The sequence below is a fragment of the Candidatus Eisenbacteria bacterium genome, assembly GCA_035712145.1.
GTDB lineage: Bacteria > Eisenbacteria > RBG-16-71-46 > RBG-16-71-46 > RBG-16-71-46 > DASTBI01.
The window spans coordinates 57,672-115,342 of the sequence record DASTBI010000158.1 but is presented as its reverse complement, the minus strand read 5'-3'; the positions used below and the strand labels follow the sequence as shown (position 1 = coordinate 115,342).

Below are 57,671 nucleotides of genomic sequence, written 5' to 3'. Positions count from 1 at the left end.
CCTCGACCCGCGGGGCCGACTTGCGGACGCGTCCCGGGCCGAGCAGGCCGGTCGATCCATCGTCGCCGGTCCGCGTATAGATCTTCACGAGGAGGCAGTCTAGCACGGGCTTCGCACCGGACCGGCGCGGGTTGCGACCAACCACCCGCTTGCCGCATCATCGTCGACCCTTCCCACGGAGAGCCCAGAAGCGTCCATGCCCATTCGTGAAGACCTACCGGAAATTCTGCGCGGCGAGAAGCATGCCGAGCTCAGTCCGGAATCCCGCGCGGCCCTCGAGTCGCTGGCCGCCGAGGCGGCGGCCAACGACCAGACCGCATTCGTGCGCGACGAATGCGCGGCGCGGCTGAAGCAGCCCGGCGCCAGCCCCGCCGTGGATTACCTGCTGGCCGCCGCATGCGCGCTTCGCGGCGAGCGAGAGCGCGCGCTCCAGGCCCTGCTCTCTCTCGGCGACCGGCTTTCGCAGTCCAGACAGTGGGAGCCACTGGCCGCGGTGGCGGAGCGAGCGCTCGAGCTCGACGAGACGGCCGCCGGGGCGCGGCTGCTGGTGCGTGCGCACGAAGGGCTGCGCAAGGATCCCGAGCGGGTCGACGCGCTGTGGCGCGCGTGGCGGATCCTGCCCGATGATCTCGAGCTGGGATTGCTGCTGGCGGTGCGGCTCGGCGACTCAGGCCAGGCGAGCGATCGCCGCGCGCTGCTCGCCGAGCTCGCGCCGCGCTTCGCCGCCGAGGGTCGCTACGCCGGTCTCGAAGAGGCGGCTCTGGAGTTCGTCGAGCATCTCGACCTCGAAGCGCTGCGGCACGTGATCGAGGTGATCCCGCAGGTGGCGGCGAAGGGCGCGGTCAAGGAAGCGAAGACGCTGCTCGATGTCGCATTCCCACCGCTCGCGGCCGCGGCGCAGGCCGGCGAGGTCGAAGGGACGCTGCGAGAGATCGTGCGCCAGGCCTTCGCGGCCGGCGGCCCAGCGGCCGCGGAGTCGTTTCGCGCGGCGGTCGTCGATGCGATCCGCCAGGGCACCGGACAGAAGCTCCCGGACGCGGCCGCGGTGTTCGCCCTCTGCGGGCTCTCGGACCATCTCAAACCTCTGACTGCCTCGCTCGAGCGCTACGATGCGATCGCCGTCCTTCCGCCCGGCCGCGCCGTGCTTCACGGCTCGTTCGGAGCCGGCCGCGTCGCCGCGAACGACGCCGAGAACGTGATCATCGACTTCACTCGCTCGCCCAGCCATCGCATGCCCTACGCGGCCGCTCGCCGCAGCCTCACCCCGCTCGCGGAGGACGACTTGCGGCTGCTCCGCTTCACGCAGCCCGCGGATCTCGAGCGCCTGCGGAAGGAAGAGCCCGCGGAAATCCTGGTGCGGGCGCTCGTGGCGATGGGGGGCGAGGCGGACGCGCAAAAGCTGAAGCTCTTCCTGGTGGGGAACGGCCTCGTGCCGGCCAACGAGTGGACCACGACGTTCCGGCGGCTCAAGGCGGCGGCGGAGAAGGACCCGCGCATCGACCATGCGCGGGCATTCGAGCAGCACTACCGGCTCGAGCCCGAAGGCAAGACACCGGCGGGGGAGGAAGAGCAGGTCCCGCTGCCCGCCCTCGAGCCAAGGAAGCCGGTGAAGGCCAATCTCGCGACCATGCGTAAGTTCCTGTCCCAGCATCCAAATTCGGAGAGGGCGCTGGGCCAGCGCTTCGGCCGCTATCTCCTCCGCGCCATGCTGGACGAGGAGGCCGATCGCGCCGATCGCGCCCGGGCGGGGCTCTACGTGTCTCGCTGGTACCCCGAGCGCATCCCCGAGTGGCATGCGGTGCTCAAGACGCTGTGGGATCAGGGGCTTTCGATCTCCGATCTCTCGGGTGAGGAAGAGCAGAAAGCACTGCTCGAGGCATCCCACGTCGCCGGGGTCGAAGCGGATGCGATTCTGTCGGGGCTCGACTCCCGCTTCTCCTCGGTGCGCGAGCTGGCGGCGCGGCGCCGCGAGGCGCTCGATCCGGCCGGCCGCGGGGCATTGCGTCGCACGCTGATCGATCACGCGCCGCGTTATCCACAGGCCGCGCTCCGCCTCATCGAGCAATCGCTGGAGTCGCAGTCTCCGGGGCCTGAGCCCTGGCGGCTCCTGTGGGCGGCGCTGGCGCTGATCGAGGAGCGTCCCAAGCCTTCGCTCGCCGACAAGGTCCTGGGATGGATCAGCGAGGGTGGCGCCTTCGAGCGACTGCTGGCGGGCCAGCCTTGTACCGAGCACGAGCGCCTGAAGCTCACCGTGCTGCTGAGGCAGTGGCGCTCGAGCGATCGTTATCTCTTCCCGGCCCTCGACCTGGCACAGCGGGTCGGTCTCGCCGAAGCGGTCGCCGCGGTGCGAGCCGCGCGTGAGCGAAGCTCCCGCAAGCTCTTCGAGCAGGTGGGAAAGCAGTCGGACGTCGATCTTCCGGTGATGACTCGCGCCACCTGGGAACGCCTGAAGACCGAGGTGCAGCGCATGGAACGTGAGCTGCGGACGGAGCTTCCACGGACCATCCAGCGAGCGCGCGAGCTCGGAGACCTGCGCGAGAATGCGGAGTACCACTCCGCCAAGCTCAAGCAGGCCAATCTCACCAAGCAGGTGGAAGCGCTCCAGAAGCGGCTGGCGACGGCCCGCTTCGTCGAGGACGCCGAGCAGACGGACGGCGTCGCCGGCCTTGGCACCCAGGTGGTCCTCGAGAGCGATCAGGACCTGGTGACTTACTGGATCCTCGGGGAAGACGAGCACCATCACGGAGAGCAGGTGGTCTCGTTCCAGGCCCCCGTAGGCCGGGCGCTGATGGGGAAAACCATTGGCGAGGAAGTGGCGCTCGGCGATCGCACCTATCGCGTGATCTCGGTGGAGCGCAAGCTGCCTCCAAGCGCGCCGCGCGAGCCCGCGGCGAAGAACGGTTGATCCCGGGCGGCGCGCACGCACCTCTTGGTCGACGCATCGTTCGAGTCAAGACCTTTCTTCCAACTGCTGTTGCGTGCGACGCATGCGACAGAAATTTTTTTTGCGATTTTTTCGTTGATCTCACCGTCGATCAAGCTATGTTCCGCCACGTGATCTTCTCCGCTCGCCGCGGTCGGATGGCCACGGCGGGGTAAGTGCCTCGGACCCGCGCGATGCGCGCGGACGGACTGCGGTGGGCGGCGAAAACAATGATGTTCGGCCGCAACGTCGGCGCGACCGTTGCGTCGTCCGACCGGTTGGTCGGAAAGGGAGTTCCCGCCGCCCACACCGCTGCCCGCGCACGATGCGCGGTGACAGACGGTTTCTGGAGGATCATCTTCAACGCCGGCAGTGCCGTCTTCTCGGGCGTTGTTTCTGACGAACGGTTCTGAATGCCGCTACAAGCTCGTGCCTCGGGGCTCCAGCTGATCGTCGACGAATCGCTTCGAGGAACCCTGGCTCTCGGGCTCCTCGAAGCCGAAGGCACGCGCAACCAGGGATTGCCGCCTGCATTCGACGAGGAGCGTGATCGTCTGATCGGGCGCCTCACGTCGCATTACGCGGGCAAGCAGCCTGCCGATATTCCGGGCGTCGCCGAGACCCGCGCCCTCTTCCACCGGCTCGACATCGACCCCACGAAGTCGCGTCCGAGCAGCGAGGCATTGCTGCGCCGAGTGCTGCAGGGGAAAGGTCTGCCTCGAGTCAACGCCGTGGTGGACGTCTGCAATCTCTGTTCTCTCGAGCATCAGCTGCCGCTCGGTCTCTACGACCGCGATCTGGTGAAGGGCTCGGTGCGGGTGAGGGTGGGGCGGGACAACGAAGGTTACGCCGGCATTCGCAAGCAGTGGGTCAATCTGAGCGGCAGGCTCCTCCTCGCCGATGACGACGGGCCTTTCGGGGCGCCGACGTCCGACTCCAGGCGAACTTCGGTGAGCGCCGAGACCAGGAACCTGCTCGTCGTCCTGTTCAGTCCGCCGGAGCGTGCGGGCGCGCATTTGTCGGCGGCGCTCGAGCACATCGCCGACCTCCTCACGCGGCACTGCGGCGCGGCCGTCACCGCCGTTCGCGTCCTGCAGTAGCTCGATCTCGCCGGCGCCGCCGCCTTGACCCGGCCCGGTCGCTGGGCGAGTCTCCTCGTTCCCCCCGTTGTGCGATAGGCCGCCCCGTGTGGGAGCGGCATGTCCGACTCACACTCGGAGGTCGTCATGCACAAGACTCTCACCCTCGCTCTGCTCGCGCTCGTGACGATCACAGGTGCGGCGGCAGCGGCGGACATCGGCGTCGGCGCCTATGGCGGCGTCAACATCCCGGTGCTCAACGACCTGTCGGAGCAGGGCTCTGAATTCGGGGCGCGCGTCCCGGTCAAGCTCTCGTCGATGTTCACGGTGGAGCCCTGGTACGGGTCCTCCTCGCTCGGCGACGTGGACGAGACCTTCGGCAGCAACAGCTACACGCGCGACGGCGGTGATCTGACCTCCTTCGGCGCCAACGTGCTATTCACGTTCGGACAACCGTCGTTTCAGTTCTTCCCCTTCGCCGGCATCGGCTCCTACAAGATCGAGCGTGAGTCGGCTGAGGAGATCAGCGACATGGGCTGGTCGTTCGGCCTGGGAGTGGGCTTCGCGCCCATGCCGAAGCTGAACCTCAACCTGCGCGGCGAGCTCGACATGGTCGTGACCGACGAGACCTCCCAGAAGTTCGGAAAGATCACCGCCGGCGCCGCCTACACGATTTTCAGCACACCCGCACCCAGCACGCCTTAGGAGACCGCGATGAAAATGTCCCGACTGCTTCTCGGCGGCGTCTTGCTCGCGGCCCTGTTCGGTAATGGCTGCGTGATCACGTCCGCGCAGATCCTGACGCACTTCGAGCTGCCGAACCCGTTCACGATCGTCTCCTCCACCGCCGACCATTCGGAGCGGATCCCGGTCGACCTCAGCACGCTCGACGAATACAACGACCACAAGGACGAGCTGAAGGGTCTGGTCGACCTCGCGATCCTCGGCACGTTCACCAATGTGAACGGACCCGCGGGAGGAGTGCTCGTCTACATCGTTCCGACGCTGGACACTCCTGCCGGCGGCGCGCCGGCGGTTCCCGCGGGAGCCACGCTGCTGTGGGGACCGGGCACGATCGGAGCCACTGGATCCTCGCGCACCATCGGCTGGGACGAATCGGCCGGCCTCTTCAACCAGGCGGGCAAGGACCTGCTGCTCTCCGAAGTGAAGGGCGACGGCCAGTTCACCCTCTACACCACGGGCAGCGCGGGAACCTTCAACATCCGCGTGGACGAAGGCGCGCTGGTGCTGGTGCTGGACGCCGGCCAGTAACCGAGCGCTTACAGAGGCCGGGCCTCCACGGTCCGGCCTCTGCGTTTCTCAGTGGCGCCAGCGGTTGGTGATGGGCAGTCGGCGATCCTTGCCCAGGGCGCGGGGCGTGATCTTGATTCCCGGCGGGCTCTGGCGGCGCTTGTACTCCGAGCGGTCGACCATCGAGACCACCTTGCGCACCAGCGTTTCCTCGTAGCCCAGCTCGGCGATCTCGCGCGCCGACCGATCCTCCTCGACGTAGAGGCGCAGGATGGGATCCAGGATGTCATAGGCAGGCAGCGTGTCCTGGTCGGTCTGGTCGGGCTTGAGCTCGGCGCTCGGCGGCCGAGTGATGGTTCGCTCGGGAATGGGTGGTTGGCCCGCTCGACGGTTCCGATGGAGCGCGAGCTGGTAGACCATCGTCTTGTAGACGTCCTTGAGCAGGCTGAAGCCCCCCGCCATGTCGCCGTAGAGCGTGCTGTAGCCGACCGACAGTTCGCTCTTGTTGCCGGTGGTGAGGACCAGCCAGCCGAACTTGTTCGAGAGCGCCATCAGATAGTTGCCGCGAATCCGGGCCTGCAGGTTCTCCTCGGTGACGTCGGGCTCGCGGCCGCTGAACGGCGCCTCGAGCACGCGCTGGTAGGCCTGCAGGACATCGGCCACCGGAAGCACGTAGAAGCGCATGCCGAGCGCCCGGGCCAGCGACTCGGCGTCCTCCTTGGAGGCGCCCGAGGTGAAGGGGGAAGGCATGGAGACCCCGATCACGTGCTTGCTCCCCACCGCGTCGCACGCGACGCCCGCGCACAGCGCGGAGTCGACGCCGCCGGAGAGTCCCAGCACCACCGCTTCGAAGCGGTTCTTGTGCACGTAGTCACGGGTGCCGAGAACCAGCGCGTCGTAGATCTCGGCGACGAGATCACGGACGTGCGGCGCGGGGCGGCGCTCGAGCGCCGGCTTGACGGCGACCGCGGTGGCGACCGTGATCGCGGCGCCTCCTCCCACGGAGGCGTTGGCGTCGCGAGTCGGAAGCTGCAGCCGGGGCGTTGGATCGCCCTGATCCAGCGCCCGCTCCTTGCGAAGGCGGGGGTCGTGGAGGCGCGCGTTGAATACGCCTTCGAGGTCGACGTCGGCGACCAGGAAGTCCTCCTCGAACATCTCCGCTTCGGCCAGCACCTGTCCCTGCTCGTCGACGACCAGGCTGGCGCCGTCGAACACGATCTCGTCCTGCCCTCCGACCAGATTGATGTAGCAGACGACCGCGATGTTGTCCGCGGCGCGAGTGCACAGCATGCGCCGCCGGGCTTGAGCCTTGCCGGCGTGATAAGGCGAGGCGGAGAGATTGAGGATGATCTCGGCGCCGCCGCGAATCACCTGCTCCTCCACCGGACCGCCGGGATACCAGATGTCCTCGCAGATGCTGACCCCGATCACGGTGCCGTCCCGCACGAACACCGGCGTCTGACGGGCCGCCATGAAGTAGCGGTTCTCGTCGAAGACGCCGTAGTTCGGCAGGTAGCGCTTGCGATAGCTGCCGATCCATTCGCCGTCGTGAAGGACGACCGCGGCGTTGAAGAGGTCGATGTCGCGCTCCACCGTGCCCACCACCACCGTCATGCCTCGGGTGAGCGGCGCCAGCGCGCGCGTGCTCTCGATCGAGCGCTCGATGAAGGACGGTTTGAGCAGCAGGTCCTCGGGCATGTAGCCCGGGATCACCATCTCGGGAAAGGCGAGGAGATCGGCGCCCACCGCGCGCGCCTGCTCGATGGATTCGGTCACGCGCCGGACGTTGCCCTCGATGTCACCGACCGTGGGATTGATCTGGGCCAAGGCCAGACGGAGCGTGCGCATGGGCGGCCGATTCTGCGGCTTGGGCCCTCCGGTCGCAAGCGCGCTCGGCGTTGACAGCGAAAGACGTTGCGATGATTCTCCCGCCTCCCCCCGCGGGCGGCTCGAGTGGTGCCGCCGATACCCAGGAAGGAGGCCGTGCATCCCATGAGGTGGACTCGAAGCGCTGCAATCCTTGCGGTGTGCGTGTCTGGCTTTCTCGTCTTGTTCGCGATCTCCTGCAGCCAGCAGCAGCAGCCTGCCGAGCAGCCGCAGGCGGCCGCGTCGGATCCGGTCGCCCGTGGCCGGTACCTGACCATCATCGCCGGCTGCAACGATTGCCATACTCCCGGAACCTTCTACGGCCAGATGGACACGACGCGGACGCTCTCCGGGACGGAGGTCGGATGGGAGGGGCCCTGGGGGGTCTCGTATCCGCGCAACCTGACTCCGGACGAAGAGACCGGCCTCGGGACCTGGAGCGAGGAGGACATCGTCCAGGCGCTGAGGACTGGCAAGAAGAAGGACGGATCACCCATCCTTCCGCCGATGCCCTGGCCGATGTACTCGCAGATGACCAATGAGGACCTGCATGCGGTCGCGGCCTATCTCAAGTCGATCCCGCCGGTGAAGCACAAGGTCCCGGACGTCCTTCCGCCGTCGGCGAAGGCGACGGGAGCGCGCCTCACCTTCCCGCCGCCGCCGGCCTGGGACGCTCAGAACCTCAAGCCATCTCCGGACCCACCGACGACGCAGTGATCGCTGCCGGACTTTGGTAGGCAAAAACGAAATCGCCCGGTCACCGACCGGGCGTTCCGTTACCGACGGACGAGCTCTGGTCCGTCGTCCCGAGAGGGAGGCGTCCGCTGAGGCCTTCGTGCCACGGACGGCGCCTCCGACCCTCCGGCGGCCGGGGTCTCTCAGGACCCGTTTTCTTGCGGAAACGCCGAGGGGCTCTCGATCTGACTGGCGCCGGGTTGAACGCGATCTTTTGGCGCCTCGACTTAGGGTCCGCAAGGACCGTTCCGAGGCTCCTGAGAGCGATCGCCAGCGCTAAATCATTGTCACAAGGAAAGGTGCCGGGCACCAAGTAAAAACTTCCATGCCGGTGTGTGGCAGGGTTTTGCCCAACGACGCGGCAATTTGCCACAGGCGTGCTGCGACCGCCCTCATGCCTCGCTCAGGCCGCCCGGCGCGCCCAGCGCATGATCTCGGGCAGGCTCGGCGTCTTGCCGTACATCAGGAGGCCGACCCGGAAGATACGGGCGGAGATCCGCAGCGCCAGCAGCCCCGATGCGGCGAGGAGCAGCAGGGAAAGCCCCACCTGCCACGGTGGCACCACGGAGTTCGAGGCCCCGAGCCGCATCATCATCGTGGTGCTGGCCGTGGGCGGGAACAACGAAAGCCAGAATGCGAGCGGGCCGTCAGGGTGCGACAGGATGGCGGTGATGAGGATGAAGGGAGCAAAGTTGGCCAAGGTGAACCACACGGCGAACTGTTGCGCCTCGCGCATGTTGTTCGTGATCGCGCCGATCCCGGTCATGATGCTGCCGAAGAACAGGTAGCCGAACAGGAAGTAGAGCGTCGCCACCACGAGGACCATGGGCTGGGTGGTGATCGGCAGCATGCTCAAAGCCGGCCCCGAGACCGCGAGTCCGACCACCACCCAGGTCCCGACGGTGACGAGCCCGACCGCGCCGAGCCCGAACAACTTCCCGGTCATCAGCTCCTCGGCGCTGACCTGGCACATCAACGACTCGAGGATTCGGGACTCCTTCTCCTCGGAGACTCCCTGCAGCAGGTACTGGCCGCCGATCATGATGGAGAGTCCGAGCAGCATCGAAAAGAACATGGGCACCAGGAAATCCGCGACCTCGCGAGAGTCGTCCTTGACCTCGAACCGTCCGCTGCGGCTCAAGGTGAGAAGCTGCTCTTCCTCGGTCGGCCGCGCGACGCGCGCCGCGATGTCATCTCCCACCCGGGACGCCACCAGGTTGCGCGCCAGCCAGCCGCCGATGGCCCTCCGATCCCCGGTCGTGAAGGGGCTGTTGGGCCGCGTGTAACGCCGAATCCGGCCGCTCTCCACGTAGTCCGAGGGGATCACCAGCGCCTGCGGAACCCGTCCCGCGCGCACGTCGGCCAGCGCCGAATCGAGACTGGAATAGAAGCGCACGTCGGTCTTGAACGAGATCGAATCCACGCCCATGGCAGGGCGGCGAGAGAACGAAAGGCCGGTCTTGAACGTGGTGCGGATCTCTCGAGTCGCGCCGGCGAAGGCGCCGCTGCTGTCGATCACGGCCAGCACGTCGAGATCCTTGAGCGCATCCTTCTTCTCCTGGATGGAAGCGCTGGCGGAGATGAAGGTGACGAGCGCGAAATACGCGGGCGTCCCGATGAGTGTCAGCAGGAAGGCGCGGCGCTTGACCGTGGTGAGGAACTCGCGGCGCGCGACCGTCAGGATCCGCTGGCGGGAAGCGCTCAATGCGAGACTCCCGCCGGCTCCCGCCGGCCAGCGTCGAGCCCCAGTCCTTCGCGAACCACCTTCACGAAGACGTCCTCGAGCGGCAGCGAGGCGAGCGCGAACGATTCGATCTTCACGTTGCGATCGATCAGCGCTCGCAGCACCGATTCCGGAGTGGCGTCCGGCTCGAGCAAGAGCTTGTGGTCGCCGTTCCGGGTCTCGATGGAGCGCACTCCGGGCAGGGCCGGCACGGCATCCTCCGTGTGCAGGACGACCGCGTGATCGGCATGACGTCGCCGGATGTCGCGCACGGTTCCGTGCAGCACCATCCTCCCCTGGTTGATCATCAGCGCTCGGTCACAGACCTCCTCGACCTTGTTCATCTGGTGGGTCGAGAGCAACACCGTGCTTCCCGCCGCCCGCCGCTCCGCCAGGATCGATTCGAACAGCTGGACATTGATGGGATCGAGCCCCGAGAAAGGCTCGTCGAGGATCAGGAGCTTGGGGGCGCCGATCAGCGCGGTGCAGAGCTGCACCTTCTGCTGCATGCCCTTGGAGAGCGCCTGCACCTGCTTGTCCGCCCACTCGGCGAGATCGACCCGCTCGAGCAGCCGCCGAGCCTCGTCGCGCGCGGCGCGCGGCGCCATGCCTTTGAGCTCCCCGTAGTAGCCGACGACTTCGATGACCTTGGCTCGGCGATAGAGTCCGCGTTCTTCGGGCAGATAGGCGATGGCATGGCGGGTCTGCGAGTCCACGCGGCGCCCGTCGAGCAGGATTTCGCCCGAGTCCGGGCGCAGGATGTCGGTGATCATGCGGATCAGCGTGGTCTTGCCGGCCCCGTTCGGGCCGAGCAGAGCGAAGATCTCGCCCGCCGGGACCTCGAAGGTGACGTGATCCACCACGGCGCGATCGTCGTACCGCTTGACCACTTCGCGAACCTGCAGCATGGACGAAGCCCGTCCTTTCCGAGCCGCGAAGACTAGGCGATCGCCGTCGGCGGCGACAAGACCGGGACGTGCTGGCGCGTCGCGGGTCGAGTTGTCTACCATCAATGCCCATGTCCCACCAGATGCGGTGGCTTTCCCGGCTCTTGCCGCTTGCGATCCTCCTGGCGCTCGCCGGCTGCGACAGCAAGTCCTCGCCCGTAGCACCGAGTGTTCCTCTTACCCGGGTGGAGGTGAGCCCCGGGGTCGACACGCTGAAAATCGGCGAGGTCGTCCAGTTCACCGCCACCGCGTTCGATACGCTCGGCAATCCCGCACACGGCGTTGGCTTTCTGTGGACCAGCGGTGACCCGCAGGTCTTCGGGGTCACCAGCACCGGACGCGTCCAGGGCCTCACGGAAGGAACCGCGCCGCTGTTCGTCGAGGCCGGAGGCCATCGCGACACCGCCTGGGTCACCGTTTTCCCGGATACCGGCTGGTTCCGGCAGGCCAGCGGCACGACGCTGGAGCTGAATAGCGTCTTCTTCCAGCCGGACGGCCGGAACGGCGTCGCGGTGGGCGCGGGGGGGACGGTGGTGGTGACGAACGACGCCGGGGCGAGCTGGACCCGGCCGGCGAGCGGGACCTCGTTCAACCTGAACGGCGTGTGGTTCACCACCCCAACCGATGGGTGGGCAGTCGGAAACGGGGGCACCGTGTTGCACACGACCGACGGCGGGCAGAGCTGGAGCCGGATTCTCACGGTGGGGGAGGGCGATGCCTTCCATGACGTGTGGTTCGCCACGCCCGATACCGGCTGGGTGGTCGGGGCCTCTGGACTCATCGTCCGCACTTTCGACGGCGGCGTCACGTGGCACTCGACCCGGCTGCCGACGACCTTCGCGCTGCGCGGAGTCGCCTTCGCCGGCACTCGCGACGGGTGGGCGGTCGGCGGAGGTGGCGTGATCGCGGGCACGCACGACCGCGGGCTCATCTGGTTCATCGTTCCGACCCCGACGATCCAGGGTCTCGAGGCGGTGTGGCGCACCGGGCCGGCCACCGCGTGGGCGGTCGGGACGCAAGGCGTCACGCCGCGCACCATCGCCACGCCCGACTCGGTCGAGTGGGAGCTGCGCAATGCCGGGCCGACCCGGCAGCTCGAGGGCGTGTGCTTCCCCACGAATCTGATCGGCTATGCCGCGGGCTTCGATGCCATGGTGGGGGGAGCGGTGCTGCGGAGCGACGACGGCGGCGTCACGTGGCAGGCGCAGGCCAGTCACACCGCCTCGAGGCTCAACGACGTCTTCTTCGTCGACGCGCTCCGCGGCTGGGCGGTCGGCGAAGGCGGCGTGATCATCCACACGGCTCGCGGCGGAAGGCAGTAAGTCATGTCCGATGGGCATCTGATCGTCATCGACGGTTACAACCTCATCCACCGTTCACCCGATCTCCGTCCCGGACCCGAGCGCACCCTCGAGGAGTCGAGGGAGAAGCTCATCAATCTGCTGTCGTGGACGGTCGGCTCCGGCGAGGCGCGCTTCATGGTGGTGTTCGACGGCGCCGACGGCGGCGGAGAGACGCACACCGGGAGCGACCGCGTCCAGGTGCGCTGGTCGCGACCGCCGGCGAAGGCCGACGACGTCATCCGAAGCGTGGTGGAATCGGAGATCGATCGTGGCCGCCGCATCACGGTGGTGACCGCGGATCTCGAGGTGGCGCGTCATGCGCGCGCGATGGGCGCCACGGTGGCGATCAGCGATCTCTTCGTGGGCAGCGTGCTCGGGCCTCAACGCGCGGCCGACCCCGAGAAGCCGGGATCCCTGAGCCGCGCCGAGCTCGAGGAGTGGGCGGCGCTGTTCCGGAACCGGCAGCCCGATCCCGCGGGCGAGCCGGGCGGAGACTGAGCGCGCGGGCGATCGCTCGGACCGCCCGCGCCCATTCCAAGCGCCGGCCTAGGAAGCCAGGTCCGCCAGCTCCGTAGGCGTCACGACGTAGGGCAGGATCCACGTCTGCGAGTCGTAGGGCGCCTCGTCGTCGAACAGCGTGCCGTGGGACAGCGCGTTGACTCCCAGATGGCGCAATCCGTCCATTGCGCCCACGGTCCAGGTGAGGGTGTGCGTCCCGTCGCCGTTGTTGTGGAACCGCGCCCGACGGGCGCGCGCGTAGAGGATCACGACGTCCTCCGATGCCTCGGTAGTGACCGTCAACGTGACGCTCGCCTCGGGCTCTAGCTGCATGACGCGCCGCAGCCGCCAGAAGGCCAGCGGATTCGTGATCGTGGTATCGAGATCGCCACTCTGGACGCGCAGGGACTGAAGCCGCGTCTGGGCATCGCGCGACGTCACTTCCACTCCCGACACCGCCGCCACGCGCCAGGGCCGCCGCTCACGGCCATCGATGCGGGCCACGCGCTTGAGCAGGATGCGCCGCACCCAGTGATCGCGAAGCGGCTTGTGGATCACATGGCCGTCGGCCGGGCTCCCTTCTTCCCCGCGGTCGCCGACGACGATGTTGAAGGAACCGGCGAGACGCTTGTGGACGGTGACGATGGCGGTGGCCGGCTGACCCGTGGAATCGGTATCGGCGAACGCGACCTCGTGGGTCCGGGTCACCCGGCGGATGTCTCTCCAGAAGAAGAGAGGATCGATGGCCGACGACGTCCCGGCCTCCACCTCGGTCTGCGCCTGGGTCTGAATGTCGTAGAGCCCGTCGTCGACCAGCTCGGGATGACGGGACAGCTCTTCGGTGGCGGTTTGCCGGGCCTCCGTCTCGCCGGAAGACGTGGGAGCCAGGGGATCCTTGCTTCCACATCCGATCGAGAGGAGCGCCAAGAGGGGGATGGCGAGTGTCCAGCGACGCGCGAAGCTCATGAGACCTCCATCCAGGGCGCCCGCGAGGCGCCGAAGTCGTGCAAAGAGGGCAGGTTCCGGGTGGATGGACCTGTGCAGTCGATGTGCCATGGGCGTCGCGACCGCAAGCCATTGAGCCACATCAGCGCGGCGCCTGAAGGATCGCTCCGATTGTACCTCCTCGTCCACTCGGAGGTCTCTTCGCGGTCCAGCCGGGACGGTCGAGCTCAAATGAATCGGGGTGGGCTCGTCGCCCACCCCGATCCAAGACTCCCGAGTGCGTCTCAGCGCATGGTCACCGACTGGTTGACGTTGAAGGTCATCTCGGCGCCTTCCTTGACCTCCACCTGGTAGCCCTTCGAGGCCGCGACCGCACCGGTCGCGCCCGCGGCGCCGATCAGGCCGCCGATCAGAGCGCCCTTGCCGCTGCCCCCGATCGCCTTGCCGAGCAGCGCGCCCGCCGCAGCGCCGCCCGCGACGGCGCCGACGTTCCGAGCCCGCGTGGAGCCTGCGATCAGGCTGTCGGCGCTCGCCGACACCGCATAGCTCCGGCCATTGACGTCGATCGACTTCACCGACATGACGAGGAAGGCGCGGCTGCCCTTCTCGGCCGCCTTGGCGCCGCTCACGACGCCGGTGACGGTGCTGCCCGCCGGGATCACGATTCGGTCACCCACGACCACCGGCTCCTGCACGCTTCCGGTCCAGGTATCTCCGGGCTGCGCGGTCTCGGACGTGACGCGCGCGGAGACTGCAACCTTGATGGGGGTGCCCGAGGGCAGGGTCACTCCGGGTTGCTCCGACTGCGAGGCACGGGTCGAGCTGGCCGGCCGCGTCGTCGTCGTGCGCGGGCGCGTCGCCGCGGGCCTCACCGGAGTGGAGACCGGAGGCGCTTCGGGCTGCTGCTGATACTCCTGCTGAGGCGTGATGTCCCCGGACGTCTGCTCCGACGGGTTCGTCGCGAGCAGGCTGTCCACCGAGGACTCCTGAGCTTGCTGCTTATTCCCGCCACAGCCTGCGGCCGCGATCACGAGCAGGGTGGCGCCGAAGAGTTGGGAAATGCGTCGCATGATCACTCCTTTGGTTGCCGGCGCCATGGCCGGCTCGATTGGGCGCCAGCCTCCGAGGGCTGGCTCCACCGCGACCCCTTCCTGGGAGCGCGTGAACTGACGTCTCGACGAGCCATTCGCGAAGGATCGACGAACGCCTAGGAATTACGCCCAAGGACGAGCGAAAGTCCAACGAGCTGCGATGCCCGGTTTCCCAAGCAACGGCTGTTCCGGTTCGAAGGCTCGATGCCGCTAAACATGCCCGCCCCGGGCCCCAGATTCAAGGAAAGGCGTGCACCGCGCATCGAATGTCTCAGGATGTGACGAAGTTTGAACCTCTTGGGAGGGCGTCGAGCTTCCGATACGCTGCGCGGCCCGGACAGGAGGTCGCGATGAAGGTCATCACCCGCCATGGCAACATCATCCGCCAGAAATCCGACGCCCTGGCGCTCGGAATCTTCGAAGGGCGCCCACTGACCGGGGCCGCGGCAGCGGTCGATCGTGCAACTCGCGGCGCCGTTCGCAGGTTGATCCTGCAAAAAGATTTCACGGGTCGCTTCCTCGAGGTGACGTTGATTTATCCACGGGGGCTCGGGGCGAAACGCCTGATCCTGGTGGGTCTCGGCGCGCGCGAGGCCTTCACGCTTGCCAGAGCCCGGCTGGCGGCCGCGGCCGTGTCACGCCGCGCCAGGGACATGCGCGCCGGCACGCTCGTGACCGTCGTGTTCGGCGCTGGGTCCGGTGGCCTGCCCCCGGATCGCGCGGCGCAGGCGACCGCCGAAGGCGTGGTGCTGGGCGCGTACCGCTTCTCCGCCTATCGCACCGAGCCGGGCGTTCCGCTGCGCCAGGTCACGATCGTCGAGCGCGAGCCGGATGTCGCGCGAGCGATCGAGACCGCCGTGGAGCGCGGCCGCCAGTGGGCGGAAGGGACGTGTCTGGCTCGGGATCTGGCCAGCACGCCGGGTCAGGATCTCACGCCGCAGCGGCTCGCGGACCGCGCGCGCGAGCTCGAGAGTGCCGGCACGCGAGTCGAGGTGCTCGACGTGCGGCGGCTCGAGAAGCTCGGCATGGGCGCGCTGCTCGCCGTCGGTCGCGGAAGTGTCCATCCGCCCCGGTTCGTCGTTCTCGAGCGCGGCGGCAGGAGCTCGGCGAAGACCCCTACGGTGGTCCTCATCGGCAAGGGCGTCACCTTCGACACGGGAGGCATCTCGCTCAAGCCCCGGGAGAACATGGGCAAGATGAAGTACGACATGTCCGGGGCGGCGGCCGTCCTCGGCGCCTTCGCAGCACTTGCGGAGATGGACCTGCCGTTTCGCGTGGTCGGTCTATTGGCGCTGGCGGAGAACATGCCGGGAGGCCGCGCGCTCAAGCCGGGCGACATCGTGCGGGCGATGGACGGCACCACCATCGAGGTCACCAACACCGATGCGGAAGGCCGCCTCGTGCTGGCCGACGCGCTCGGCTACGCGCGGCGCTATGAGCCCGAGGTCGTCGTGGATCTGGCCACGCTGACCGGAGCGGTCAGCATCGCGCTGGGGAACCTGGCTGCGGGCATGTTCACGGACGACGACGCGCTGGCCTCCGAGCTCGAGCAGGCTTCCGCAGACAGCGGCGAGAGAATCTGGAGACTTCCGGTCTGGGACGACTACGCGCCCGAGATGCGTGGTGAGGTCGCGGACCTGGTGAATTCCTCGGGAGCGCGGGAAGGCGGCGCGATCCTCGCTGCGGTGTTCCTCAAGCACTTCGCGCGGGGCATGCGGTGGGCCCATCTCGACATCGCCAGCACCGCATGGTCGCCGGTGGTCCGCCCGCACGAGGGGCGGGGACCGACTGGATTCGGCGTGCGACTGCTGCTCGAGTGGCTCAGCCGCCGGGCTTCGGCGTCGGGGTCGAGCGCTTCTTCACGGCCGGGGCCTCGCGCTCGACGCGCAACCCGGTCGGCTCGTGGACGAGCCGGAGCATCTTCCCGGTCGTCGGATGCGCCCAGACCTGGAAGACGGTTCCGCGGTCCCTGAGCTGGAGCTTGCGCGCCTGAACCGGCTTGCTCCCCCAGCGGATGCTCTCTTTGCCGAGATCGCGGACCTCGGCCTCGATGACCGTGTCACCCACCGCGCTCAAGGTCAGCAGCGTGATCGGGCGCGTGTCGAACGTCTTGCCGTGGAGATTGAGACAGATCAGGTTGAACAGCGAATACATCCCCGAGTCCAGCACGAATACCCTGCCCGGCGGCGCGACCAGGCGCGTCGCGACTCCCGCGCCCTGACTCTCTTCGTGATAGACGGTGAGCGCGGTGTCCTCCTGACCCCCGGCCACCACCCCGGTGATGAAGGTCTTTCCCTGGACGGTCTCGTTGCTCTGGTAGAAGCGCAGGGCGGACTCGCTGCGGCTCGCCGTCAGGACCATCTGCTTCTCGATCATGTCGGTGCTGTTCGCGCGCGCCTTCCGATAGGAGCGCGCCTCCGAGATGATGCTGTCGGCGCGGCCTTCGACGCCGAAGGTCTCGGCGCCGATCGGCTGATCCCGCAGATAGAGGAGGAGATTGCCTTGGTCGATCACCTCGGCGGAGGACTGTGCGAAGGCCGGCCAGGCGGCGACCGAGAGGAGGAGGAGAGAGGCCGGGAGGAGACGCATGAGCGAAGAAGCGTAGCACAGCCCCCGGTGCGGGTGATGCGAAGACTCTGTCAACGATCCGCCGGGATGAGGCGAGCCACGCACTCGATGTGGGGCGTATGCGGGAACATGTCGAACGGGGTCGCGGACTCGAGCGCGTAGCCGAGCCCGCGAAAGTCCTTGAGGTCACGGGCCAGCGTGGCCGGATTGCATGACACGTAGACCACGCGAGCCGGGCGCAGCTCGGCCACTCGCGCCACGACCCGCGGATGGAGTCCGGCGCGTGGCGGGTCCACCACCACGACCTGAGGCCGCACCGGATCCCGGCGCTCGCCGCGGGCCCACTCGCGAAGCACCCGCCTCGCCTCTCCGGCGACGAAGCGGGCGTTGCCCACCTGATTCTCCCGGGCGTTGTTGGTGGCGGCCTCGATCGCCTGAACTTCGCTCTCCACCCCGACGGCCTCGCGGGCGCCTCTTGCCAGCATCAGGGTGAGCGTTCCAGTCCCGCAGTAGAGGTCGAGCACGGTCTCGTGGCCCGCCAGATCGGCGGCCTCGAGAGACTTCGCATAGAGCGCTTCGGCCTGGCGGCTGTTGGTCTGGAGGAAGGCTCCCGCGGTCGCCCTGAACTCGAGACCCTGCAGTCGCTCGACGATCACCCCGTCTCCTTGCAGCACCCGCTCGGACTCTCCCGCCGCCACGTTCGCGCGCGAGCGGTTGAGGACCAGCGTGACCGTGCGCACGCTCGGAGACATTGCGGAAATCTCGCGCGCCCATTCCTCGAGCCCATCGATGTGGTCGGCCGCCGAGACCAGATGGACCGCGCACTGATCCGTGTGCGGCAGGTGGCGCACCACCAGATACCGAACGTCGCCGACGTGGTGACGAGGATGATAGGCGCGCCACCGCCGCTGCTCGGCGAAGGCCTGTGTGCGCCGCACGATGTCGACGGTCAGCCGGCTCGGCAGCAGGCAATCCTGGACGGGGAACACGCGGTCGAAGGTGCCGCGCTCGTGCAGGCCGAGGACGGCGCCCCCATCGGCCTCGGGATGGAAGCTGAACTCCATCTTGTTCCGATAGCCGAAGATCTCCGGCGCCGGCACGATGGCTCGAACCGGCGGGTTCTCGAGGCCTCCGAGGTGGATCAGCGTCTCGCGCACGAGCCGTTCCTTGAGGCGGAGCTGTGCGAAGTAGTCGAGATCCTGGAAGCGGCATCCTCCGCAGCGAGTCACATGCGGACAGGGAGCCGCCACGCGCTCGCCGCCGGGCACGTCGATGCGCTCCAGCCTGGCCTCGGCATAACGCGCGCGCACACGGGTGAGCCGGGCGGAGACCTCGTCGCCGGGGAGCCCGCGGTCCACGAAGACCACCCTGCCTTCGTGCCGCGCCAGGGCCTTGCCGCCCAGCTCGAGGTCGGTGAGGCGCAGGCTTAACACCTCATTGACGTTCATGGGCTCGTTGGGGGCAGGGATGGCCGCGATCGAGAAGTTCGGGGAACCACGCCGCGTGTAGAGGCGTCATACTGGCGACCGTTAGGCCCGCGGGTGACGCGTGGACGCTAGCACAAGGAGGAAAACGATGCGAAAGCTGGGCATTTGGGGCGGCCTGATGCTGGTCACGATGCTCGTGGCCGGACTCACCGGTCCCCCCGCCGGGCCGGCGCTCGCTCAGGACCAGCAGGTGCCCTGGCTCGGAGTGAGCACGCAATCCCTCAGCGAAGGACTGCGTGAAGGCCTCGACTACGAAGGCGAAGGAGTTCTCGTGTCGCAGGTCGTGAGCAACAGCCCCGCATCCCGGGCGGGTATCCGCAAAGGCGACATTCTGCTCAGCGTGAATTCGCGGCGCATCAATTCGCCGGAGCAGCTGACCGAGGTCATCCAGTCGGCGAAAGTCGGGCAGGCCATTTCGGTGGCGCTGATGCGCAATGGGCAGCGCCGCACCGTGAGCGCCCAGCTCGCGGAGCGCGGCAGCCGGTACGAAACGGACCTCCAAGACCTCGAAGACCTCAAGAAGCTGCCCCACGTGATGGATGAGGACTTCAAGAAGGAGATGCGCCGTCACGCCGACACTCACACCTACATGTTTCGCGGCTCGGGGCGAGGACGCCTCGGGGTCCGTGTCGAAGCCCTGAGTGGGGACCTCGGAACCTACTTCGAGGCTCCGGAAGGCAAGGGGGTCCTCATCACCGAGGTGATCGACGACAGCCCGGCCGAGAAAGCCGGACTCCGGGCGGGAGACGTCATCACCGATGTCGGCGGCCACCGGATCTCCGACTACGACGATCTCGTGGATGCGCTGCGTGATCGCGACGAGGGGAATGTCTCGATCACGGTGATGCGCAAGGGCGCGCGCCGCACGGTCCAGGCCGAGCTCGAAGAAGTGCCCGAGCCCATGTGGATCGGGCGGTCTGGCCGCGGCATGACCCTCACCCGTCCGCGCGAATCCGAGATGCGCCGCCGGGCGTCTCGCGAAAGCGACAGCGAGGAGCTGCGTCAGCTGCGCGAAGAGGTCCGGCAGCTCCGCGAGAAGCTGCACGACATGGAGGACGAGGACTAGATCCGCCTGGAGACCGCGAGAGCTTCACGCGAGCCCGGCCTGCTGGCCGGGCTCTGCGTTGGGTGGCCTTGCGCGGCTCACGAGCGCGCTCGTAGTCTGCCCACTCCCATGTCGCATCGCCTTCGCTACTGCATTCGCTGCGGCACCCGGCTGGTGAGGCGCGACGATCATGGCCGGCCTCGGGCCACGTGCCCCGAATGCGGGCACATTCACTACCGCAATCCCGCTCCCGCCGCCGGCATCCTGCTACGCAAGAGTGGCGGCGTCCTGCTGGTGAAGCGGAAGTTCGAGCCGGCCGCCGGCGCCTGGTGCGTGCCCGCCGGCTTCATGGAGTACGGGGAGTCTCCCGAGCGCTGCGCGCTGCGCGAGTTGTTCGAGGAGACCGGTCTCTCGGCGCGGCTCACCGGTCTGTTCGGCGTCTACGCCGGATTCGACGATCCGCGTGTCCGGGCGGTGCTGATTCTCTACACCGCCGAGCGCACCGGGGGCCGGCTCAAGCCGGGAGACGATGCGATCGATGCGCGCTACTGGCGGCTCTCGCGCCTCCCGCGCCGCATCGCCTTCGCCGCGCATCGACGGGCGCTCGATGAGCTTCGCGACGCCGCCATTCCAGCGGTTCGGATTCGGGCGCCCGCGCGGTCGCGAAGGCGCTAGGCGGCGCCCCGCGCCAGATCGCGGCTGCCGAGGATCATGGCGAGCACGGAAGCCGCCAGCATCGCTCGGTCGAGATCCAACTCGTCGAACGGCGCTCCGCCCGCCTTGTTGCTCAGGTTCAGGACCCCGGCGAGGCGGCTGTTGAAGACCATCGGCACGCTGACGAAGGAGTCCGAGTTGTAGGCGTCCTGGTGGGTGTGCTGAACCGGGCTCTCGTCGCTCTTCACCCGCATCAGCAGAGGCTTTCGGTGGTGAGCCACCCAGCCCGCGATGCCTTGACCGAGACGAACCCTCACCTGTTCGGCGACGCCTGGATCGACGCCCCGGGAGGCGGCGATGTGGAGCGTGTGGTGGCTCTCCTCGAGCTTCATCAGACTGCAGCGCTCGACCCGGAAGTGTTCGCAGAACCAGGTCACCATGGTGCGGGAGAACTCGTCGCTGTCGTACTCCTGGCCCAGCACCTGGAAGACTTCCTTCATGAAGCCGATGGTCCGCTGCAGCTCGGCGACCCGGCCCTTCGCTTCACTCACCTGCGTCTGCGCCTCGCGCAAGTGCTCGGCGGCGGCGGACGACTGTTCCTCGAGCGCGAACAGCTGGTTCTTCACCCGCTCGAGCTCTTGCTGGTACTCGTTCGAGCTGCGGTCGAGTGTTTCGAGCTCGCGATTCAGCTGCTCGAGCTGGTCCGCTTTGATCTGGTTCTGCTCGGCGAGGTCGGTGGGTTCGCTGTGGATCGCACGGATGCGATCCTGGAACTCGCTGGCGGCCGCCTTGGGGCTCTCGGGCACCCCCGCCCGGCGCGCCGAGCGGTACAGGCGCTGAGCCAGCGCGAGCGCCGCCATGTTCTTGAGAGGCACGACGTCGTCCATCGCGCGGCCGCCGAATGCGCCCTTCTTCTCGCTGATGATCGTCAGCAGCGCGAGCAGGTCCTCCTGGTCGGCGAGCGGCAGGCAGACGCAGCCGTTCCAGGATGGGTGAAAGCACAACGGTTGGATGGCCATGGCCTCGTGCTGATCGGGCTCGAAGAACGGCGAGGCCTTGAACAGGTTGGCCAGGATCGAGCGTTTTTCCGGAGCATTGAAAAATGCACTGGGGTGGAAGAACTTTCGCACGAGCCGCGGAGGCAGCTGATCGACGGGAACGGTGACGTCTCGGCGCATCAGGTTCGCGCCGTGGCGCGTGTACACGTTCACCAGCGCGTCCCGGCTGACTTCATAGAAGGACAGCGAGGCCCGCCAATCAGGCCGTACGTCCTGGAGATAGCCGAGGAATTCGGAGACCACCGCCTCGGTGTCCCTGGAGGCGGACAAACGCTGGGAGATGTCTCGTAGATCGAACTTCGACATGGCTCGCGGTCCTTCGCGTGTTGGGCACGGGCGCTTCGCTCTCGTGTCAGGCAATCCGTGTGCCGCCCCAAGACCAGCGAGCACCGGGGCTTAGGACCGTCGCGGCGGCGTGCTAGAGTTGAACCGGACGAACTTCCTCAGGAGGACTCCGATGCCCCGCCTGGTCGCCGATCGCCCCGTCCTGCGCATGACCTCCGAGCTCGGCAAGGTCATGGCCGCCGCCCGCGCCCGGGAACAAGCCGGCGAGCGCATCCTTCATCTCGAGCGCGGCGAGCCGGATTTCGACACGCCTCCGCATATCGTCGAGGCGTTGTGCTCCGCGGCGCGAGCGGGCGACACCCACTATCCGGATCAGCGCGGCGTGAAGGCCCTGCGCGAAGCGCTGGTCGAGAAGCTGGCCCGGGAGAACGGGATTCGCTGCGAGCCCGATGACGTGGTGCTCACCAACGGCGGCACCCACGGACTGTTCCTCGTGTTCCAGTCCGTGCTCGGCTCGGGTGAGGAAGTGCTGGTGCTCTCGCCGCACTGGATGGCGATTCCGAAGCTGGTCGGCTTCGTCCACGGCGCGCGCTACCGATCCCTGCCCTGTTATCTCGACCTGCTCGAGAATCGTCTGGACCCCGTGGCATTCAAGGCCCGGCTCGAGGAGGCCATCGAGCCGGACACGCGCGGCATCTACCTCAACACGCCGAACAATCCGACCGGCGCCGTGCTCTCTCGCGACCAGCTCGCGGCGATCGCCGAGGTGGCGGTGGCGCGGGATCTATGGGTCGTGAGCGACGAGGCCTATGAGCACCTTCTGTTCGACGGGGCAGCGCACGTGAGCATCGCGTCGCTGCCCGGAATGGCCGAGCGCACGGTGAGCGTGTTCACGATGTCGAAGTCCTACGCCATGACGGGGTGGCGCATCGGCTATGTGGTCTCGCCGCCTGCGTTGCGGCCCGTGATGGGGCCGCTGCTCGCCTTCTACACCACGCACGGCGTCTTTCCTTCGGTTCAGCGCGCCGCCCTGGCCGCGGTCACCGGCCCTCAGGACGACGTCGATCGCATGCGCAGAGCCTACGAAGAGCGCCGCGACCTGTTGCTCACCGGCCTGGAGGGCTGTGCGGCGGTCACCGTTCCCGCTCCGCGCGGCGCCTTCTACGCGTTCGCCGACGTATCGGCCGCCCGTCAGGAGCGCGACATCTGGGCGCTGGTCGACGAGTGGCTGAGCTTCGGCGTGGCCGTGCTGCCCGGAACCGCCTTTGGGCCGGAGTTCGGCGACCGGGTGCGGTTGTCGCTCGCCACGCGCCGCGAGGACGTGGCGGAGGCCGCGAGCCTCATCCGCCATCGCGCCGCGGCGGCGGGAGTCGGCTGAGCCATGGGCGAGTGTCCGGAGTGCGGAAGCCACTACCCTCCGGCGGTGGTCGCGTGTCCGCGATGTCGCGCCGTTCTGGAGCCGGCTCGCACGCGCGAGGACGATGTGGCCGAAGTCGTGCATCGCGTCCCCGACGCCGTGGCCGGCGCCCTGCTGTGCGGAATCCTCGAGCACCATGGGCTTCCGGCAGTGCTGCGCGCCGCGACGCTGCCGGGCTACGGCACCGTGCGGCGCGACTGGTCGACGTCCGCCTGGGGGGAGATTCTGGTGGCGCGTTCCTGCGCCGCGGAAGCCCGGAGCATCATCGCGGACTATCTCCAGGCGCTGGCCGAAGGTGGTTCGGTTCGGGACGAGGACGTGGAGGCTTCGGAGCCCTGAGGAGCTAACGCCGGCGCGAGCCGCGCGCCGAGCGGCCGAGCTCCGACGTGTCGATCTCGACTTCGCCTTCCTCGTCGTCGTCGATCTCGATGACGAAGTTCCCGGCCACGCGCTGCGGAACGATCACTTTGTGCAGAGCCGCGGCGAACACCTCGTCCATGTTCGCGACCGCGACCAGCTCGAGGTGCGCGCGCACGTCTTCGGGAATGTCGCCGACGTCCTTGAGATTGACGGTCGGGAACATCAGCGCCCGGATGCCCGCCCGATAGGCCGCGATCGCTTTCTCGCGCAGGCCTCCCACCGCCAGCACCCTGCCGCGCAAGCTCACTTCGCCCGTCATCGCGACATCGTGACGGATCGGCTTGTCGCTGAGCACCGAGGCGATGACCAGCCCCACGGTGATGCCCGCCGAGGGGCCGTCCTTCGGTACGCCGGCGGCGGGAAAGTGGATGTGGATATCGTAGTTCGAGAAGGCCTCCGCATCGATCTCGAGCATGTCCGCGCGTGAGCGCACGTAGGAGTGCGCCGCCTGCACCGACTCCTTCATGACCTCGCCGAGCTGCCCGGTGGTGAGCACGCGACCGGAGCCCGGCATCTTCAGCGCCTCGACCACCAGGATCTCGCCCCCGGCCGCGGTCCAGGCCAGGCCGTTGGCGACGCCGACCTCGTCTTCCTTGTCCAGCGCCTCGTGCGCGTACAGGCGGTGACCGAGGTAGCGCTCGAGACTCTGCGGGCCGACCGCGTGGCGTGCGCGGTTGCCCATGGCGCGTGCCCTCGCGACCTTGCGGCACAGCGTCGCGAGCTGCCGCTGCAGGCCGCGGACGCCCGCTTCCAGTGTGTAGTGACGCACGACCTCGCGCAGCGCCGGCTCGGAGACCGTGAGGTCGCGAGCGGTGAGTCCGTGCGCGGCCAGCTGCCGCGGCAGCAAGAAGCGGCGCGCGATCTCGAGCTTCTCCTCTTCGCTGTATCCCGGGACCTCGATGACGTCCAGGTGCTCCTCGAGCGCGTCCGGGACGAAGTCGATGCTGTTGGCGCACAGGAGGAGGATGACGTGGGACAGATCCACCGGCAGGCCGAGATAGCGGTCGGTGAAGCGGCAGCTGCTCTCGGGGTTCAGCAGCTCGAGCAGCATCTCGATGATCTCGAATCCGCCTTCGCCGTGGAGCCGGTCGACGCCGTCGATCATCAGGACCGGATTGCGGGTGCCGGCGTCACGCAGCGCGCGCAGGAGCTTGCCCGGCTGCCCGCCGGGAACATTGCGCGAGATTCCGATCAGATCTTCGACATGGGATGTTCCCGAGACGCTGATGCGCGCGAATGGCCGCTGGAGCGCGCGCGCCACCGCCGCGCCGATCGAGGACTTGCCGGTTCCCGGCGGACCCACGAGGCACAACGCCGGTCCGGGAAGGTCGGGCTTGAGCTGGCGCACCGCCAGATACTCGAGGATGCGCTCCTTGGCTTTGGGAAGACCGAGATGGTCGCGGTTCAGGACCGCTTCGACCTGGCTCAGGTCCGCATCTTCGGACGAGGTGATGTCCCAGGGCAGCGACCACAGCCAGTGGAGATAGACGCGCACCTGCGCGGCTTCGGGCGTTCCCGGCGGGAGCCGGCGAAGGCGATCCATCTCGCGCTGCGCCTGGCGTGCGACTTCGACCGGCAGCGGGCTGCCGACCGACAGCATTCCTTCCCTGCTTCGCGGCGGCGGCGTTCTGCCGGCGACGCGCGGGAGTCCATCCGCCGCGAGGCGTGGCGCGGGTTTCCGTGGTGACTTGGGCATCGGGCTCCTGGAGTGGTAGGGGAGCAGACAACCCGTCGTTTTCCGCTTATGAGATGCAATTCGCCGGCCGCCGAGGTCCGGAGTGGGACAAATGCCGCAACTCGTTGCGACGCTTGGGCGGAATACGCCGGCTGACCGCGCTCCCGACGCTCGCTTCTGGGATAGACTGGGTCGCTTTGACTCTCGATCGCCACGATTTGGGTCAGCTCACCCGCCGGTGGAGGTCAGCTCGGGCGGCTCTGCCGAGGTGGTCGCACCCAGGTGAGGACGGCGTTGATCAGGAGGAACACGGCGAAGCTGCGCACGAGGACTGCGTGCGGGAGCAGCTGAGCGACCCAGGACGCGAGCGGCGCGCCCAGCAGGGAACCGATCGCGAGCATCGGCACGAGCGAGCCGACGACGTGTCCATGGCGCGCGTGCTCGATGGCGCCCGCGGGGCCGGACACCATGATCACGGCCAGTGACGTGCCTTGCGCCGCCTGTTGCGTCATGCCGAGCGCCAGCGTGAAGACCGGGACCGCGAGAATGCCCCCTCCGACCCCCATGAAGCCGGCGATCAGCCCCACGCCGCTTCCGAGCGCCAGGTCGACCGCGAGCCCGGTCCAGCCTTGATGGAACGAGACGGCCGATGGCTCGGGAATCCTGAGCAGCAGGCGAATCGCCACGACCACCAGGAAGAGCGCGAAGGCCCGGGAGAGCCCGACCGAGGAGAAGCGTGTGGTGAGACGGGCGCCGAAGCGTGCCGTGATCGCGCTGGCGACCGCGACCACCGCGGCGGTCGCCCATTCGACGTGGCCGTGCCAGGCGTAGACCGCGACTCCGGCCAGCGCCGTGAGCCCGATCACGGCCAGGGAGGTCCCGTGCGCCTGATGCTGGGAGCAATGGAAGCGGCGGGTGAGGATCGGAACCAGCAGCAGGCCGCCGCCCACCCCGAAAAGCCCGCTCCCGAAGCCGGCGAGCGCGCCCCCGAGCAGGGAATCGACCCGGTCGCGGGCGCGCATCGCGCGCTAGTTGGTGTGGGTGGCGCTGGGTGCCGAGGTCTTCTGAACCAGGCGGACGACGTCCGCGAAGCGGGTGGCGGGGGTCGGGGCGCCGAGGACGACCGCGATCATGTCGCGGCTCTGGGTGTGCACCCAGGTCGCGAGGCAGTAGCCGGCTTCCGAGATGAAGCCCGTCTTGCCGCCGCGGATCTCGTAGCGGCCGTACAGCAGACGGTTGGTGTTGTAAACCGCATGGGGACGATTGCGGGAACGATAACGCCCGTAGAACTCGTACGAGCGGGTCGTCGTGATGGTCTGGATCGTCGAATTCTCGGCCGCGGCGCGCAGCAGGCGCGCGCAATCGGCCGCCGTGGAGACATTCCGTTCGTCGAGTCCGGTGAACTCGACGAAGCGGGTGCGGGCCAGGCCGATCTCGACGGCCTTGCGATTCATGCTCGCCAGGAAGTCCTCCGACGACAGCCCCGATTCGCGCACCAGGACCCGGGTGGCGGCATTGTCGGAGCACATCAGACTCATGTGGAGGAGGTCGCGAAGCGCCAGCGTCTCGGAAGGCCTGAGGTGCGTCTTGCCCGCGCCCAGGATGTCCACGCGCTTCACCTCCACCTCGCGGTCGAGATCGGGGTGTTGCTCGAGGAAGACCATCGTGGTCATCAGCTTGGAGAGGCTCGCGATCGGCACGGTCACGGCCGCGTTCTTCTCGTACAGGATCTCGTCGGTCGACGGATCGAGAACCACGGCGTGACGAGCGTAGACCCCTCCCTGTGGAGGCGCGCGGCGCGCCCGCCGCCGCTTCCGGCGGGTGGTCGATTTCTTCTTGGTCCCGCCGGTCGAGGCGGTGAGCACGGTGGGCTGGAAAGCGTCCGGAATGGGGGCCGATTCCGCGGCCGTGGCCGGAAGGGCGATCGAGCAGGCGAGGAGCAGGAACAAATACGGTCGCTGGAGGCGCAGCGACATGGTGAACCTCCCGGTTGAGGATCCGATGCCGTCCCTGGTATCGGCTAAGCAGGCTATGACTTTAGAATGCGCGCCCCCGCAGCGTCAACGGCGGCGTGCGATCAGGGTCGCGGAATCACGTCGCGCACGAGACCCAATGGGTCGCCGACTCGGAGTGGGGCGGTCGAGAGGAACGCCTGACCGTACTTCACCCCGACTTGCCATCCCCAATAGCGCGCGTAGGTCTCGAACACGTCCCGAACGCTCGGCAGCGTCGCGGGACGCGGACGCTCGGAATTGTGGAATTGCGTCTGGTGACAGTCGAGCGCAGCCAGCCAGTCCTCGACGTGGTCCGTCACGTCGACGACGAACGTCGGCGGCGTACCGGGGGGCAGGAAGTAGAAGTAGATCGCCTTGGCCTGGTGCGGCTCGCCCGGAATCGGGGCCTTGCGCAGATGGGCGAGGTTGTACGCGTTGGCCACGATCTGCCCGGTCTTGTAGTGGTCGTTGTGGCCCAGGCCACGGCCGATGGGCAGCGTGTGGTACGGCGCCATGACGATCTGCGGGCGATGCTTGCGGATCACCGTCGCGACCTTGCACCGGTTCTCGAAGGTGTCCTCGATGCGGCCATCGCCGAGGTCGAGGTTCTCGCGTACGTCGAGCTGGAGGATGCGAGCGGCCTGCGCACACTCCTCGAGGCGGGCCTCCGGGGTGCCCCAGCCCATGTCGCCGGTCGTCATGTCCACGATTCCGGTCGTATGTCCGAGCGCCTTCACCTTGCGGAGGGTGGCGCCGGCGCCGATTTCGGCATCGTCTGGATGCGGCCCAAAGACGAGCAGATCGATGGACATCGGTGGCCGAGACTCTCCGGGATCGAATCCACGCCACGAGCGTGACGGTGGGGACGCGGCATCATAGCGGCGTGCCGCGCGGGCGCTCAACCCGGTGCCCGGGAACCCGGCGATAGGCCGGGCCCTTCCGCTGGAGTATGCTGCCTCGCGAGGACCGCCATGCACTATTTCGCGTACGGATCGGACCTGGATCCCAACGAGATGAAGGCCATGTGTCCGGGCCACCGCGTGGTCGGACTGGCCATGATTCCCGACCATCGCCTCGGATTTCCTCTGTACTCACACCGATGGGAAGGCGGTGTCGCCGGGCTGGTGCACGCGCACGGCCAGAAGGTGTGGGGCGTGCTCCACGAGCTGACCGAAGCGGATCAGTCCGCCCTCGACGCCCACGAGGGGTGGAAGGGCCCGGGCAATCAGCACAACCTCTACGAGCGCGAGACGGTGACCGTCGAGCTGGTGCGTCCCGAGGATGGCTCGGCGCCCCGCCGGGTGAGAGCGACCACGTACCTGCCACGCCAGTCCAATCCGTCCGCGCCTTCGCGGCGGTATCTCGACGCGCTGCTGCGAGGCGCGCAGCACCACCGGCTCCCTGAGGAATACGTGGAATGGCTTCTGACGATCGAGCCGGTCGGCCAGCAGCCTTGACCGGCTAGTCGACGGGCGGCGGCGTCTCGTAGAGGCGCTCGAAGTACTCCTTCACCATCCGCTCCGAGGTGAACCGGCGCTCCGCGGTCAGGATGCTGGCCTGCATCATGGTGGTCCAGCGCTCCTGGTCGGCCCACGCCGGCAGCACCTCACGCTCGAGCACATCGTAGAGCGCCTGGAGATCCTTCGTGTCCTCTCCCGCGCGCTCGTCCCCGATCGCCCAGCCGTTCACCCCGTGCTCGCAGGCTTCCGCCCACCAGCCATCGAGCACGCTGAGATTGAGAACGCCGTTCAGCGCCGCTTTCATTCCGGATGTCCCGCAAGCCTCGAGCGGCCGGACCGGGTGATTGAGCCAGACGTCGCATCCGCGGGTCAGCAGGCGCGCGAGCGCCAGGTCGTAGTTCTCGAGAAACCACACGCGGCCTTCGTGCTCGTGCTGGGCGCGCGCCAGGCGGGCGACGATGGCCTGTCCGGTCGCGTCGTCAGGATGTGCCTTGCCGGAGAACACGATGTGCACGGGCCGCGCTTCCATCAGAGCCTCGAGCCGCGCCTCGTCCCGCAGGATGAGATCGCCGCGCTTGTACCCGGCGGCGCGCCGGGCCACGCCGATCACCAGGGCTTCGGGAACGAGCGGGCGTCCGCTGCGTCTCGCGACTTCCAGCGCCAGCTCCTTGCGCAGATCCTGGCGGGCGGCACGCAGCGACCGCGCATCGCCGGCCGCGGCGGCGATCGCCGGGGCCTGCCAGGTCTTGCGGTGCACGCCATTGGTGATCGACACGATGGGAGCGGCCTTGTCCACTCTGGCCCACATCGCGCGCGTGGTCTCGCCGTGGAGCGCCGAGACGGCGTTGGCCCTGCGCGCCAGCCGCAGGCCGGCCGCCGTCATGTTGAACGGGTCGCCGCCGAGCGCGCGCACCTCCGCGCCGGACAGCTCGAGACAGGCGCCCATGCGGCGGAGGTCCTTGATGCCGTGCACCTCGTTGCCGGCGGGCACCGGGGTATGCGTGGTGAAGACGATGCGCCGCCGAGTGTCGTCCCATGCGTCGGGAAACGTCATGCCCCCGGCCATGCGCTCCGCCAGCATCTCCACGCCGGCGAACACCGCGTGGCCTTCGTTGAAGTGGTAGGTCGACACCTCGAAGCCCAGCCAGTTGAGCGCCCGCACGCCGCCGATCCCGAGCAGCATCTCCTGCGCGATGCGCACGTCGTTGCCGGCCTCGTAGAGCCGGCGCGTGATCCAGCGGTGCTCGTCCCGATAGGGCTGGATCATGTAGAGAGGCGCGTTGCCGAAGCGGGTGGTGACCAGCACCGAGCACGGCACTTCGACGCCGCGCACGCGGACGCGCACGCGGACGCCCGTGTCCTCGAGGAAGCTGCGGTCGACTGGCGGGTATTCGTAGGTCGGCCGTCCGCCTTCATCGATCCGCTGGACGCCATAGCCGCGTTCCCAGCACAGACCCACCGCCACGAGGGGGAGCTCGAGATCGTGCGCAGACTTGACGAAGTCGCCCGCGAGGACGCCAAGGCCGCCCGAATAGATCGGAAACGACTCGTCGAGTCCAAACTCCATGCAGAAGTAGGCCACGACGCCGCGCGCCGGCATGGAAGGAAGCCTAAGGAGTCTTCAGGACGGGTGCTTGGCGGCGGGCTCGTCGACCACCCATCGCACGGCGCGCGAACAAGGACAGTTGCCGCCCACGCGGCGGAGCTTGGGCATGTGCTGGGTGGCCTCGGCCGGGCTCCACTCCGAGGCGGCGACCTTGCGAAGGCCGTCCCCGTAGAGCTTCATGTCGCGGCTCGCCATGTACCCGTCGGAGAGCTGAGTGGCCAGATAGCGCAGGTAGGTGTCGGCGTCGGCGAAGGACTCCCCATCGGCCCCGATCATCGTCCAGGCCGGCTCGCCCTTGCGGCGGAAGAATCGAGCGTCCGGCAATCGCAGCAGGTCCGTCCATGCCACGCCATCGTGGCGTCCGTGATCGCGCTCGAGCGTGTCGAGGATGCCTTCGACGGCCTCCAGCGACTGGCCGGGGAAGCGCGCCCGCAGGAACCGGAGGTTGATGTCGCGCACCATGCGACGCACCTCCTCGATGTAGAGATCCTGGGCCTCGCGATTCTTCATGTCCTTGAAGCCGAACTTCACGTTGGTCTCGCCGCCGCGCTCGTCACCGAACATCTCCAGCGCGCGCGGGAACCACTTGTTGAACGACTTCTGGATGGCTTCCATGGTCACGTAGGGGTCGCCCTCGGCGGCTCGCTTCGCCCAGCGGCGGAGCGGGATGACCCCGGCGGCGAGATGGAAGGCCTCTTCGCGCAGCATCGGCGGCATGCTGTCGGCCATGGGCTTGTAGGCGCAGGCCTTCTGCATGGTGAGCTGGTACTTGCCGACCCGGTCGATGAGAGCGGCGAAGCAGATGTTGTCGATGAAGGAGTCGTAGTCGAGGTTGAAGGCGTCGAGGACGTGCGAGCCGGTGCCCATCGAGAGCACTTCCTCCACCATATCCTCGCCCTTCAAGCCGCCGGAGGCCTTGCTCCAGTCCTCGGAGAGGAGCAGGTGGAACATCTGATATCCGTGGCGCAGCTCCTCCGCCATCACCCGCATCACCCAGAAGCGGTCTTCATCGTCCTGGGCGCGGGCCAGCGTGCCGGCGTGCTGCTGGATGGAGCCGAACTCGGTCGATGCCTGGGCGCGGATGATGGCCAGCAGATGCCGGGCTTCCTCTTCGGTCAGCTCGCTGGGCTTCAGCCGCTTCTTCTCGCCCGCGTGATCCCCGACCGGGACGGTGTCCGGCGTGCCGATCTCCATCTTCGCGCACAGGCAGAACGCCTCGTCCTTGGGAAAGTACTTGTCCCAGCTCTTGATCAGGAGCTCGTAGTCCGGCATCCAGTGCCGGCGCCAGTGCTCGACGGCATCGTGATACTTCTTCTCCAGCGTGGTGTTCGCGACTTTCATCATGACTCCCGTGACGACGGCACCGGCATGACCAGGGCGCGCATCGGCGACGGCTTGAATCCCAGCGCCGCGAGGAACCCCGCGACGGCCTGGTCCTGCTCGTCGACCAGCGTGCGGACCATCGACGCTCCCCGCGCGCGGAAGGTCTCCAGCATGGCGCCATAGAGCTGTCGGCCCAGATCGCGGCCCCGGTAGTCGGGATCGATCCCGAAGCGCTCGATCCAGCCGCTGGGCTCTTCGATGCCGAACTCCCCGCCGCGGACGTCTCCCAGCATGAAACCCACGACCTTCCCGCCGACTTCGGCCACCTGCGAGGACTCGGGGTCGCGACGCAGGTAATAGCCCACCCGCTGCTCCCAGATCTCGGGCCGGTAGATGCCGGTGATGCGCTCGTCGATCTTGACGATCGCCCCGATGTCGAGCTCGTCGAGCGGGCGGACCTTGGCTTGCGCCTGAACGGGCATGGAGGCCTCGTGGGAACGCGAAGGGATGAAAGCGCAGCGAGATTAGCAGGTTTTCGGAGCGCGCACAGCCGGGCGGGACGTAAAGCGAAGGCGGGCGGGGATCGCTCCCCGCCCGCCACGCTGTGGTGCGACTACGAGCTAGTTGGCGAGAACCGCCAGCTTCTTCTGGCTCGTCCAGCTATTCGACTTCAGCTGATAGAAGTACACACCGTGACTGACCTTCTGACCTGCGTCGTTCGTCCCGTCCCAGACCACGACGTGCTGCTGACCAGCCTGGAAGGTCCTGTCAGCCACCGTCTTGACCAGACGACCGGTGACGTCGAAGACCCGCAGCTGGATGCGTTCCGTCTTCTCCAGGCCGAACGCGATCCGGGCTTCACCGGAGCGCATCGGGTTGGACGACTTCAGGTTCATGAAGTTCACGAACGTCTTGCCGGTCCCGTTGCCGTCACCCACGCCCACCGGGCTACCCGACGGCGTGCAGAGCAGGTCTCCGAACGCGCTGGTGAGCGCGTCGTAGAAGTACTTCCGGGTTCCGACGTTGAGCAGCGACGTCTCCGTTCCCATGCCGCCGAACAGACCCATGGTCCAGCCGTTGTAGAGGGTCTTGAACGGTCGCGCTCCGCCGGATGCCGGAGCGTACACCGACGCCACGTACGGGGCGCCGGCGCCGACGTTCTCATGGTACGCGCCGACCTGCCCCGCGGGGGCAGCCACCTGCACGTTGAAGACGTCGTTGTTGATGAAGCAGAAGCTCGACAGACCGAACGTGTAGGGGCTTCCGCCTGACGTGACGGGAGGCTGCACGATGACGTCTGCGACATTGGACGCGTTGCCCGAGAACAGGCGGTAATCGCCGTTCCGGAGCGTCGCCCTGAGGAACGAGCTCATGAAAGTGCCGTGGTACACGCTCATCAGCTCACCGAGACGCATACCCTGGGCGATGAATCCGCGCGGCTGGGCCGAACCACCGGGCAGCGACAGGAAGCTCTGGAAGAGGCCGATGTCGGCGTCGGTCTGATCGGGAATCGGGCCGAGGGCCTGATCACCGATATCCGCCGCCAGCAGGACGAGCATGCGGTAGTTCTTCACCATGTCTTCGCTCGGTCCGTGCGTCGACCACTTGCCGGTCGTGAGGCTTCCGCCGGCGGTGTTCCGGTTGGCGCCGCGGCTGCCGGGACGACCCGAGGGAATGTTCGACTCGCCGGCGATCGTCGAATAGACGTCGAAGATCGTTCCCGGCTGTCCGCCGTTGTCGCGGCGGCAGATCGAGTCGTCACTGCCCACGTTCACGCCCGCCCAGTCCTGGTCGGGACGTGCGCGCCAGCCGTTGTGAGCGCCGCGCTTGGTCGAAGCCGTCATGCCCATCGAGTCCGCCGTGGCTATCCAGATTCCAAGGTCGCCGCGCCGCTCGCCCAGATCGAGCACGAGCATGCACGCCATTCCCTGTCCGCCGGTGCCCCAGGCTCCGTCCTTCCAGCGATCCGGAAGAACGCGAACCTCGCGCCAGCGGTGGAAGTCGAAGTAGCCGAACGTCTCGGTGTTCTGCGGGAAGATGTAGTTGGTATCCGGCGACATCTCGAACTGAGAGACGGGATCGCCGAGGATCGACTTGCGATAGAAGTACTGAATCTCCGTCCCGGGCGTGAAGATGCCGTCCGGAAGGATCTTCGTGTATTCGAACGTGTGGCCGATGGCCAGGCCGTTCTCGGACGCGGGCAGACCCGAGCCGGCGACCGGCACGCCACCCACCGCGTAGGCCGACGGCGGATAGGGATTGCCGCCGCCGAGGTTGCCGCAGTTGATGTTGTCGGCCTTGTTGCTCTGGGCTCCGGTGTTGATGAAGCACCGGTTCTTGTTGATGCCGAGCGTCGCGTACTTCGGATCCGACTCGTGGTACATCGTCATCCACACGCCGGGCGTGAGATTGGTGCTCGCGGTGGGATCGAGGAGACTGGTGGGGAAGAAGTTGGTCTCGACGGTGTCCATCCGCGCGCTGTTCCACTTGTTCCAGTCCCAGTTGCCCACCGCGCCGGCGTGGCCAGGTCCGGTCGCGCCGTTGCCGCCGGTTCCGAACCCGCCGTTGTCGGCGATGTAAGCGCCCCAGAACTTGCTGGCCGAAGGAATCGCCGCTCCCACGTCACCGGCGCTTGCCGCGACTCTGGGCGCCTGATCCGGACGCCGAGCGATGCCGGACGACCGGTTGCCGATGGTCACGTAGTTGCCGGGACCCGGGAGGATGCGGAAGACCAGGTCCATGCGGACGTTGGCCCCCGCTCCGCCTGCCAGCGCCGAGTCACCCGAGATGTTCTCGCGCGCGTTGTTGCCGGTGACCGAGCTGCTCCCGGTCTGCGGAGCGACGTTGTAGCCGGTCTGGAGGCGGGCCGCCAGCGTGTCGTAACCCACTCCGAACGTGTTCACCGGCTTGTTCTGGGAGTTGACCGGGAAGCAGTCCTGGAACTGATTCGAGAAGGTCGCGGCCAGAGCCGGAGGAGGCGGCGCCGTGACGAAGGCGATCGCCAGATTGTCGAAGTAGCCGCCGGCGTTGGCGCCGGAGGTCGGCGAGCAGGCCAGAGCCGTCACCGTGCCCTGCAACGAGTAGCAGCGCGACATCGACTCGATGTACACCCGGAACGAGTCCGGAACGCCGCTCGGGTTGCTGGTGACGACGAGCTGATCGACCAACGGATCCACGAGCAGTTCTTCGTAGCAGCCACGATCACTCCAGCTGCTGAAGAAGATGCTCTTGACCATGCAGCCCCAGACCTTCTGCCCGTTCGCCTGGGTTGCCGGCCAGCTCTGCCAGCCGAAGCGGAAGCCGTTTGCCGTCAGATCGTAGTTGTAGACGTTGTGCAGGTACTCGCCCCAGAGCTGAGGCACACGGTTGGCGATCTCGGCATCGATCCCCATTCCGTTGTAGTCCCCGACCCCGTTGGATTTGAGGTTGATCGTCGGCGAGACGATGTACTTCTGCTGATCCTGGGTGTTGCCGCCGTAGAGACCGCCGGTCTTGTCGGCGTCGTCGTGATTACCCGGAGACAGCACGGCGCCGGTCGCATTGCAGAAGCGAACCGCCGCGGTCACCGCGCCGCACGGATCTTCGAATGGCAGAGGCGAGCCGGGCTCGTTGATGCGGTGCGTGTGGAACCACGCGCCCGGAGGCTTGCCGGTCGACTTCCATGCCAGCGTCGCCGCGACACCCGTGTTGTTGTCCACGTCGTTGACGGATTCGAAGCCGTTGGTCAGCGCCGTTGCGCCGCCGCCGGACACCGAGACGTCGTCGATGATGGCCGCGCCGCGGGTCAGCGAGCTGAAGCCACCCGCCGCGTTGTTGGTGCCTTCGTTCGGCGTGTTGCCCTGGTTTTCGTCGTCCGAGCCGCGGTTGGTCTTGACGCGGAACACCAGACGCAGGCGACCGCCGTTCCCCGCTCCGCCGTCGGCATCCAGGATCGAGTTGACCTGCGCCTGGGTGAGGACGATGTTCGCGGTGATCGGAGCCGCGGGCGTGCCCTGGGAACCGGCCACGCTCACGAGTTCACGATAGGAGGTTCCCGGAGCGTTGATCTTCACCACCTCGGAGAACCAACGGCGCTGGAGGTCGTACACCGGAGCGATCGAGCCGTCCGAGCGGAGGCAGTTCGCCTCGTCGACCGGGGCGCCCACGTACACCATGAACGAGTCCACCAGGTTCGCCAGGTTGCGGCTCCGGTAGTTGCCGTCACCGATCACCGGCGTCTTGAGCGGGTCCTTGTCGAACCACCCGGCCTGCGAGGCATGGTCGCCCTGCGAGCCGGTGCTCATGTTCGTCGTGTACTTGAAAGTGACCGTGACGTTGCCGCTGGCGTTCGCCCCGAAGGCGACGTCGCGGTAGAGCATCTGGTCCCACTGCGAACCGTAGCCCGGGAAGTTGTTGTCGGTGCCCTGGCTCCGCTGCGCCGAGATCTGCCGGCCGCTGTTGTTGCCCTGGAAGGAGACCAGAAGACCATTGATCGGGTTTCCAGTGATCGGGTCGATGACGCTGTTGTCACCCTCGGACCGCAGACCGCACCACGCGGATGCCGTTCCCGCGATCGGAGTCCACTCGGGATTGGGTCCGGGAACTGCGTCGCCAGCCGGCAGAGGTGACGAGGCGCTGCCGACGTCACGATGCCAGTAGCCGATGACGCCGAAGGTCCGCTTGGGGGAACCCTGCGGGATGACGTAGTTGCCCTGGTTGCCGTAGTCCAGCGAGAACCAGGGGCGAATGTTGTCGTCGAAGTTCGTCGGTCCGACCGAACCGAACGGCGCCTGGATCGGCCACCAGCCCATCAGAGAGTCGGTCTCTCCGCCTTGGAAGTGGTCGAAGTCCCACGTGCCGTTGAAGTCCGTCGCCGAGCCGAGAGCCCCGTTCGTGAGTCTGTGGGGCCCGCGCCCGATCTTGAATGGACCGTATCCGCCCGGCGTCCCCGGAACACCAGGCTGAACGGTGTTCACGTGGCCGATCCAGACGGTGTCGGGATCGGAGCCGGCGCTCGTTCGGGGACGCAGCTTGGCGGCGCGAACACGAAGTTCCTGCTCCATCCGCGAACGGACGACCACGTCGGCTGACGCGGTGCTGAGCATGAATTCCGCCGCGCCTGCCAGCCCGAAGAGCAGGGTGACGAGAAGCGCTTTCATACGAAACTGCATCTGCGCACCTCCATGATCCTTCGGGGCCAGTCCCGAAGGGTTGTGAATCAGGGCACTGATGAGCGAGGTGACGCCTGTGACCGCCGAGCCCTTTGGTCTCGCCGGGAGGCGGTTCTACTTCTCCGTTTCCACCCGATCGACACCCCGAGCACAGAAACGGTCGCCCTGCGGCAGAGGGCATGGTCTAGGAAGTGAGCGACGACCCCCTTTCCCTGAGATGAAAGACTTGAGAGAGGCCGCGCCCAAGAGCCTGGTGGAAGGGACGGACCATCTTTCTCTCTCTCTGACCTTTGCTTGACGCGGAATTTACGTGAGAACCGACTGGCAATTCAAGACTTATCCCTGGAAGGGTGCGGCGGAGCGCGGTCCGGTGACCGGATTCGGGGGTTTTGAAACCCCTAACGTCTTGATGATCCTCAGTCTCAGGACCACCCCCCGCTCGTCAGAAAAGTCGCGAGGGAATGGCTGACCGGCCTTCTAGGACTCGGAATCCACGTCCGATGCGGGGTGTGTGGGCGCCGCGACGCGGTGAATGAGCTCGAGCGGGCTTCTGGGCCTCGTCCCCCAGGGCCAGGACCAGCGGACGGGATCGGAGGCCTGATCGCGGGTCGTTGCCGTCCAGATGGGGCGAGGGACGTCTCCCTCCAGGGCTTCGGCGAAGTCGATGTCGACCGCCTCGGCCGCAATACACCCGCTCGGAGGGAGGGCCTCCATGGGATGCCTCACTCGACGGTGCCGCTCGAGCTTGCGGGCCAGCCATGACACGACGCGCGGCCGCAGGTCGGTGACGACGTTGAAGCAGTCGTGCGCGCCGCGCGGGTAATACACGATCTCGCGTTCGCAGCAAGCGTCTTCGAAGATCCGCCACGCCTCGGTGCCGGGCGTGACCAGGTCGTGCCCGCCGGCGGCGAGGAACATCGGCTGCCTGAGGTTCTGCAGGATGCCGGCGAGCGTGATGCGCTCGATCGCCGCCCCCATCTCCCGCTCCGCGAGGTTGTAGAGCGCGGCCAGCTCACGCCGCATGCTGGAGAGCGTCACGTTCCAGTAGATGTCCGCGGAGTAGGGCGGGCTGACCGCGGCGACCGCCTTGATGCGTGGATCATGCGATGCCATCCGAATCGCGAGGTATCCGCCCAGGCTCAGGCCCATGCAACCGATGGCGCCGGCATCGAGCTCCGGCCAGGTCTCGATATGGTCGAGAATGGCCACACCCACCGGCCGCGGCTCGGCCACCATCGAGAGCCGGTTCCACGTGCGGCCGAGCCCTGGCCCGTCGAAGGTGACCACGGCGAGCCCGCGCTCCAGCATGCTCTCGCCCCACCAGTGGAGCTCTTCCTTGACCGCGTTGGTTCCGTTGAAGGCCACGACGACGGGAGCGGGGCGGATTCCCTTCGGAACCCGCACGTACCCGCGCATCAGCTGACGGCGGAAGAGCACCTCGAAAGGCCTCGCGGGCGGGTCCATGAGAGGCGCCGCCTGCGCGTACGCGCGGACGCATGCGGCGTGCAGCGCGCGCTTGCGGTTGATGTCGAGGAAGATGACGTACTGGCCGAAGTTGTATGCGGCCGAAGCGGAGATGAAGCGCCGCGAAGCCTCCGCGGTCCGGCCCAGAGCGAGCGCATCCTGGGCGCCCTGCTCGTGGGCGCGGCCGAGCGCCTCCCACTCATCGACCCACGAGCCGAGGCTACCGATCCGCCCCAGCACACGGGCGAGATCTTCGGGGCTGACTCCGGCGTTCGTGAACTGGAGCTTCGCCCAAGCGGGCATCTGCTGGGCCACCCCGAGGCGGAGGCTGAGCCGCACGAAGCCAGGGCGCAGGAGCTGTCCCCTCAGGATGTGGGGGACCAGAAGCTCCAGCCTCCCGCCCTTCACGTTCCCGGTTGGGATCTTCAGGCCGCCGTTCTGGACCGATGCCATCGTCACTTCTCCTGCCTCTTTTCCGATGCGGGCCCGGGTTTCCAGAATTCTCTGTATTTCTTGTGCATCGCTCGTGCCACGGTCTGGAACCCGGAAGGAGAACGCGCCGGTGCGTCCATCCTGGGAGCTATCAGGGTTTTCGGCGCGTGGGCAGGGTGAATTCACGCCACGGTTGGGGGCAACGCGCCACGCTCGATCTCGCGAGCCACGGCCGCGGAGTAGGCGGCCCTGATCCGCGCAACGACTTCATCGCCGAGCGGGGCGGACCGGCCTTCGAGAACCGCGACCGGCACGACTTCCTGAATGGAGTTGGTCAGGAAGATCTCGTCGGCGCGATCGAGGTCCCGTGGCGTGAGCCGCGACTCCTCGGCCACGAGGCCGAGCTCGGCACAGAGCTCGAGCACGGTGGCGCGGGCAATGCCGGGCAGGATGCCGAGCGCGAGCGGGGGCGTGCGAACCACCCCGCGATCGACCACGAACAGCGTGCTCACGGAGCCTTCGAGGACCGCTCCGGAAGCGGACACGAGCAGGGCCTCGTCGGCGCGCGCGGCCCGTGCTTCCTCGCGCGCCAGGTGATAGGCGAGCCGGCTCGTGGTCTTGTGGCGACCGAGGGGGCCTGGCTCGAAAGGTCGGCGGGAGTAGACGAGACGAGCGCCCGAGCGATGCGCGCGCCACAGTCGCGCTGCGAGGTTCTCGGCCTCGATCCATGATCCGGTCCGCGTTCGCTTGCCGCCGCCGCCCGGGATGCCGCGGGTCACCGTGATGCGGGCGGCGGCATCGGTCAGCCCGGCGCGCCGCAGGAGCTCGGCGAGGCCATCGCGCAGGACTCGTGGAGAGGGCGGGACGGGGAACCGGAGCTCGGCCGCCGACACGACGAGGCGCTCGAGATGCCGCTTCCACTGGAACGGCTGGCCGTCATAGATCCGCACGGTCTCGAACAGGCCTTCGCCGTCCCGCGCGCCGCGGTCGAACACCGAGAGCACCGCGTCCTCGCCGCGCCGGATCTCGCCGTCGATCCACACCATCCGGTCGAGCGCCTTTGGCGCTCGGCGCCGGACGTCCACGCTCAAGGCATGGTCGCCATCGATGGCGCGATGGCGAGCGGCCCCAGGACGGACTCGAGCGCGCGGACCAGACCTTCGGACTTGTGCAGCGTCTCGCGGAACTCCTCGTCGGGATCCGAGTCGGCGGTGATTCCTCCGCCCGCCGAGATGTGCACGGCCCGAGGCGTCACGAGCGCCGTGCGGATGGCGATGTTCCAGTCGGCGTCGCCGCGCCAGTCGATGTAGCCGAGGCTCCCGGTGTAGATGTGGCGACGGACCGGCTCCAGCTCCTCCAGGATCTCCATCGCGCGAATCTTCGGGGCGCCGGTGATCGAGCCGCCCGGGAAGCAGCCGTGCAGCAGATCGAAGGCGTCGAGCCCTTCGCGCAGCGTTCCCTGCACGGTGGACACGAGATGAAAGACCTGGGCCAGCGACACGAGATCGCAGAGTCCCGTGGTGTTGACGCTGCCGGTTTCGCACACGCGACCGAGATCGTTGCGCAGCACGTCCACGATCATCACGTTCTCGGCCCGGTCCTTGGCGCTCTCGATCAGGGCCTGGCGCAGCGCCTGGTCCTCCGCGGCATCGGTGGAGCGAGGCCGGGTTCCCTTGATCGGGCGCGTCTCCACCTGCCGCCCGCGCAGCTCGAGGAAGCGCTCGGGGCTGGCCGATGCGATCGCATGGTCGGGCGCCGAGAAGAGCGCTCCGTGCGGCGCCGGCGAATGGAACGACAGCGCATCGGCGAGCGCGAGCGCGAGCGCGCCGGGATCGGCGGAATCGAACGCGCAGGTCCAGCGTTGGGAGAGATTGGCCTGGTAGATGTCGCCCCGTCGAATCGACTCCTTCACGCGCTCCACCGCGCGCCGGTAGTCGTCGGGCTGGAACGTGGAAGGCATCGTCACCAGCTGCTCGTGCCGCGGGAGCCGCGGAGGCTGTCGCCGTCCGACCTGGAGCAGCCGGAGGAAGAGATCGAGACGCTGCTGCGCGCGGCTGGACCGCAGCTCCTCGTCGAGGGGCAATCCGCTGGAGAAGAGCCACGCCTGGCGAGAGTTGTGATCGTAGGCGCCGATCACGTCATAGAAAGCGATCAGCGAATCGGGAAGGCCCAGATCGTCTCGAGCGATGCTCGGCAGCCGTTCGAGACGCCGCGCGAAGTCGTATGCCCAGTAGCCGACCACGCCACCGGTGAACGGCACCGAGGTCGGCGGCGGATCGCTGCCGATCACGCGCCGCGAGAGCGTTCGCCACAGGGACTGCGCGTTGACGTAGTCCTCACCGGCGAAGACGGCAAACGGGTCGGCTCCGAAATAAGACCAGCGCGCCCGCTCGTCCGGCATCGACGAGTGGAGGAGGAAAGGATAGGGAAGATGCGAAAGCGCTCGGACTGCGGCCAGCGGATCCGCGATCTCCACCGCCTCGAGCAGAGGAAGCTCGGAGTGGAAGAGCATTGTTTTCCGAAATTAGGACCGACGAGTCGGCAAGGTCAATGGCCTCGTCATTCTTGACAGGACGAAGGCGCTTTGACAGTTTGAGCCCTTCGTCCCGCAAGGATGCGGGCGAGCTCATCGCAAGGAGGCGTCCTCCTGAGCCCACGACCGTGATCATCGGCCCCGCCCTCGTCGTGAGCGGGGGTCTCGAGCCGCGCATCATCGCGGACGGCGGCGTCCGGGTCGCCGGGTCCCACATCGCCCAGGTCGGACCCATCGGACCGCTGGCTTCGGCCTTCCCCGAGGAGACCGTGTGGCCGGCGGGCGGACGGCTCCTCCTGCCCGGGCTCGTGAACGGCCATGCTCACCTCGCGCGGCACCTGGCGCGCGGGCTCGGCCTCGAGCATCCCGCCGACTGGGAGCGCTACGACCGCGCACTCGCCCCCGAAGACGTGCGCTGCGCGGCCCGCGCCGCTCTCGTCGAAGGGGTGCGCCACGGCATCACCACCACGTGCGATCTCCATCGCTCCGGCACGTTCGTGGACTTCTCGCTCTCCGAAGTCGCCGAAGCCGCGCGCCAGCTCGGCGTCCGCGTGGCCACCGCGTACGCGGCGGACGAGGATGACTCCGCCGACCAGCGACGCGCCGCCATCGACGAATCGCTCGGGCTCGTGGCCGAGCTGCGGCGCCAGCGCCAGGGCCGGGTTCAGGCGCTGCTCGGAATGCGCGCACGAACACCGGCCGGACTCGCGCGCTTCCTCGACGACATGGACGACCATGCAGCGGCCTCCGTCGGCGTCCATGTCGAGCTGGCGGGCGCGACGCAAGCGGAACGCTGGCTCGATCGCCGGATCGAGCGCCAGTCCTTGTGGGCGCACGTCGAGCATGCGTGGTCGGGCCTTCAAGGTGGACTCGAGCGCGCGCCGGCGCTTCCGGTGGAAGGCCCGGGCGCCCCCCACGCTCATGAACCGATGGTCGCCTGGGGCAGCGACTCCGGCGTGAACTCGCCTCCCGCGCTCGAGCGAACCGGAGGGCCGGGCACCACCCGTCGCCACTATCACCAGGTCATGACCAGCGGCGCGCGATGGGCCGAACACGTCTTCGGCGAGGGGCTCGGGGTGATCGAGCCGGGCGCACCCGCCGATCTGATCCTGGTCGACTACTACCCGGCGACCGATCTCGAGCAGACCACGGTCTTCGAGCATCTCGCAGCCTGTCTGGGCCGCTCCGCGGTGTCGGGGGCGATGGTGTCCGGCGACATCGTCATGGATCGCGGCGTGCTCGTCACCGTGGACGAATCCGAGGTGGCCGCGCGCGCGCGCGAGTGCGCGCGCCGGCTCTGGCGGCGGCTCTGATCCGCGGCTGACCCTCGCGGGCCACCGAAGCGGAACGCGGTGGACCCTCAGGGACACCGGCATCGCGCCCGCGCGGCTTCGTCTTCTGTAAGTCCCAGTAAATCGCGGCGGGACCGAGGGGCACGCTCCCTGCGTGAGGGAAGAGCGAAAGCGTGAGGGGCGGTTCGGACAGCCTCGGTTTCGCAAACGGGTCAGGTCCGAATGTCGCCTCGAGGAATCCCGAATGCGGCTCCTCGCGCTCCAACTGTCCGAAGCTCACCATTGCAGCAGGAGGCTCTCCGTGAAGCGCATCTCTCTCGTCGTGATCATGCTCGCGATGGCGACGCTCGCCGCGAGCGTCTCCAGCGCTCATTCGGCCGCACCGAGGATCGATCGCCGCGAATGGCGGCAGCACATGAGGATTCAGCAGGGCTTCAGGACCCGGGATCTGTCGCGGCGCGAATGGGCCCGGCTACACGCGGGTCAGCGCCACGTTCACCGGATGGAGTGGCGCGCCATGCGCGACGGGCGTCTCGATCGCGTCGAGCGCCGGCGCATCAGCCGCATGCAGAATGGGGAGAATCGCCGCATCTACCGGCTGAAGCACAACCGCGAGACCCGGATTCTGTAACGAAGCGGACAGCTCCAGATCGCTGAAGTCACCAGGGCATCCGCCCTGGTGACTGCGCAATTCCGGGCGTCAGGATCGGGATGAGTCGCGTTACTCGAGACGACGGAGCATGTCGAGCGGCACGGAATAATGCACGGTCAGCTTGTTCTCCGGATTCGTGCCCACACCGTACGCGTAGTCGACCCGCAGGAATCCGCGGGGCTCGGGCAATCCCGGCCGGTACATCAGCGACACGCCCACTTCGCTGAGCCACGCTTCCCGCTCGGGAAACTCGTCGCCCGGGCCCGGGGGCCCGCCGTAGGGATTCGCTCCCCACACCGTGCCGCATCCCGTGAACAGGCCGCCCTGCAGCACGACGAGGCTCGGAATCGGCAGGTGCAGCGCCCGCCCCAGGTCGGGCGTGAAGATGAGATCGATCTTGCCGAACGCCTCGCGAGTTCCGGCCATCGAATTGGTGGGCAGCGAACGGAGCGAGTGTGGGCCGCCGAAGTAGAACGCCGCCTGCGGGATCGCGTCCCCTTGGAGCCGTCCATATCCGATCTGGGGGACCATCGTCGCGATGCGGCCGATCCCAATGTCACCGCCGGTGACGAACGTATAGCGCTGGTATTCGAAATCGCTGGCCAGCGCGGCCCCCGCAAGCCGAACGCGAGCCTCGGCCTGCCAGCCGGTGCCCGGGATGCGGACCGTGGCGTCGAGGGCGGTCTCGCGCACACGGCCCTCCGCCGCCGGCAGATTGAATGGAATTTCGGGGTCGTTGCTGAGCAGGTTCCAGGTCGTCGTGGTGGCCAGCGCGGACTCGAGCTGATCGCGGAACTGAATGCCGAACCGCCAGCGCGAGCTCTCCCGCTCGAGCCGCGTCAGATACCCGTCGCGGCGGTAGTAGTGGTGGCGGTCGCTGCCGTTCGCCAGCGCCCGCAGCACGCGCTGCCATGACATCGAGCCATCCGGGTCGATCACGGTGGTGAAGCGTCCTACCGTCGCTTCGAGCGTCCATGCCGATTCGCCGCGGCGGCGCCGTCTGTGCTCCACGCCTCGTCCTTCGCGGTTCGTGATCCAGCGCTTGCGGTAGGAACCACCCCCCAGCCACTCGTTCGGACCGACCACGTAGCCCGCGCGGCCGGAGATCGCGCCGCGGCGCTCCGCCCGGCCCAGGGTGAGCACACCGCCATAGAGCGGACCGTCCGCGCGGTTGAACGAGAACCAGGGCGCCCACGACGGCCGGGGTCCCTTGCGCATGTCGCCCATCGGATCCGGATTGGCGAGCCGGAAGGCCAGCGTGCTGTCCAGGCCCACCGTGTCGACCGGAATCGACGAGGGACCGAAGTAGACGTCGGTCGAGTCGGCGAGACCGCGCAGGTAGCCGCCGAGCCCGGTGTCGGGCGGCGCGGATTCCGCGGGCGGTGGAGCGGGCGTCGCGGCCGGCACGGGCGTGGACGAGGTGTCGGGATTCGCCGCCGTGGTGTCGGGCGGGGTGCCTTGCGCGCGCGCGGCCCCGGCACACGGGATGCCGAGCAGGGCAAGCACGACCAGCCTGGTGAGCGAGCCTCTCATCGGGATGCCGGAAGGAACAGCGCATCGTTCAGGCCGGTGTTGATCTTGTAGTCGCTGAACAGCATGGCGACGTCGAAGGAGCGGCCGAAGGTCGGAATCGGGACGGTGAACTCGGCGCGGATCAGCACGCGGCTCAGGACCCAGTGCCCTTTCTCCTGCTTGCGCTCTACGACCATGCGATCGATCGACTTCATGAACAACGGCACGGGCGATCGCTCGAAGCGCACTTCCTCGCGCACGATGACGAAGTCGTTGGTATCGACCCATACCAGACCACTCGGGGCGAAGGGGTCGAGCGCGGAGCGGGGCTCGAACTGGATGCGATAGATCAGATGTCCCGCGACCAGGTCTCGGCCGACGATGTGATAGCGATAGGTGTCCCGTGCGTCCGGCCGAAAGGCGAAATTGACGATCTCCTCGCCCATCCCAGGACTAAAATCGACGTCGACGTTCGACCGGGCGCCCGTCTTGGACGGTTTCGGCTCGCGCCGGCGGAGCAGGATGGAGCGCACCTTGTCCGGGACCTTGCGGTAGACGCGCCACACCGTCTCCTCGACCAGGCGGGGCTCCTTCTTCGTGTTCGTGACTTCCCGCATCACCCGGATGCCGGCCTGGAAGCTCTGGTCGGTGATCAGCGATTCACGTCGCGCCTCGCCGCGCGCGACCCGGTCGAGGATCTCGTCGAGGGTGACGCGAGGGGCCCGCACCAGGACCTCGGGGACCGAGGTTCGCATGGTGTCTTCGACCGCCAGGGTAGGACCCGAGCTGGAACCGGAGCTGGCAAGCAGGGAGGCCAGTACGAGACTCGACAGGATGAGCATGAGGAGGGGCGCGGCACGCTAGCACGCGGTGCGGCGCACCCGCAACAATCCGAGCCACGGACGACTTCGGATTTCCGCTCCATGCAGCGCTGGACGCACTCGGCACGAGGCGTGCACGCGGCATGCCGCATCGTGGCCGCGACCCCTGACTGCGGGTCGCATCGGAGGATTCCATGAAGCACCACATCACCGCGCTCGTCGCGCTCCTGGGGCTCTCGGTCGCCGGAATCGCCGCGGCCGCGCCCATACCCGAAGTCTCTCCTTTGGCTCTTCCCATCGTCGTGGTGGGCGGCGGCGGCTTCGCGCCTCCACCTCCACCCGAGCACGCGTACCGGGTCCGGTACCGTCCGCGCAACGGCAGGCCGGTCTATCAGGAGCCCCCCGAGTACTACCGTCCGGCGCGCCCGTCCCGTCCCGAGTCCTTCTCGCAGCTCCACTTCGGCGTGCAGGACGTGGGCGGCTCGGAGCATCCCGGCATGGTGTTCGGCTTCCGCGGCGGTGTGCTGGCCGACGCCAACATCAAGTTCGGCGGACAGATCGAATGGCGTCACCGCGGCAACAGCGCTTCGCAGATCTTGAGCGAAGAGCCCGGCCCGGGCGGCACCACCATCACGGTGAAGCGCGACCTCGCGCGCTCGTCGTCGGATCTCATTCCGATCATGGGCTTGCTCGAGATCGGCGGGAGCCGCGGCGGTTTGATGCCCTACTTCGGCATCGCCGGCGGCGTCGAGATCCTTCACCTCTCCGCGGAAGACTTCCAGACCGGCGAGCGGTTCGACGGCAACTTCGTCGGCTGGGGCTGGCAGGGCTGGGGCGGCATGTCGATGGCCCTTTCGCGACAGGCCCGACTCAACGGAGAGGTCTTCTGGAACGGCGCACCCGACCTTTCGCGTGATGTTCAGGATCCATCGGGAGGCTCGATCCGCGAGAGCGTGGACATGAGCGGCGCGGGCGCCCGCGTCGGCATCGCCTGGGTGTTCTGACCCAGCGGTTTCGCGAGACTCAATCCCAGTCTGATTTCGGTCGATAACGCCTGACACGCCTGCCGGTTCAGTCGCCGGCAGGGTCAGGCGTTATCACCTTATTGGATTGGGCCTCATGTCCTCGCGCAGGTTGCCGCCCGCCCACCTCGGCCAGGTGGCGTGCATCGTCCTCACCGCTGCGCTGCTCGCCGGCTTCGAATCGACCCCCGCCGCCGCGCAGGTCGTCTCGGTGAGCGGCACCCACACCGGAACCACCGTCCATCCCGGTGGCGACCTGCGGAAGGTCTTCCAGGTCCAGCTCTCCAACGGCGGCCTGACCACGGCGACACTCACCTCGATCAGCTTCACCAACGCCACGACCGGTCCCGGTTCCCAGGCACAGAAGGATCTGGAGTGGCAGACGCTCGAGCTCAGGGACTCGAGGATCCAGTTCGAGCCAGATCCGGTCGATCCGGAAGCCAATCTGCTCTCCGCGGGGCCCGGAGGCGTGGGGCTGATCTCGACGGCCACGTTCATCAACGGTGTGGCGCGGTTCCCCTGCTCGGTCGTGATTCCCGGACTCCAATCCGTCACGCTCAACGTCTGGTCCTCGGCGTCGCTGACCGCGCGCGACGGCGACGCACTCGACCTCTACATTCCGAACGCCGCCGCCCTGACGGTGAGCGGCGCGATCGTCACGGGGACCTTCCCGATCCACCCCCCGGGCACATTCCCGGTCGACGGAATGAGTGCGGCCCAGATCGCGATCGATCCCGTGACCACGCCCACGCTCGGCGTGGGAACCACGCGCAACCTCGCACTCGCCTTCCGAGTTCCGGCGAACGGCTATCAGGCCGACGTGCTCCAGCGGATCGCGGTGCAAAACCTCGGCACCGCGCGTCCCGGCGACGAGATCGTCGCGATGGAAGCGTGGCTCGACGACGGCAACGGCAAGTTCGAGGCATCCAACGACTCGCGACTCGGTCCCATGGTCTTCACCGGCGACCGCTGGCAGCTCAGTGGCCTCTCGGTTTCGGTTCCGCTCACGGGCCGAGCCCTCTTCGTGACCGTGGACGTGGCCGAGCTGGCCGAGCCGGGACGGACCATCCGGCTCTCGCTTCCCACGTTGCCCGACGTGGGCGTCGGCATGACGAGCGACAACGACGGGCCGGTCGATCGCCCGGCGAGCAATCCTTCCGCCCAGACCATCGCGGTCGTGGATCGCGTGGCGCTCGCTCACCAGCCGGTCGAGCCGGGCACGGTCGCTCCCGGGCAGGCCGGCGTGACGCTGCTCACCCTGGTCGCGACCAATACGTACTCGGTGGACAAGCGCATCACCGGGCTCACCGTGACCAACTCGGGAAGCGGCCCGGGCACCCAGGCCGATCGCGACGGCGAGCTTCAGGTGCTGACGCTCCGCGACGACCAGGATTCTGACGGTCAGCTCACGGCGAGCGATCCGACGCTCGGCACCGCGCTCTTCATCCACGGGCGGGCGAGCTTCGGCGGATTCACGTGGGAGCTGAAACCGGAGAAGACGGGACGCCTCTTCGTGACCGGCGATGTCGCGCTGCTCGGCGCCAGCGACGACGATGTGCTCTCCGCATCGCTCCAGGGCGGCGCCGATCTCGTGTTCACGGAACCGACCGCGCTCTCCGCCATCTTCCCGCTGGGGCCGGGTGCTTCGTGGCGTGTGAACGGAATGGTCGCCGCGCAGATCGACAACCGCGGCGCCGCGCCGATCACGCTGGCGCCGGGCGCCGGACCCGTGCCGGCGCTCGACGTCGTGGTCCACAGGAACGGTTACCAGGACGACCGTCTCAGCAGCCTCGCGGTGATCAATCTCGGCAGCGCCACCGCCGCCGATCTCGCCGACGTCCGGCTCTACCGCGACGGAGGGGACGGGCAGTTCGGAGGCGACGACCAGGATCTCGGTCCGCTCACTCCGGGCGCCGGAACCTGGGACAACAATTCACTCGACGTGCCGCTCCCGGCCGAAGGCGCGCGTCTGTTCGTCGCCGTGACGGCGAGCAGCTCACCCACCGACTCGGCCACCGTGCGGCTCGCGATTCCTCTGCTGGGTCTCGTCGTTCAGTCCGGCAACGATGGCCCCATCAACGCGACGGTGGCGAATCCCGAGGCGTTGCTGCTCTCGAATCGAGGATTGCTCGCGAGCCTTTCGGTGCAGCCTGCCGCCGTCACCACCGGCGCGCCTTTGACCGTGAGGATGACGGTGCGCAACACGGGCAGCGAGGCGCTGGTCAACGTGTCCCCCTCCTCGCTCACGGTATCCGGCACCGCGGGTCTGGCGTACGCGAGCGGACCCGTTCCGGCATCCGCGAGCCTCGGGGTCGGCGGCGAACAGATCTTCACCTGGACCTATACGTCGACCGCCGTGGGCCAGGGACGGTTCTCCGGATCCGCTTCCGGCGTGGGAGCGAGCAGCGGCACTCCGCAGCAGTCCATCGCGGTCACGTCGGAGATCGTGCAGGTGTTCGATCCTTCGGCGCCGCTTCCCTGGAGCGCATCGAGCGCGATGCCGCTCTCGGTCAACCGCGGTCAGACGGACGTGGCGCCGCTGTTCCTGACCTTCGGCGACGGGACCAGCGCTTCGGACGTGCGCGTGATCGGATTGCGGCTGCGCGTGGAGTCGAGCAGCGGCGCCGCGATCGTCCCTGCCGATCTGTTCTCGCGCATGACGGTCGAGGTCGGCGCCGTGACGCACGTCGAGCGCACCTCGCTCGAGACCAGCGGCGGCGAGATCGACCTCACGCTCGCCACTCCGATCCTCGTCCCGCCCGGCGGATCCGCGACCGCGGCGATCACGTTCGACGTCGCGGGAACGACCGTGATCCCGAACTTCCGGCTCGTGATCGTGGACAGCACGTACCTCTCGGGCGAGGACGCGACCACCGGCGCTCCGGTCGTGCTGCGCCTCCAGGGTCAGCCGTATCCCGTGCGCACCGGGCTCGCGCGCGTGGTGGCCGAGGCGACCGAGATCGACGTCGCGGCGGTCCCGGGCTCGCCGGTCGACGCCGCTCGCGGGCAGCAGAACGTGCCGTTCGCCACGCTGCGCCTCACCAATCCCGGCATCACCGGCGTCACCTCCGACGTGCGCGTCGCGTCGTTCGTGGTGATCCTGCGCGACAGCATGGGCCGGGCCGTGACAGCCCCCGCCTCGGTGCTGCAGCGGGTCGAGGTGTGGTCGGGCCCGCAGCGGCTGGCCGATCGTCCGGTCCAGGCGTCCGAAGACAGCCTGATCGACCTCACGCTCTCGCCGCTGCTCTCGGTGCCGGTCAATGCTCCGCTCGACGTGCGCATCCTGGCCGACCTGCCCGCCAATGCCGCACTCGGAACATGGCGGATCTCGCTCGGAGACTCCTCGTCGTTCGATGCGCGCGATCCCAACAGCGGCAATCCCGTCGCGGTGGTCTACGGCGCGGGGCTGGTGCAGGGCGATTCGGTCACGGTCGAGATCCCGGCCGACACGGTGCGCGTGCGCGGCACTCCGAGGATGCCGCCGGCCGTGGGTGTCGGCGCTGCGGGCGTGATCGCGCTCAATGCCGTGCTTCGCCACCCCGGTTCTTCGCACACGGCCGCCATCCGCCTCGACAGTCTGGTGGTGCGGTCCGTGGACGAGAGCCGCAATCCGGTGCCGCCGGGCCCGACCGTCGAGCGCCTGCACGTGCGCTGGAACGGCGCCGACGTGGCATCGCTCGCCGATCCTCCGTCCAGCGGGAACGTCATGGCGCTCGGACTTCCTGGTCTGTTCACGGAGCCGGGAGAGAGCGACACGCTGACGCTCGTGCTCGACTTCGAGGCCGCGGCCCCGACCGGCACCTTCGAGCTGATCCTCAACGCTTCCGGGCTCTGGGTGAGCGACGCCGACACGCGCCTTCCGGTGGTGGTGGCCGCGGAGAACGGTTTCGAGTTCCCGATCCTGTCGGGACTGACGCGTATCTCCGCCCCGTCGCGCACGCTGGTGGCGGGACTCGTGGACCACATGCCGGCCGCGCTCGCAGCCGACGGCAACGAGGTGGTCGCCGGAGAGATCACGCTGAGGAACGACGCGACGCCGGGCTCGGGGAGCATCGCGGTCGATCATCTGATCCTGCGCGCTGCCGACGGCGACCGAGTCGCGATGCCCGTGGGCGCCACGGCGACCACGGTCCGGCTCCATCGGCAGGGTGCTCCGTGGGGCGAGGCCACGCTCCTTCCGGGCGACACGCTGGCCACGATCTCGGGCGCGCCTCTGCAGATCGCGCCGCAGTCGCCGATCACCCTCGAGCTGCGCTTCGTTCCCCGCGCGGGTGCGGCGAGTGGACTGCGCCTCGGCTTCGCCGCCGCCGACGTCGGGGTGGTCCAGCCCAGCAATCCGCTGCTGCAGATCGCCGTGCAGCCTCCTCCGGGACAGGCATTCCCGCTATGGACCGCATACGGGAGCTTCACCGCGGCGAGCCTCGAGAAGAGCTACGCCAACTTCCCGAATCCCTTCGCCGCCGGACGCGAGCCCACACATTTCGCGTATTACCTGCCTGCCCCCGGGCAGGTGACGCTGCGGATCTGGACGGCGCGTGGCGAGCGCGTTCTGACCCTGCTCGATGGCGCCCCGCGCGCTCAGGGCCTGCACCAGGACGACGCATGGGACGGACGGAACGGCCATGGCGACGTGGTCGCCAACGGCGTCTACGTCGCCGAGATCGTGGTGAAGCTCGCGGGCGGTGAGAGCCGGCGGCTGCTGCGCAAAGTGGCGGTGGTGCGATGAGACGCGCGCACTGGGTCGGCGCCCTGTGGGCGCTCGTGATCGCGACTGCGGCCCATGCCGCCGAGGACGGCGGCACGCGGTCGATCTTCTCGACCGGATCCGGCATGCGCGCGCTCGCGCTCGGCGGCGCCTTTGCCGCCATTGCCGACGACGCCAGCGGCTCGCTGTGGAATGCCGGCGGCCTGGGCCTGGTGCAGCGCGGCGAGCTGCAACTCGCGCAGGCCCAGTACGAGCTCGACTTCCGCGAGACGTTCGCGGCCGCGGTCTATCCCGACTGGCGCTGGGGCGCCATGGCGGTGACCATCCGGCACTTCGGCGCTTCGGGGATCGAAGGCCGTGACGACCGCAACACCGTCACCGACCCCGATCTCACCAGCAGCGAGTCGGAGATCGGCTTCGCCTACGGCCGCGCCGTCAGCGCGGCATGGAGCCTCGGGGGCTCGTTCAAGCTGCGCCGCCAGCAGATCGCCGGGCGCTCGGGCGGCGGCGTCGGCGCCGACCTCGGTGTCCGCGTGGCGCCCGCTCTCGCCCTCGGAGTCGACGCGCCATGGGCGCGCGGGCTCGCCGTCGGGCTCTCCCTTCAGAACCTGATCGAGCCGGCGATCCGTCTCGATCAGGAGAGCGTCGCCGATCCCTCGTCGATGCGGCTCGGGCTGGCGTACCAGCCGCCCGTCGCGGGCGCGCTGGGCATGCTGTGGAGCTTCGACGTGGAGAAGGCGCGCGGCGTCTCGCCGCGGATTCATGCCGGGCTCGAGCTCAATCCCCATCCGCTGCTGGCACTGCGCGCCGGTATCGACCATGGCGCGCTCACCGCGGGGACCGGTCTGCGCTATCGCGACACGGAGATCGCCTACGCCTTCGAGGACCAGGTCACGGGGCCCACGCATCGCGCCGGACTGAGCTGGCGCTTCGGCACGGCGGCGCCCGAGGCGAAAGAACGCGCCGCGCGCGCCGAAGAGGAGCGCTTCGCGACCCGGCTCGCGGAGATCGAGCGCCAGCGCGAGGCCGAGCGGATCCGGTCTCTGCTGTCCCGCGCCGAGGACGCGCGCCGCGCCGGGGACGTCGATCAAGCATTGTCGCTCACCGCCACGATCCGCGTGATGGACCCGGACCACGAACCCGCGCGGCGCCTGGAAGCGGCGCTGCTCGCCGAGCGCGGGAGAGCGTTGCACCTGGGCGGCGATCCCGCCGAAGCGGCGATCGCGTTCCAGCGCTCGCTGGCGCTCGTGCCGAACGACACCGCCGTGGTCGCGGCGCTGGCCCGGAGCCGGGCCGAGAGCGACGCGCGCGCGCGCCGCTCGCAGGAGATCCGCGCCCGCTTCGCCATGGCGCTCGAAGCCCTGGGCGCCGACCGGCTGGTGCAGGCGCGGGACGGATTCGCGGCGGTGCTCGCCGCCGACCCCAAAGACGCGGAGGCGCGCAGCATGCTCGCGCGATCCGAGCGCGCCATTGCCGCCCGTGTGCAGGATCTGCTGCGCCGAGCCCGGCTGATGATTCAGGCCGGCCAGCTCGAGCCGGCCGCGACCTTGCTCGCTCAGGCCCGGGAGCTCGATGCGCGCGCATCCGGAATCAGCGCGACGGCCGCGTCCCTCGAGCGCGCTCGCAGCGAGTCTTCGAAGCCGGGGGCGGCGCCGAGTCCGCCGCCGAGCCGCGCGCCTTATGCGGAGCGCGATCTGCAGGCGTTCTATCGCCGTGGGGTCGAAGCGTTCGAGGCGGGCCGCGCCGACGAAGCGCTGCGCTACTGGGAGCTGGTGTGGTCGCTGCGGCCCGGCTATCAGCGCGTGGACGAGTACCTCAAACGGGAGTACTTGACGCGCGGCATGGAGCACTACGCCGCCGGCCGCCTGATCGAGGCGGTCTCGCTCTGGGAGCGCGCGCTCCAGGTCGACCCCAAGGATCAGCGCACCATCGCCTACCTGGCCCGCGCCCACGAGCAGCTCGAGCGGGCGCGCGAGATCGGAGGCGACAAGCCATGAGGGGCGGCCGTCCGACGGTGATCTCGATCCGATGGGTGGTGACCGGTGTCGCCGTCGTGCTGGTCGCGGCCTCGGTGCTCAGCGTCGGTGCGATGGCCGAGCGAAACCTGCGGCGGGCGCTGTCGCGAGAGATCGAGACCCGGCTGGTGCTCGAAGCGCGCAACCTGGCGCTCACCAGCTCGGGGGCGCTGCTCTCGGAGTTCCCCGAGCTGACGCTGGTGCCGCTCGTGAAGACGATGCAGGCCGAGCGTCCCGAGCTGGCGTTCGTGGTCGTCGTGGATCATCTCGGGCGCATCCAGGGTCACGCCGACCCGCGCCACTTGGGGGAACGATATGCGCCCCCCGCCGATCTGACGGCCACCGCTGGAGCGACCCGACTCGAGGACGGCGAGCGGCTGCTGGCCAGCCGGAGCCTGCTGGTCGTCGAGGCGCCGGTGTCGTACGCGAACGGACCGCAGATCGGGCGCGCGGTGGTGGCGATGCAGCGCGCGTACGTGGAGCGCGCGGTGTCGGCCGGCCGTCGCTCGCAGTTCCTGTTCCTGGCGGCGCTGCTCGCGGTGGCGGTCACGCTCGGCCTGGTCCTGCTCGGCGGACTGCTCAAGCCGGTGGCGGCGCTACGCACGGGGCTCGATCGGATCGGTCGCGGCGACCTGGACACGCCGCTCGCCGTCCACGATCGGACCGAGCTCGGACTGCTGGCCGTCGCGGTCAACGACATGGCCGCTCGCCTCAAGGTCGCCCGCGTGGAGAGCCGCGAGCGCGAGCGGCTCAGCCACGAGCTCGAGCTGGCCCGCGAGATCCAGCAGCGGTTGCTGCCGCGAGGGCGAAGGACGGTATCGGGTTACACGCTGGTCGGCGCGCATCGCGCCGCGGCCGAGGTGGGCGGCGACTACTACGACTTCATCGATCTCGAGGACGGGCGAATCGCCGTCGCGATCGCCGATGTCTCCGGCAAGGGACTCGGCGGCTGCCTGGTGACGTCGATGCTCTCCGCGCTGGTGCGGGCGCTCCACGCGGTGCACGTCTCACCGGCGGCCCTGCTGGTCGACCTCGAGCGCCATCTGTCCGCGACGCTCGAGCCCGGTGAGTTCGTGACGATGTTCTACGGCTTGCTGGACCCGGCGCGAGGTCGTCTCGTCTACGCATCCGCGGGGCACACGCCGCTCCTCCTGTGGCGGGCGGCCACGGGCCGTGTCGAGTGGCATCCCACGCGCGGCATTCCGCTGGGAGCGGTGCGGGGGGGAGCGCTGGCGCAGACGCTCGAAGACCGCACGCTCGACCTCCAGCCGGGAGATCTCATCGCGCAATTCACGGACGGGATCAGCGAGGCGTTCGACCGGAGCGGGAGAGAGGCGTTCGGCTTCGACCGTGTGGATCAGGTGGTGCGCGATCACGCCCGCCGCGGCCCCGACGAGCTCGTGGCCGCGCTGTCGGCTGCGGTCGCCGGCTGGACCGAAGGCGAGCCGCAGGACGACGAGACGCTGCTCGTCGTGGCGCGTCCGGCGCGCGTTGCCGGCGAGCCCCAGCAGGCGGCCCGCGGGCGCGTCGACGCGCTCGCGCGTCTTGCCGAAGCGGAATCCACCGGTCCCCCGCTCTCGCTCTCCGCGAGCCTGGAGAGCCTGTCGGCGCTCGGACCGTGGCTCGAGCGAGCCCCGCACCTGAGCGCCATTCCCCGCGGAGAGCGCCGGCAGCTCGAGCTCGCGCTCTACGAAGCCTGCGCGAACATCGCCGAGCACGGTCTCAAGCTCGATGCCGAGCAAACGTTCGATGTGTGGTGGGTTCCGGGCGGAGCCGAAACCGACGGTCTCGACGCGCGGGTGCGGGCCGGCTACTTCCTGCTGCGGGATCACGGATTCCCGTTCAGCCCCGGCCGCTGGCAGCCGCGCGATCTCGACGACGTCGGTCGAAGGCTCGCGGGCCGCGGATTCGGGCTCGACCTCATCCACTTGTCGATGGACGAGGTGGTGTATCGGCCGGCGACCCCGGCCGGCAATCTCACGGTGCTGACGTTCGACCCTGCCAAGGTCCGGCAAGCGTCCAAGGAGGATCGCCATGGTTGATTCGTTCAAGGCCACGACGACGGAGTCGCGTGGAGATTCAGTGGTGGTGCGCGCCGAGGGACGGCTCGACGCCAAGACCGCGCCTCGCCTGCTCGAGCATTGTGTCGAGGCGCGGCCCGCGGGCATTCATCTCGTGCTCAATCTCGCCGAGGTCACGTTCCTGTCTTCGAGCGGCGTGGGCATGCTGCTGGTGCTCGCGGAGCGCACGCGCAGCGAAGGCTGCTCGCTGCGCATCGCGGCGCCATCCGTGGCGGTCACAGGACCGCTCGAGCTGCTCAACCTCCATCGCTTCCTGACCATCGACGAGAGCGAAGGAGAGTCGCTCCGGGCGCTGGGAGCCTGAGTGGATACGCACCGGAAGCTCGCGGAGCGGCGCGAGAGCAGCCTGCTCTCCCTCTTCGAGCTGAGCCGTGAGCTGAGCGTCGGACTCGATCCGTACGCGATCGCGCAGCTCACACTGCTCAACCTCATGGGTCACTTCGGCACGGCGGCGGCGGCGCTGTGGCTGCTCCAGGGATCCGCCGGGAATGTCCCGGTTCTGGTACGCAGTTTCGGGGTTCGCGAGGCGATGACCCGTGCTCTGGGTGAACCGATCGCGGCGCGCATGGGGGAGTGCATGGCGCAGGCGCGCACGGTCGAGCCCGTTGACGAGTGGGCGATGGCCGGCAGCCCCGACGCGGAGATCGCGCTCGAGGCTGGATTCGCGGTCGCCGCTCCGATGCAGGTGCAGGGACGGCTCATGGGCGTGGTGGCTCTTGGCCGCCGGCTCGACGGGACTTCCTATGGAGCGCTCGATCTCGAGTACCTCTCCACGGCTGCGGGCATGGTGGCCGTGGCGCTCGAGAACGCGCGCCTCTACCACCGCGCGCGCGAGTCGAATCGCCAGTTGCGCGACAGCAACGAGCGACTCACCGAGCTCGATCGCCTCAAGTCCGAATTCCTGAGCAACGTCAGCCACGAGCTGCTCACGCCGCTGGCGATCATCAAGGCCTATCTGGAGCTGCTGGATGCCACGCTGACCGACGCGCAGGCCAGGGAGGCGATCGGGACGTCCTCCAGCCAGGCCGTGAACCTCGAAAACAAGATCCGCAACCTGCTCGACTTTTCGAAGCTCGAGGAGCGGGCTCTGCAGCTCAAGCTCGAGCCGCACGATCTGGGCGACCTGCTGCGCGACTTCGCCGAAGCGCGACGCCCCGGGATCGCCGACGGCCTTCGCGAGTTCATGCTCGAGGTGGAGTCGAGCCTGCCTCCGGTGTCCTGCGACCGGCGGCGCCTGCTGCAGATCCTCGACGAGTTGGTGGACAACGCGGTCAAGTTCACGCTTCCCGGGAGCCGCATCCGTCTCAGCGCCGCTCGCGCCGCCGATCTCGGCGACGGCGGCATCGAGATCGAGCTCGAAGACGACGGTCCGGGCATCCCGGCCGATCGCCTGGAGGCGCTGTTCGAGCCGTTCCGTCAGGGCGATGGCTCGAGCACGCGCGAGGCCGGCGGGATGGGCCTCGGTCTGGCGCTCGCCCGGCGCCTGGCCGAAGCGATGGGCGGGACGCTCGACGCGAAGAGCGAGCGGGGCATGGGAAGCCGCTTCGTCGTCCGGCTGCGCTGCGCGTAATCACGCGCGAGAAAAGCCCTCGGCCTTGTTCGCCGGTGACCCCGCGGCTAACCTCCCGCCTCCATGGCACGCAAGTCACCGCGCTCGCGGCGGCGTCCTGCACCGCCTTCGAGCCTTCCCAAGAGCCGACGCTCCCGCGCCACGCCCGGCGCGAGAGCGAGCCGGGCGCGTCCTGTAGACCGGCACCGCAAGGGTGCCAAGCCCTCCTCTCGGGGCGTGCGCGCCAAGCCGGCGACGGCGAGGAAGCGCGCGCCACGACGCCGGACGCGCTTCGCGGCGCCGGCCCCCGAGCGGGTGGCCGCCATTCTGGGCATCCTCGAGCGTCTCTATCCGGAAGCCACCACGGCGCTCGACTTCGAGACGCCGCTCCAGCTCCTGATCGCCACCATCCTCAGCGCGCAGTGCACCGACGAGAGGGTGAATCGAGTCACGCCCGCGTTGTTCGCGCGCTACTCCGACGCCGCCGAGTTCGCGAAGGCGGATCAGGCGGAGCTCCAGGAGCTGATCAAGCCGACCGGCTTCTTTCGCAACAAGACGAGATCGATCATGAGCTGCTGCGCCGACATCGTCGCGCTGCACGGCGGCGAAGTGCCGCGCACGCTGGAGGCGCTGACCTCGCTCCACGGCGTCGGCCGCAAGACCGCCAACGTCGTGCTCGGAAACGCCTTCGACACGCCCGGACTGGTGGTCGACACGCACGTGGGCCGCGTCTCGCGCCGCCTGGCGCTCACCGACCAGGCGGATCCGGTCAAGGTGGAGTTCGCGCTCATGGACGTCGTGCCGAAGGAGCGCTGGACCCTCTTCTCGCACTGGCTCATCCTGCACGGCCGCCGGATCTGCGTGGCGCGCAAGCCGCGCTGCTCCATCTGCCCGCTCCTGCCCCACTGCCCGCGCGTGGGCGTCGTCACCTCGGCATGATGCGCCAGCCCCGTCACGCGCTCGCCAGCCTCACCTTCGCGCTCGGGATCGGATTCACGGCACCGCTCGGCGCGCAACCGCTCGAGTTCAGCGCGGACTTCCAGCCGCAGG

The 57,671-nt window shown here is 68.4% G+C and carries 45 protein-coding genes (2 of these 45 cut by a window edge); 24 read left to right on the top strand and 21 right to left on the bottom strand.

From position 1 onward, the window contains the following. A protein-coding gene (locus VFQ05_10250) for a cob(I)yrinic acid a,c-diamide adenosyltransferase (GenBank protein ID HET9327144.1) crosses the window boundary here: on the bottom strand, positions 1 to 88 show its beginning. It extends 467 nt beyond the left edge of the window; the window shows 88 of its 555 coding nt (coding positions 1–88); its start codon is at positions 86 to 88; its stop codon lies beyond the left edge, outside the window. 108 nt (positions 89 to 196) lie between these two features. Between VFQ05_10250 and VFQ05_10245 the strand changes: the two genes are divergently transcribed. The 5 genes from VFQ05_10245 (at position 197) to VFQ05_10225 (ending at position 5,274) form a co-directional block, all read left to right on the top strand. After that, the gene (locus VFQ05_10245; protein ID HET9327143.1) at positions 197 to 2,905 is read left to right on the top strand and encodes a GreA/GreB family elongation factor; all 2,709 of its coding nucleotides are present in this window, start codon (positions 197 to 199) and stop codon (positions 2,903 to 2,905) included. Between the two features lie 248 nt (positions 2,906 to 3,153). Next, complete coding sequence (locus tag VFQ05_10240; protein HET9327142.1) at positions 3,154 to 3,336, top strand: hypothetical protein; 183 nt, start codon at positions 3,154 to 3,156, stop codon at positions 3,334 to 3,336. Continuing rightward, a complete protein-coding gene (locus VFQ05_10235; protein ID HET9327141.1) occupies positions 3,337 to 4,023 on the top strand; it encodes a phenylalanine--tRNA ligase beta subunit-related protein in 687 nt (228 codons plus the stop codon). A 126-nt stretch (positions 4,024 to 4,149) separates the two neighbouring features. Further along, positions 4,150 to 4,707 (top strand): outer membrane beta-barrel protein, encoded by a 558-nt coding sequence (locus VFQ05_10230; protein ID HET9327140.1) that lies wholly within the window; start codon positions 4,150 to 4,152, stop codon positions 4,705 to 4,707. Between the two features lie 9 nt (positions 4,708 to 4,716). Further along, positions 4,717 to 5,274, top strand: a complete 558-nt coding sequence (locus VFQ05_10225) for a hypothetical protein (protein ID HET9327139.1) — start codon at positions 4,717 to 4,719, stop codon at positions 5,272 to 5,274. 48 nt (positions 5,275 to 5,322) lie between these two features. Here the strand turns inward: VFQ05_10225 and VFQ05_10220 are convergent, their stop codons facing one another. Continuing rightward, positions 5,323 to 7,101 carry an NAD+ synthase gene (locus VFQ05_10220; GenBank protein ID HET9327138.1) on the bottom strand — a complete coding sequence of 593 codons (1,779 nt, stop codon included), beginning with the start codon at positions 7,099 to 7,101 and terminating at the stop codon, positions 5,323 to 5,325. A gap of 144 nt (positions 7,102 to 7,245) precedes the next feature. On the opposite strand from VFQ05_10220, the gene VFQ05_10215 reads away from it, so the two are divergent. Then, positions 7,246 to 7,836, top strand: coding sequence for a c-type cytochrome (locus VFQ05_10215; GenBank protein HET9327137.1), 591 nt, complete (start codon positions 7,246 to 7,248; stop codon positions 7,834 to 7,836). A gap of 421 nt (positions 7,837 to 8,257) precedes the next feature. Here the strand turns inward: VFQ05_10215 and VFQ05_10210 are convergent, their stop codons facing one another. Beyond that, on the bottom strand, positions 8,258 to 9,559 hold the full coding sequence (locus VFQ05_10210; GenBank protein ID HET9327136.1) for an ABC transporter permease: 1,302 nt from the start codon (positions 9,557 to 9,559) through the stop codon (positions 8,258 to 8,260). Next, the gene (locus VFQ05_10205) at positions 9,556 to 10,485 is read right to left on the bottom strand and encodes an ATP-binding cassette domain-containing protein (protein ID HET9327135.1); all 930 of its coding nucleotides are present in this window, start codon (positions 10,483 to 10,485) and stop codon (positions 9,556 to 9,558) included. The genes VFQ05_10210 and VFQ05_10205 overlap by 4 nt, the downstream gene beginning before the upstream one ends. A gap of 104 nt (positions 10,486 to 10,589) precedes the next feature. On the opposite strand from VFQ05_10205, the gene VFQ05_10200 reads away from it, so the two are divergent. Both VFQ05_10200 and VFQ05_10195 read left to right on the top strand, forming a co-directional pair. Then, positions 10,590 to 11,846, top strand: coding sequence for a YCF48-related protein (locus VFQ05_10200; protein ID HET9327134.1), 1,257 nt, complete (start codon positions 10,590 to 10,592; stop codon positions 11,844 to 11,846). A 3-nt stretch (positions 11,847 to 11,849) separates the two neighbouring features. Then, the gene (locus VFQ05_10195) at positions 11,850 to 12,365 is read left to right on the top strand and encodes an NYN domain-containing protein (protein HET9327133.1); all 516 of its coding nucleotides are present in this window, start codon (positions 11,850 to 11,852) and stop codon (positions 12,363 to 12,365) included. Positions 12,366 to 12,413: 48 nt separating this feature from the next. Here VFQ05_10195 and VFQ05_10190 read toward each other — a convergent pair whose 3' ends face one another. Continuing rightward, positions 12,414 to 13,331, bottom strand: a complete 918-nt coding sequence (locus tag VFQ05_10190; GenBank protein HET9327132.1) for a hypothetical protein — start codon at positions 13,329 to 13,331, stop codon at positions 12,414 to 12,416. Positions 13,332 to 13,594: 263 nt separating this feature from the next. After that, a complete protein-coding gene (locus VFQ05_10185) occupies positions 13,595 to 14,380 on the bottom strand; it encodes a hypothetical protein (protein HET9327131.1) in 786 nt (261 codons plus the stop codon). A gap of 371 nt (positions 14,381 to 14,751) precedes the next feature. Between VFQ05_10185 and VFQ05_10180 the strand changes: the two genes are divergently transcribed. Continuing rightward, complete coding sequence (locus VFQ05_10180) at positions 14,752 to 16,374, top strand: leucyl aminopeptidase (GenBank protein ID HET9327130.1); 1,623 nt, start codon at positions 14,752 to 14,754, stop codon at positions 16,372 to 16,374. A 666-nt stretch (positions 16,375 to 17,040) separates the two neighbouring features. On the opposite strand, the gene rlmD is transcribed toward VFQ05_10180, so the two are convergent. Beyond that, the gene (gene rlmD, locus VFQ05_10175; GenBank protein ID HET9327129.1) at positions 17,041 to 18,417 is read right to left on the bottom strand and encodes a 23S rRNA (uracil(1939)-C(5))-methyltransferase RlmD; all 1,377 of its coding nucleotides are present in this window, start codon (positions 18,415 to 18,417) and stop codon (positions 17,041 to 17,043) included. Positions 18,418 to 18,544: 127 nt separating this feature from the next. Between rlmD and VFQ05_10170 the strand changes: the two genes are divergently transcribed. Together VFQ05_10170 and VFQ05_10165 are read left to right on the top strand one after the other, a co-directional pair. After that, on the top strand, positions 18,545 to 19,522 hold the full coding sequence (locus VFQ05_10170) for a PDZ domain-containing protein (GenBank protein ID HET9327128.1): 978 nt from the start codon (positions 18,545 to 18,547) through the stop codon (positions 19,520 to 19,522). 108 nt (positions 19,523 to 19,630) lie between these two features. Continuing rightward, entirely contained in the window at positions 19,631 to 20,176 is a 546-nt protein-coding gene (locus tag VFQ05_10165; GenBank protein ID HET9327127.1) for an NUDIX hydrolase, read from the top strand. Here VFQ05_10165 and VFQ05_10160 read toward each other — a convergent pair. Next, positions 20,173 to 21,519 carry a GAF domain-containing protein gene (locus VFQ05_10160; GenBank protein HET9327126.1) on the bottom strand — a complete coding sequence of 449 codons (1,347 nt, stop codon included), beginning with the start codon at positions 21,517 to 21,519 and terminating at the stop codon, positions 20,173 to 20,175. The genes VFQ05_10165 and VFQ05_10160 overlap by 4 nt on opposite strands. Before the next feature lie 151 nt (positions 21,520 to 21,670). Here VFQ05_10160 and VFQ05_10155 point away from each other — a divergent pair, with 151 nt between their 5' ends. Further along, a complete protein-coding gene (locus VFQ05_10155) occupies positions 21,671 to 22,876 on the top strand; it encodes a pyridoxal phosphate-dependent aminotransferase (protein ID HET9327125.1) in 1,206 nt (401 codons plus the stop codon). Between the two features lie 105 nt (positions 22,877 to 22,981). Continuing rightward, positions 22,982 to 23,254, top strand: a complete 273-nt coding sequence (locus VFQ05_10150; protein ID HET9327124.1) for a hypothetical protein — start codon at positions 22,982 to 22,984, stop codon at positions 23,252 to 23,254. Positions 23,255 to 23,258: 4 nt separating this feature from the next. Here VFQ05_10150 and VFQ05_10145 read toward each other — a convergent pair whose 3' ends face one another. The 4 genes from VFQ05_10145 to VFQ05_10130 all read right to left on the bottom strand — a co-directional run bounded on the left by VFQ05_10145 (position 23,259) and on the right by VFQ05_10130 (position 27,816). Beyond that, entirely contained in the window at positions 23,259 to 24,935 is a 1,677-nt protein-coding gene (locus VFQ05_10145) for a S16 family serine protease (protein HET9327123.1), read from the bottom strand. A 320-nt stretch (positions 24,936 to 25,255) separates the two neighbouring features. Then, positions 25,256 to 26,032, bottom strand: a complete 777-nt coding sequence (locus VFQ05_10140) for a sulfite exporter TauE/SafE family protein (protein HET9327122.1) — start codon at positions 26,030 to 26,032, stop codon at positions 25,256 to 25,258. 6 nt (positions 26,033 to 26,038) lie between these two features. Next, a complete protein-coding gene (locus VFQ05_10135; protein HET9327121.1) occupies positions 26,039 to 26,986 on the bottom strand; it encodes a serine hydrolase in 948 nt (315 codons plus the stop codon). Positions 26,987 to 27,087: 101 nt separating this feature from the next. After that, positions 27,088 to 27,816 (bottom strand): PIG-L family deacetylase, encoded by a 729-nt coding sequence (locus VFQ05_10130; protein ID HET9327120.1) that lies wholly within the window; start codon positions 27,814 to 27,816, stop codon positions 27,088 to 27,090. Between the two features lie 159 nt (positions 27,817 to 27,975). Between VFQ05_10130 and VFQ05_10125 the strand changes: the two genes are divergently transcribed. Beyond that, positions 27,976 to 28,461 carry a gamma-glutamylcyclotransferase family protein gene (locus VFQ05_10125; GenBank protein ID HET9327119.1) on the top strand — a complete coding sequence of 162 codons (486 nt, stop codon included), beginning with the start codon at positions 27,976 to 27,978 and terminating at the stop codon, positions 28,459 to 28,461. Positions 28,462 to 28,465: 4 nt separating this feature from the next. Here the strand turns inward: VFQ05_10125 and glgP are convergent, their stop codons facing one another. The 7 genes from glgP to VFQ05_10090 all read right to left on the bottom strand — a co-directional run bounded on the left by glgP (position 28,466) and on the right by VFQ05_10090 (position 40,951). Next, the gene (gene glgP / locus VFQ05_10120) at positions 28,466 to 30,064 is read right to left on the bottom strand and encodes an alpha-glucan family phosphorylase (protein HET9327118.1); all 1,599 of its coding nucleotides are present in this window, start codon (positions 30,062 to 30,064) and stop codon (positions 28,466 to 28,468) included. Positions 30,065 to 30,085: 21 nt separating this feature from the next. Then, positions 30,086 to 31,411, bottom strand: a complete 1,326-nt coding sequence (locus VFQ05_10115; GenBank protein HET9327117.1) for a Phenylacetic acid catabolic protein — start codon at positions 31,409 to 31,411, stop codon at positions 30,086 to 30,088. After that, positions 31,411 to 31,875 (bottom strand): GNAT family N-acetyltransferase, encoded by a 465-nt coding sequence (locus VFQ05_10110; protein HET9327116.1) that lies wholly within the window; start codon positions 31,873 to 31,875, stop codon positions 31,411 to 31,413. Before VFQ05_10110 ends, VFQ05_10115 begins: the two co-directional genes overlap by 1 nt. A 138-nt stretch (positions 31,876 to 32,013) precedes the next feature. Next, positions 32,014 to 36,543, bottom strand: coding sequence for a FlgD immunoglobulin-like domain containing protein (locus VFQ05_10105; protein HET9327115.1), 4,530 nt, complete (start codon positions 36,541 to 36,543; stop codon positions 32,014 to 32,016). Between the two features lie 477 nt (positions 36,544 to 37,020). Beyond that, on the bottom strand, positions 37,021 to 38,460 hold the full coding sequence (locus VFQ05_10100; GenBank protein HET9327114.1) for an alpha/beta hydrolase: 1,440 nt from the start codon (positions 38,458 to 38,460) through the stop codon (positions 37,021 to 37,023). A gap of 161 nt (positions 38,461 to 38,621) precedes the next feature. Continuing rightward, positions 38,622 to 39,524, bottom strand: coding sequence for an aminotransferase class IV (locus tag VFQ05_10095; GenBank protein ID HET9327113.1), 903 nt, complete (start codon positions 39,522 to 39,524; stop codon positions 38,622 to 38,624). Between the two features lie 2 nt (positions 39,525 to 39,526). Further along, positions 39,527 to 40,951: an anthranilate synthase component I family protein gene (locus tag VFQ05_10090; protein HET9327112.1), complete on the bottom strand. Its 1,425-nt coding sequence runs from the start codon at positions 40,949 to 40,951 to the stop codon at positions 39,527 to 39,529. A 149-nt stretch (positions 40,952 to 41,100) separates the two neighbouring features. Here VFQ05_10090 and VFQ05_10085 point away from each other — a divergent pair, with 149 nt between their 5' ends. Both VFQ05_10085 and VFQ05_10080 read left to right on the top strand, forming a co-directional pair. Next, on the top strand, positions 41,101 to 42,285 hold the full coding sequence (locus VFQ05_10085) for an amidohydrolase family protein (protein HET9327111.1): 1,185 nt from the start codon (positions 41,101 to 41,103) through the stop codon (positions 42,283 to 42,285). 280 nt (positions 42,286 to 42,565) lie between these two features. Continuing rightward, positions 42,566 to 42,895, top strand: a complete 330-nt coding sequence (locus VFQ05_10080; GenBank protein ID HET9327110.1) for a hypothetical protein — start codon at positions 42,566 to 42,568, stop codon at positions 42,893 to 42,895. 90 nt (positions 42,896 to 42,985) lie between these two features. On the opposite strand, the gene VFQ05_10075 is transcribed toward VFQ05_10080, so the two are convergent. Then, on the bottom strand, positions 42,986 to 44,449 hold the full coding sequence (locus VFQ05_10075) for a hypothetical protein (protein ID HET9327109.1): 1,464 nt from the start codon (positions 44,447 to 44,449) through the stop codon (positions 42,986 to 42,988). Next, a complete protein-coding gene (locus VFQ05_10070; protein HET9327108.1) occupies positions 44,446 to 45,183 on the bottom strand; it encodes a hypothetical protein in 738 nt (245 codons plus the stop codon). Before VFQ05_10070 ends, VFQ05_10075 begins: the two co-directional genes overlap by 4 nt. 260 nt (positions 45,184 to 45,443) lie before the next feature. Between VFQ05_10070 and VFQ05_10065 the strand changes: the two genes are divergently transcribed. From VFQ05_10065 to sppA, 8 genes are all read left to right on the top strand, one after another. Continuing rightward, a complete protein-coding gene (locus VFQ05_10065) occupies positions 45,444 to 46,253 on the top strand; it encodes a hypothetical protein (protein ID HET9327107.1) in 810 nt (269 codons plus the stop codon). Positions 46,254 to 46,368: 115 nt separating this feature from the next. Beyond that, complete coding sequence (locus VFQ05_10060) at positions 46,369 to 50,997, top strand: hypothetical protein (protein HET9327106.1); 4,629 nt, start codon at positions 46,369 to 46,371, stop codon at positions 50,995 to 50,997. Further along, the gene (locus tag VFQ05_10055) at positions 50,994 to 52,973 is read left to right on the top strand and encodes a hypothetical protein (GenBank protein HET9327105.1); all 1,980 of its coding nucleotides are present in this window, start codon (positions 50,994 to 50,996) and stop codon (positions 52,971 to 52,973) included. The genes VFQ05_10060 and VFQ05_10055 overlap by 4 nt, the downstream gene beginning before the upstream one ends. Continuing rightward, positions 52,970 to 55,033 (top strand): SpoIIE family protein phosphatase, encoded by a 2,064-nt coding sequence (locus tag VFQ05_10050; protein HET9327104.1) that lies wholly within the window; start codon positions 52,970 to 52,972, stop codon positions 55,031 to 55,033. The genes VFQ05_10055 and VFQ05_10050 overlap by 4 nt, the downstream gene beginning before the upstream one ends. After that, positions 55,026 to 55,376 (top strand): STAS domain-containing protein, encoded by a 351-nt coding sequence (locus VFQ05_10045; GenBank protein ID HET9327103.1) that lies wholly within the window; start codon positions 55,026 to 55,028, stop codon positions 55,374 to 55,376. Before VFQ05_10050 ends, VFQ05_10045 begins: the two co-directional genes overlap by 8 nt. Further along, positions 55,377 to 56,642: an ATP-binding protein gene (locus VFQ05_10040; protein HET9327102.1), complete on the top strand. Its 1,266-nt coding sequence runs from the start codon at positions 55,377 to 55,379 to the stop codon at positions 56,640 to 56,642. A 294-nt stretch (positions 56,643 to 56,936) separates the two neighbouring features. Further along, entirely contained in the window at positions 56,937 to 57,560 is a 624-nt protein-coding gene (gene nth / locus VFQ05_10035; GenBank protein ID HET9327101.1) for an endonuclease III, read from the top strand. Then, positions 57,557 to 57,671 carry the start of a signal peptide peptidase SppA gene (sppA, locus tag VFQ05_10030; GenBank protein HET9327100.1) on the top strand. Its footprint extends 2,300 nt past the window's final position, so the window shows 115 of its 2,415 coding nt (coding positions 1–115); the start codon lies at positions 57,557 to 57,559; the stop codon falls past the right edge of the window. Before nth ends, sppA begins: the two co-directional genes overlap by 4 nt.

Bases quoted from the DNA above. Each gene is read 5' to 3' on its own strand.
- VFQ05_10075 (HET9327109.1), bottom strand. From the start codon at position 44,449: ATGAGAGGCTCGCTCACCAGGCTGGTCGTGCTTGCCCTGCTCGGCATC.
- VFQ05_10100 (HET9327114.1), bottom strand. From the start codon at position 38,460: ATGGCATCGGTCCAGAACGGCGGCCTGAAGATCCCAACCGGGAACGTG.
- VFQ05_10145 (HET9327123.1), bottom strand. From the start codon at position 24,935: ATGCTGTCGGTCGGCAGCCCGCTGCCGGTCGAAGTCGCACGCCAGGCG.
- VFQ05_10130 (HET9327120.1), bottom strand. From the start codon at position 27,816: ATGTCCATCGATCTGCTCGTCTTTGGGCCGCATCCAGACGATGCCGAA.
- VFQ05_10070 (HET9327108.1), bottom strand. From the start codon at position 45,183: ATGCGAACCTCGGTCCCCGAGGTCCTGGTGCGGGCCCCTCGCGTCACC.
- VFQ05_10230 (HET9327140.1), top strand. From the start codon at position 4,150: ATGCACAAGACTCTCACCCTCGCTCTGCTCGCGCTCGTGACGATCACA.
- VFQ05_10135 (HET9327121.1), bottom strand. From the start codon at position 26,986: ATGTCGCTGCGCCTCCAGCGACCGTATTTGTTCCTGCTCCTCGCCTGC.
- VFQ05_10235 (HET9327141.1), top strand. From the start codon at position 3,337: ATGCCGCTACAAGCTCGTGCCTCGGGGCTCCAGCTGATCGTCGACGAA.
- VFQ05_10045 (HET9327103.1), top strand. From the start codon at position 55,026: ATGGTTGATTCGTTCAAGGCCACGACGACGGAGTCGCGTGGAGATTCA.
- VFQ05_10195 (HET9327133.1), top strand. From the start codon at position 11,850: ATGTCCGATGGGCATCTGATCGTCATCGACGGTTACAACCTCATCCAC.
- VFQ05_10110 (HET9327116.1), bottom strand. From the start codon at position 31,875: ATGCCCGTTCAGGCGCAAGCCAAGGTCCGCCCGCTCGACGAGCTCGAC.
- rlmD (HET9327129.1), bottom strand. From the start codon at position 18,417: ATGAACGTCAATGAGGTGTTAAGCCTGCGCCTCACCGACCTCGAGCTG.
- VFQ05_10180 (HET9327130.1), top strand. From the start codon at position 14,752: ATGAAGGTCATCACCCGCCATGGCAACATCATCCGCCAGAAATCCGAC.
- VFQ05_10140 (HET9327122.1), bottom strand. From the start codon at position 26,032: ATGCGCGCCCGCGACCGGGTCGATTCCCTGCTCGGGGGCGCGCTCGCC.
- VFQ05_10215 (HET9327137.1), top strand. From the start codon at position 7,246: ATGAGGTGGACTCGAAGCGCTGCAATCCTTGCGGTGTGCGTGTCTGGC.
- VFQ05_10200 (HET9327134.1), top strand. From the start codon at position 10,590: ATGCCCATGTCCCACCAGATGCGGTGGCTTTCCCGGCTCTTGCCGCTT.
- VFQ05_10155 (HET9327125.1), top strand. From the start codon at position 21,671: ATGCCCCGCCTGGTCGCCGATCGCCCCGTCCTGCGCATGACCTCCGAG.
- VFQ05_10050 (HET9327104.1), top strand. From the start codon at position 52,970: ATGAGGGGCGGCCGTCCGACGGTGATCTCGATCCGATGGGTGGTGACC.
- VFQ05_10060 (HET9327106.1), top strand. From the start codon at position 46,369: ATGTCCTCGCGCAGGTTGCCGCCCGCCCACCTCGGCCAGGTGGCGTGC.
- glgP (HET9327118.1), bottom strand. From the start codon at position 30,064: ATGCCGGCGCGCGGCGTCGTGGCCTACTTCTGCATGGAGTTTGGACTC.
- VFQ05_10165 (HET9327127.1), top strand. From the start codon at position 19,631: ATGTCGCATCGCCTTCGCTACTGCATTCGCTGCGGCACCCGGCTGGTG.
- VFQ05_10090 (HET9327112.1), bottom strand. From the start codon at position 40,951: ATGCTCTTCCACTCCGAGCTTCCTCTGCTCGAGGCGGTGGAGATCGCG.
- VFQ05_10055 (HET9327105.1), top strand. From the start codon at position 50,994: ATGAGACGCGCGCACTGGGTCGGCGCCCTGTGGGCGCTCGTGATCGCG.
- VFQ05_10220 (HET9327138.1), bottom strand. From the start codon at position 7,101: ATGCGCACGCTCCGTCTGGCCTTGGCCCAGATCAATCCCACGGTCGGT.
- VFQ05_10190 (HET9327132.1), bottom strand. From the start codon at position 13,331: ATGAGCTTCGCGCGTCGCTGGACACTCGCCATCCCCCTCTTGGCGCTC.
- VFQ05_10225 (HET9327139.1), top strand. From the start codon at position 4,717: ATGAAAATGTCCCGACTGCTTCTCGGCGGCGTCTTGCTCGCGGCCCTG.
- VFQ05_10160 (HET9327126.1), bottom strand. From the start codon at position 21,519: ATGTCGAAGTTCGATCTACGAGACATCTCCCAGCGTTTGTCCGCCTCC.
- VFQ05_10125 (HET9327119.1), top strand. From the start codon at position 27,976: ATGCACTATTTCGCGTACGGATCGGACCTGGATCCCAACGAGATGAAG.
- VFQ05_10065 (HET9327107.1), top strand. From the start codon at position 45,444: ATGAAGCACCACATCACCGCGCTCGTCGCGCTCCTGGGGCTCTCGGTC.
- VFQ05_10105 (HET9327115.1), bottom strand. From the start codon at position 36,543: ATGCAGTTTCGTATGAAAGCGCTTCTCGTCACCCTGCTCTTCGGGCTG.
- VFQ05_10115 (HET9327117.1), bottom strand. From the start codon at position 31,411: ATGAAAGTCGCGAACACCACGCTGGAGAAGAAGTATCACGATGCCGTC.
- VFQ05_10205 (HET9327135.1), bottom strand. From the start codon at position 10,485: ATGCTGCAGGTTCGCGAAGTGGTCAAGCGGTACGACGATCGCGCCGTG.
- VFQ05_10245 (HET9327143.1), top strand. From the start codon at position 197: ATGCCCATTCGTGAAGACCTACCGGAAATTCTGCGCGGCGAGAAGCAT.
- VFQ05_10240 (HET9327142.1), top strand. From the start codon at position 3,154: ATGATGTTCGGCCGCAACGTCGGCGCGACCGTTGCGTCGTCCGACCGG.
- VFQ05_10185 (HET9327131.1), bottom strand. From the start codon at position 14,380: ATGCGACGCATTTCCCAACTCTTCGGCGCCACCCTGCTCGTGATCGCG.
- VFQ05_10170 (HET9327128.1), top strand. From the start codon at position 18,545: ATGCGAAAGCTGGGCATTTGGGGCGGCCTGATGCTGGTCACGATGCTC.